The sequence below is a fragment of the Mycobacterium gordonae genome, from assembly GCF_001417955.2.
Classification (GTDB): Bacteria; Actinomycetota; Actinomycetes; order Mycobacteriales; family Mycobacteriaceae; genus Mycobacterium; species Mycobacterium gordonae_B.
Window position 1 is genome coordinate 1 of sequence record NZ_LKTM01000322.1, and the last position, 47,415, is coordinate 47,415.

Here is a 47,415-nt window from a genome sequence, read left to right on the forward strand (position 1 = left end):
CGAGCAGCCCGTTGGCCCCTCCGGCACCGCCGCTTCCGCCGGAGCCGCCGAACAGCAGGAGGCCCTTTCCGCCGGCCCCGCCGTCACCGCCGTGGCCCCACAAGCCCGCCGATCCGCCGGCGCCACCCGCCTGCCCGGTTCCGCCGGAGCCCCCGTTGCCGCCGTTGCCGATCAGCCACCCGCCGTCGCCGCCCCGCTGCCCGGTCAGCGCCGCCCCATCGGCTCCGTTGCCGAACAGCGGGCGGCCCGTCAACATCTTGACCGGGTCGTAGTTGAACAACCCCGTGGCTTGGACCTGACCGACCAGGGTCGTCAACGGGTCCGCGACGGCTGCCGCATTGGCCGCCTCCGCGGTCGCGTATGTCCCAGCCCCCGACGTCAAGGCCCGGACGAATTGCTCGTGAAACAGCGCCGCCTGCGCGCTGAGCGCCTGGTACTGCTGGCCGTAGGCGCCGAACAACTGAGATATCGCAGCCGAAACCTCGTCCGCACCCGCTGCCAACACCGCCGTCGTCGAGCCCGACGCCGCCGCCCTGGCGGCCTGAAGCGTCGTCCCGACGCTGGCCAAATATCCTGCAGCCGAATCGATTAGCTCCGGTGCACGCTCACAAACGACATGATGTCCAACCTCCCCTAGGACGAGGTGCCCTGCTGGAAGATGCCGGCGAGGTTGTGGCCGATGTTCTCTACGCCCGACACAAAGTTGTACGCAAGCCCGGCGCCCAGTTCGCCGACGTTGCCCATGCCTGATACGGCGTTGCCGAAGTTCATGAATCCTGAGGAAATCTGGCCCGTGACGTTGACGCCCGAGGTGCCAAAGTTCAAGAACGGGAACGGATTTGTGTTCTGGTAGCCCGAGACGAAATCGCCGCTGTTGGCAAAGCCGGAGCTGCCGCCGAGGCCCGTGTTGAAGAAGCCCGACGAGGGGGCGGCGGTGGTGTTGAAGAACCCGGGCGCTGCCGGAATGTTGATTTGCGCGATCGTGACGGGGTCCGTGGTGACGCTCGGCACGTCGATGGCCGGCGCGTCGAAGGGGAAGATGTTGACGCTCTGAATAACCACCGTCGGGGTGAGGGGGCCCGGGGGGATAGTGATTGTCGGCGTGTCGAAGCCGCCCAGGTTGATGGGCGGGACGGTGAAACTATTCGTCGAAATCACCGGTGTGTTGTAGCCCCCGGGCGCCCCAATGGTGATGATCGGGGCGTTGAACGACGTCAAACCGATCGTTGGCAGGTTGAAGGCGGAGATGAAACCATTGGAACCGAATTGGGTTATCTCGTTACCGCTGCTATTCATTGAAAAGTATTTTATTGGAACCCCCGGATCACCTATGAGGATCGGCGGGATAAAAACGTTAGTGAGATTAATGTAGGTGCCGAGCCCGTCCAATTTCCCGAATGTCTGGGCCGGGTCGCCACCGACTTGGAAGTTCGCCGCGAGCGGAAGATACATGGACGGTAGTTGTACGAAGGGGAGGTTGAACTTCCCGATAGATATCGTCGGTGCGGTGAAACCGCCCACTGCTATCGGCGGTGTCTGGAACTGCGGAATGTGCACGCTCGGAAGGTTTATTCCCGGAATCGTTATTGTCGGCGCCGAGAACCCACCTATATGAAATGAGGGAATGGAGAACTGTGAGTTGTTGATGATCGACGGTATGACCATCTTCGGCGCAAAGAATCCGCCGAGATGGGCGGACGGGATATGTATCGGGGGCAGGGTCAGGGCGGGTACGCCGATCTGAACGTGCAGACTGCCCTGGAAATTGCCGGTATAGAACATGCCGTTGTTGAAGTTGCCCATGTTGAACATGCCGTTGTTGAAACTGCCGGTGTTCAATGCGCCGGTGTTGACGTTGCCGGAGTTGTAGGAACCGGTGTTGAAGCTGCCGATGTTGAAGTCGCCGGTGTTCACCCAGCCCGGGTTGAAAGATCCGGTGTTGTAGCTACCCGCGTTGTAAGCACCCGTGTTGACGGCACCCGAGTTGAAGATGCCCGTGTTGAGGTTTCCGGCGTTGAAGAAGCCGGTGCTGGCCAACCCCGAATTCCCGATGCCGGTGCTGAAGTCTCCCGAGTTGAAGAAGCCGAAGCTGCCCTTGCCCGAATTGAAGAATCCCACACTTCCGTCACCGGAATTGAACAGGCCAAAACTGTTGACGCCCGTGTTCAGCTGGATGCCGACCTGATTGTTGCCGGTCAGGCCGATGCCGATGTTGTGGTCGCCTTTGTTGGCGATACCGATGTTGAAGTTGCCCAGGTTGGCGATGCCCTGGTTGTTGCTGCCCAGGTTTCCGAACAAGAAGTTGTGGCTGCCGACGTTCGCGGAGCCGACGTTTCCGTCGCCGATGTTTGCGGATCCGACGTTGGAATTACCGAAGTTCGCGTTGCCGATATTTCCAAAGCCGGAGTTTCCCATGCCCAGGTCGTTCATCCCGGCGTTCGCCAGGCCGAGGGCGAAGTCAAGTGACCTGGTGGACGCGGCGGGCAATGCGGCAGCTGATGCCGCCGCCGGCGATCCGGCGATCGGCAGCAACGCGGCAACAGCGCTCGAAGCGTCGGCGTAATAGCCCAGCATCGCGCCGACATCCTGGGCCCACATCTCCGCATAATCGGCCTCGACTGCTGCGATGGCCGGGAAGTTCAGACCGAACAGATTTGTCCGCGCGAGCGATGACACCACCACACGGTTCAGTGCGATCAGGTCAGGGTGAACCGTCGCCGCCTGCACCTTCTCGAACGCCGCCACCATAGTTCGCGCGGCCGCGGCCGTCTCATCGGCTTGCGCGGAAACCGTGGTGAGCCAGCCGACATAAGGCGCGGCGGCCTCCATCATCGCCTGCGATGCCGCGCCCTGATAGGACGCGCTGGTCAGCGTCGAGGTCACCCTGCCGAAAGACGTTGCGGCTGAACCTAATTCCGCGGCCAGATTGCCCCAAGCCTGCGCGGCGCCATACATCGGCTCGATCCCGGCACCGCCGAATATCTGGGCCGAGTTGATCTCCGGTGGCAACACTAGGAAGCTCATCGCCTCAAACCTTCCGTCTCCCAGCACTTTCGGCATTCAGGGTGGCGCGCGCACCGGCTGCGGTAAAGGGGTCGAAATACCCCATCGGCGGGACGGCCGGCCCGTGTGGGTATTTATTACGGCGGTCGGGAGTGGATCGCGCATAAGTGAGAGACTTCTGTCTACCGAATGGTTTTGGGAAGTGATGCCGTGGACGGTCTGGAGATGGCCACCGCCGAGCGCACGGACCTAGCTGATCTGCTGGAGACGTTGACGCCCGGGCAGTGGGAGGCACCGTCGCTGTGTCAGGGCTGGCGGGTACGGGACGTGGTCGCTCACGTCATGAAGCGGCCTATCGGGCCAGGCGCAGAGTTGTGGCCCCGGCACTTGGGTGTTCGTGCCCGATTTGCTCTTCCAGCAGCCCCAATTCCATTGCCAGAAGGGTTAATTGGGGGCGGCGTCGGCGCCCGGTCTTGTCGCGGATCCGATCCAGGTGCGATCGCACCGTGCGCAGCGATATGACCAAGGTCTGGGCGATCTGCTGATCTGTGTTGCCGTGGGCAAGCAACGCCAGCAGCTCCAACTCGCGCCGGCTGAGCTTGTGGGGCGCACGGGCTTCTTTCGACGATGCGGCCGCCGGCGTCAGCCTGGGGGCCTCGGCGAGCCGATTGCGGTAACCCGCGGCGATCGCGCGGTATCCCGCGGCCGAGGCGGCATCGGCGGCCTCCTGGTACAGCGCGACGGCATCCTCCAAGTCGCCGCGGTAGGCAGCGAGGTCGGCCGCCGCGCCTACGGCCAGCGGATGGCGGTCCGGACCAAGAGTGGCGTTGACACAGTGCTCGGCCTCGGCTGCGGACCCGGCTGCCAGCAAGACAGGCACCACGGTGCTCACGACGAAGGGATCTTTAGCCAGCACGGGCACCTGTGCCAGCAACCTTCTCGCCACATCGGCAGCCCCCTGTGGGTCCCCGCCCCGGGCGGTCGCCAGTTCCACCCGGGTAGGGCCGCACATACGGTGCCACCAGCCGTCCCGTGGCCCGAGATCGTCCAGCAGCGCTTCGGCCTCGGAGAGCCGGCCCTGCTGCAGCCGCACCCAGGCCAGGAGTTCGCGCCCGAGGAAGGACGACATCCCGGTGGGAACGGCTTCGGAGGCCTCGAGCACCGCCAGCGCGGCCGCCTCGGTTCGGTCGATGTCGCCCAGGAACCGTCCCGCCACCGCATCGACCAGCGAAGCCAACACCTCGGGGGCCGGGCCGACGTTGAGCGCGCGGGCGCCGCTGCGGATCAGGCCGACCACCGACGAAAGCTCGCCGGCCCGCATCGCCAAAGCCTTCTGCAGAACGCTGATGATGACGCCGGCGCCGAATTCCTCGGGCAGCCTCAGCCGCACAGCCTCCGCGATTCCACGGTCGATCACCGCAATACCCTCGTCGCGGCGGCCCAGCTCACACAGCGCTGCTCCGCGGTAGATCAACGCCGCGGCGCGGGCATGCTTGGCATCGGATTGCTCGGCCAGCGCCAGCGCGCGATCGGCGCAGGCCAGACCAGCCTCACCTTCGAGGTTCGAGTCGTGCCACATCGCCAGGCGCGCGTACAGCAAGGCCAGATCCGGCCCCGGCAAAGCGGTTTCGAGTATCAGACGCGCCCGCTCGAATGCATCGAGCGCGCCCTGCTGCTGGCCGAGGGCCAGCTGCACGGATCCGAGAACGATGAGAAGCTTTGCCGCCAAGCCGTTTCCGGCTCCTTCCAGCAGTTCCACGCCCTCTTCCAGTGGCGCGATCGCCGCCGCCGGATCCCCGCTGGCCAGCAGCATGCGACTCCGCTCGCACAGCAGATTGCCGCGCTCGACCGGATTGTCGACGTTGACCAACGCGTGGTCGTACAGTGCCGCCGCTTCGGCGAACGCCCCCGCCCGCGAGTTCATCTCAGCCGCCTGCGCGCACAGGGGCGCGGCGTCGGCCGCACGCCCGGCGGCCAGGAGATGACGGCTGCGCTCGATCACCGGCGCCGGCGGAACCGCCGCCGCGAGCGCGTCGGCGGCCCGGCTGTGCAGCGTTGTGGCTTCCCAGACCGGAACCGCGTCACGCACGGCCTCATGGGTGAGGGCGTGCCGAAACCGCACCCGTCCACGGTGAGCCGGGTCGGACTCCACCAACCGTGCGCGGGTCGCGGCGGTCAGCGCTGCCCACACCACCGAGGCCCGCAGCCCGGTCAGCTCCGACAGCAACCCGGGATCGAAGGTGTTGCCCAGCACCGCCGCGGCCATCACGACGCGCTGGTGTTCGGGCTCGAGGCGACCGAGTCGCCGCAAGACGCCGAGCGCCAGCGTGTTGGGCAGATGAAACCCGGAAAGCTCCGAGCACTGCCACCCGCCGTCGCGCCTGATGACATGTCCTGATCTGATCGCCGCTTCCAGCAACTCCTCCACGGCGTACGGAACACCCTCACTGCGGTGCACCAGCATGTCGACCAACTCGCTGCTGACCCGCTCGGCATCGAGGCGGGCGCACACCAGACGCTGGACATCGCCCCTGGCCAGCGGCGACAAATCCACCACGCCGGCCAGGCCGGCGCGCCGCCACCCGTCCAGCATCACCCGCACCGGGTGGGTCGCACCGCCCTCGTCGGAGCGGTCCGTCACCACCAACAGCAGCGGAAGCTTGCGGGTGCGCCGGGCAACGAAGTCGATCAGCGCGCGGGTCGATGCATCCGCCCAGTGCACGTCCTCGACCACCAACAGCGCACCCGACGGGGCCGCCACGGTGCGCAGCACCGTCACCACACCCTCGAAGAGCCGCAGCCGGATCGGGGCACCGAAAAGATCGTCCACCGGGGGCGCCCCGTCGGACAGTTCCGGGACGATCGCGCCCACCGCACCGGCCGCCGGCCCGAGCTGTTCTCGAAACGCCGCCACATCGGCGGTGGCCAGGTAGCTGTCGATCGCTTCGGAGAAGGGCAGAAACGGCAGCGCGAGCTCCAGCTCCCGGCATCCACCCCACAGCGCGGCGCAGCCGCGCTCCTCGGCCCGGCGGCTGAGCTCGCGGGCCAGGCGCGTCTTGCCCATGCCGGCATCGCCGGCCAGCACCCGCACCCGGCCCGTTCCCCGTCGGGCATCGTCGAGTGTTTCCTCCAGCGCCGCAAGGTCTGCGTCCCTCGCGATAAGCGGGATCACCGGAGCCGACCAGACATGCCGCTGCGGCTCAGCATCGCGATGGTGTTGTGCATGCCAGGTCCCTTCGTCGCACTTCTGTCCCGAATGCGCAGTGCGGGTTGGCCAAGCTTTGACGACAGAGCGGGCTACCGATCCCAAGTCGCAGTTCAGGTAGCTCACATCATCGTGCGTCCGAATGTGGATATTCGGCACGAATTCAATAAGGGTGAAGGGGAGGACCGGGACAGAGGGTCAGCTAATTAATGCCGCCGTCCGGCGGGCGCTCCCGATGAGGTGACCGAGTTGACCACGCCCAGCACCATGTCCAGGGTGGCCTGCTCCGCCTGCGTCCGTTGCTCACGCGATTTGTATTGTGCTCGTTCGAGATCGGCGAGCAGGGCGAAGACGACGGTGATCAAGCCGCGGGTGTGTAGCGCCCGAAGGCCGTCTGGCCGCGACGGTGCCAGGGCTTCGAGGCGTCGCACGATGAGGGTGGTCGCGGCCCAGTCGCGCCGGCCCGTCAGGTCGACTCCGGGGTAGTCGCGGACCTTCTCCATGAACCGCGCATGAAAGCCGGGGGCGCACGCACGCTGGTGTGCGAAGACCGGTCCGAGCAATGCCTCCAGCAGTCCGCGGGCGGTGAAATCAGCTCCGGCCTCGAGTGCGGCGAGCCGCTCGAGGCGTTGCGGTTCGAACACGTTCTGTCGTGCCTCGACGACCGCGGTGATGAGTTGTTCCCGGCTGCCGAAGTGGTAGCGGATGGCGGCGCTGTTGCGCTGCCCCGCCGCCGCAACCACCTGGCGCAGCGACACCGCCGGACCTTGTTCGGCGATGAGGCGCTCGGCCGTGTCGATGAGCGTCACGCGGGCGGGTTCTCTACTGCCCTCTTCCACGCTGCAGACAATATCACGATCGTATTGCATAAGTAACCCATTTGTATTAGCGTGCCGAGGGCAAGGGCGGCGGAATGCCGCTGCGACTCCGGCGTGAGGTTCTTTGATGTCTGAACTGGGGCGAATCCCCACCGATGCGGCAGCGATCACACCCGAACTCATCGAGCGGTTGATCGGCACCCTGAATCCCGGCGTCGGGGTGCGCGACCTGCGCATCCGGAGGGTGTGGCAGTGGGGGGAGGGCGACGCGGTGTCGACGTCCGGACGCGTCGATCTGGAACTGACGTATGACGAGGCGGGCGCCGGGCTGCCGCGGCAGGTCGTGCTGAAGCTCGCACGTCCCGACCTGCCGGCGTATCCGCTGTACCGCAATGAGGTTCAGGTGTACAGCCGCCTGTGGCCGTGGACCATGGTTCGCACCCCGCAATGCCTGGGGGCGTGGTTCGACGTGGCCACCGGCAGTTTCGGCTTGGCTTTGGAGGATCTCACCGCCCGGGGTGCACGGTTTCCGTCCGTGGTCTCGTCGCCGTCGCTGGCGAGCCTGGAAGACGCAATCCGGCAGCTGGCCCGATTTCATGCGCGGCACTGGGGAGAGCGAGCCGACTGGTCGGCCCCCGAACTCGAGTGGGCGCAGACGCACGTCGCCGGAGAATTGCGCGAACTGTTCACCCACCCCGATCTCGTGCCGGCGATGATCGCCGACGAAGTCGCCAACAATCTGCACAAGCGGGAACTGGTGCAGTCGGTGGACGAGACCACCGACTCGCTGTATGAAAAGGTGCAGCTGGTCCAGCGCCATCAGTCACAGCTGCAGCAGACCCTGGTGCATGGTGACTGCCACGTGGGCAACACCTTCGTGCTCCCCGACGGCTCAATGGGATTCGTGGACTGGCAGCTCAGTGTCCGCGGTTACTACATGCACGACTTGTCCTACCTGATCGTCACGGCACTGGATGTCGCGCAACGGCGCGCCCACGAGCGACGGCTCGTCGAGATGCACCTGGACCTGCTGCGCGGTCTCGGGGTACAGAATCTCCCGACGCCGGCCGAGGCGTTCGAGGAGTACCGCCGTGCCCACGCCTGGAACACCTACATCGGCTGGCTTACCTGCCCGGTTCCGAACTACGGCTGGGAGATCAACGTGGGCAACCACATTCGGCTGTTGACCGCCTACCGTGACCTGGACACAGGTCGGGCGATCGAGGCGATCCGCTGATCAGGCCTGTGGTCATCGGCCACGGCGCGTTGCTTCGAACGCTGTGAGGGTGCGTCGTACCGACCCTTCGAGCAGGTCTTCGTCCAAGGGCCGATCCAGCAGGAGCAGCCGCACGTAAGTCGGGGCGACGAGGTACTCGATGAGCGTGTCGGGGTCGGTGTCGGGACCGAGTTCGCCCCGTTGCACAGCACGCTCGACGATGACGGCAGCCCCAGCGAAGCGCTTCTGCCAGAACGACTTTCGGGCTTCCACCGAGCTGGGGTTGGCAGTGTCCAAAGCTGCCGCGGCGCGCAGGATCCGCTCGACTTCCGGCCGGCGCAGCAACTCGGAGATCTGCGACAGCAGGGCGCGGAGATCGCCTTCGAGGGTGCCGGTGTCCGGGACCGGATTGTCGGCTTCGGCCAGATGGCCGACCGCGCCGGCCGCCAGGTCGGCAGGTGTCGGCCAGTGCCGGTAGACGGTGGTCTCCGCTACGCCCGCGGCGCGGGCAACGTTGGCGACGGTCAGGCCCTCGTACCCGTGGGTGACGAGTTGCTCGAGCGCGGCGTCGAGCACGGCAGTGCGCACTCGCGCGGACCGGCCGCCGGTCCGGCGTTTCATCGCAGCGTCACCGCTGGGCACGTGACACCTCCCGGGGCCGGCCTTGACGTACGGACGGAACGAGCCTAGCGTGTCCTTAACGACAGAAAACTAGCGTTAAGGACAAAAGGTGCCTGGTACCACTCCCTTGCCGATCATCAGCGAGATTCGCGGCCGTACCGTGACGCGCGACGCGGTTCTGCGCTACGAGGACCGCCGAATCACCGCCGCGGCAAAGAAACTGGGGGTCAGCGCGCCGATTGGTGGCGATGTGGCCGAGCGACGGGAGGCTTTCCTGCGGACCAAGCTGGAGCTCGGCAGCGACGAGATACACCGCCGGCTCCGCCGCGACGCGACGATTGCCGGCGCGATTGCCAAGGTGCAGTCACGGCTCAGTGGCCGGCGTCGATTCAGCGTCACGGACCTGTACGTGCCGGCCGGCTCGGCGACGCAATTCGTCGAGTTCTACTGGGACTGCGTACGGCGCAACGACGAAGCCGAATTGCTGCGCGCGTGTCCTGATCACTTCGTCCAGCGCATTGGGGCCGACGGGCGGCACGAGGTTCTCGAGACCAATGGGGGCAGTCCGCTCGCCGCGCTGTTTTTCATTGACTACGAGGATCTTTCGCACGTGGTGACACCGGTCGATCGGGCCTTTCCCGGGCAGCTCGCCGGCGTTGCCTACGCCGACGGCATCCCAATCGGGGCGGTGCGCCACCAGTTCCGTGACACCGCTGACGGCTTCCATGCCCGCCTCACCGTCGAGTTCCCGCTGCCGACCTTGGGTCGCATGGTTGCCGGGCACCGCTGGCATCTGGCGTGCGAGTTCTCCAACTGGATCGAATCGTCCATCGCCGCGGGCTGAAGCCCATCTGCAAATCTGAAGGGAAAACGATGTTTTCGACTTCGACGCCACCGATCACGATCTCCGCCGTCATCGGCGGCCGACGTCGCAGCCGTGCCGAGGTGCTGGCCTGGGAGGACAAACGCATCACCGTGGCCGCCAGGAAACTCGGCGTGACGCTGCCGGCCTCCGGTGATGTGACGACCCGCCGCGAGGCCCTGCTGGCCGCCAAGCTGGAGATGGGCAGCACGGCGATCGCCGCCAGATTTGCTCGTGATGTCGCGCTCACCGATTTCGCTGCCCGGGTCGGCGCGATGCTGAGCACCGGACGCAGTCTGGTGCCCTCCCAGCTCGAGGTGGCCGGCGGTTCGGCCAGAGATTTCGTGGACTGGTTTTTCGAGGGCGTCCGCACGTCCGACGACGCCGCGATGCTGAGAGCCTGTCCCGACCACTACGTTTTGCGCACGGACAGCGACGGGCGTCAGGAGGTCGTGCAGGCCACCGGCTCAAGTCCGCTGGCGACGCGATTCTTCCTCAGCTACGGCAAGTCCTCCACGCTGGTGACGCCACGCGATCCGGCCTATGAATACGAGATTTCGGCGATAGCGCAGATGGCCGACGGCACACTGGCCGGCGGCGCACGACTGCAGTTCGGGGACACCGAGCGCGGTTTCCGGGCGCGACTCGTCGAGGAACTGCCACGGCTGAGCCCGCCCCACATGGTCCGCCAACAGGGCTGGCACTGCGTATGCGAGTTCTCCAACTGGATCGAAGCGGCATTCAAGTGAAAGCGAGAATCGAAATGGAACAGCGCGTCGAATTCCCCAGCGACGGAGAGATTTTGGTCGGTCGGCTATTTCGGCCCGACGATGCGACCGGTCCTTTGCCGACCGTGGTGGCCGCGGGCGGATGGTGCTACACCAAAGAAATCGTCCTACCCCATGTGGCCCGCATTGTTAACGAATCCTCGGTGCAGGTATTGACATTCGACTACGCCGGTTTCGGTGAGAGCTCGGGAGGGCGGAGGCAACACCTGGACCCGTGGCAGCAGATCTCCGACTACCGTAACGCCCTGACGTATGTGGAGTCCCGCGAGGACGTCAACCCCGACAAGCTCGGTGCGTTCGGCATCTCCTACAGCGGCGGCCACGTACTGATCCTCGCGGCGATCGATCCCAGGGTGAAAGCCGTGGTCAGCGTTGTGCCCGTGGTCGACGGCCACGCGACGATGAAGCGGGTTCACGGTGAGGCTCGATTCGCCGATTTCGAGGCCAAGATCCTCCATGCTCGTCGGCAGGCTCCGCTGGGCACAGATGACCGCATCGCCTTCGCCACTTTGACTCCGGCTGAGGAACTCTCGGTGTGGCCGTTCCCTCGGATCTACGAGGTGTTCAACCAGATCAAGGCCGACGAGGCCCCGCTGCATGAGCATTGGAGCACCACCGAGTCAGCCGAATTGCTGCTCAACTACCGCGTTTTCAATTTCCTGCCGCGAGTGCTCGACAAGAAGGTGATGATGATCGTCGCGGAGGGCGACAACATCACGGCGTGGGATCTGGAGATCGCCGCCTTCAACCAGGTCGCCTCGCCGTTCAAGAAGCTCGCCGTGTTGCCGGCCGTCAGCCATATGAGCCTTTACGCCGAGCGCAGCGACACCAACATCGCCGCAGCGCATACCCGGGACTGGTTCGGGCAGCAGTTGTCCGAAGGCGGTCGTAACGGATGAAGTTCGCCGGTCACCGGGCCCGACCTCTCGAAGCAGGACGGCCTGCTCGCTCACTACGGTCAGCTGACCGGCACTGAGCTGGCCGGACCGGCAGGAGGATGAGGTTCCAGCCGATCGGCCAGCCACGGCAGCGTTTCCGCAAAAGCCCCAGCCGCCGACGGCCAGTCGTGCTTGCCCGGCAATCCCATCACGTCGCACGAAATGCGGCTGCCCTGAGCGGCCTCACACAGCGCCTCGGCGGCGTCCTGTCCGACGCCGTCGCGATCGCCATCAGTACCAGGGACCGCGAACAGGCCGGATAGGCCGGTGTATGGGCCATGGCGCCTGATCGCCGTCGTCGGGTCGAATCGCCAGTACGCCTCGGCGTCACCGCCGAACAACCGGTCGATCGTCTGTTGCCGCGTGCCCGAGTTAGGGCCGATGTCACCGCCGATGTCCACGAAGGCGCTGAACGTTTCGGGATGCATGACCGCCAAGTCGACGGCACAGGTGCCGCCCGCGGAGAATCCGACGACGCCCCACTTCGGTTGAGCGCCTAGGCCGAACAGCTCGCCGACCTCGGGAATCACCTCGGAGGTCAAATGCGTGGCGGCGTGTCCGCGCGGGCCGTCGACGCACTCGGTGTCGACGGCGAATCCGCCTGTGGAGTCTGCGAATACGGCGATCGGGGCGTTACCGTTGTGTGCCGCGGCGTAGGCATCGAGGGCTGTGGTGGCGTCACCGACGCGAATCCAATCGGCGGGGGTGCCGAACTCGCCGCCGAGCATCAGGATCGCCGGAAGCTGCTTTCCGCTGAACCACGCCGGAGGCAGGTAAACCCATTCGCGGCGATGTGAGAAGCCGGATATCCGACTGCTCGTGGTCACCGCCACAAGCTTTCCGCGTTGTAGTGCAGCATTTTTGCGCTGCATTTCGAAGGCTGTCCCGATGTGTACCTGACCCCGCAGTGGTCGGTTGGTGAGTTGGCTCCACGCGGCATCAACGGTGGGGAAGTAGCCCAGCCAGCCGTTGATCGTCAATCCCGCACTGAGCAAGCAGAACGACATCGCGAATACCGCCGCGTTGCGTCGCCAGCCGCTCGCACCCGACCAGCCCGCGATAACGGTGGCGGTACCCAGCCCGAAGAGATAGACCCAGAGCCAGAGTTGCCATGGCGCGGGCTCACTGGCGATGCCAAGTGTCTCGTACGTCCAGTGCGCCACCGCTACGGTTGCCGCTCCCGCGGTGACGCCCACGGCCACCACCCGCCCACGCCACCCGATGGCATAGAGAAGCGCCGCGGCGGTCACGAATTGCACCACGGCGGGAATCAATCCGTGCATAAGCGAGGTGTACAGACCGAGAGTTTTACCCGCAGCCGGGCGCCGAAAACGTGGCACGCAGCACGCCGAGTTCGGCGATGGTCTTTTCGGCCTCGGCGGCGCTGTTTATCATGATGCCGATCGCCGATATCAGGTTTTCGTCGGCACGACTTGGGAAGGTGATACCTGTAGCGGGCGTGGCTCCTGGAGGGGGACGTGACGTCGATGTTCGACACAAAGAAACGACCGGCATGACCGCGTTGAGAACGGGTGAGGGGTTCCCCGACGTCGTCGTCACCGGGGTGGCGTCCACGACGTCACTCGCGCCGGATGCCGAGGAGACCTGGCAGCAACTGCTGCAGGGCAGCAGCGGAATTCGTAAATTGGACAAAGATTTCGTCACCGAATTCGACTCACCGATACGGATCGGCGGTCCGTTGCGCGAAGACCTGGACGAGCAATTCGGCCGTGTCGAGCTGCGCCGGTTCGCATTCATGCAGAAACTGTCCGCGGTGGTCAGCCGGCGGCTGTGGGAGCAGGCCGGGTCGCCCGAAGTCGACACCAACCGGCTGATGGTCTCGGTCGGTCTGGGCCTGGGCAGCACCGAAGACATTCCGCTCTGGCACAACATCTGGAAGGTCAAAGGCCTCAAGGCGATCTCGCCGATCTCGGTGCAGAAGTACATGCCGAACGCGCCCGCCGCCGTGATCGGGCTCGACCGTGAGGCCAAGGCCGGCGTCGAGACGTCGGTGATGGCCGACGCGTCGGGTACCGCGGCCATCGCACAGGCCTGGCAGAACATCGTCCTCGGAGAGGCCGACATGGCGATCTGCGGCGGCGTGGAGACGGTCATCGAGGCCGTGCCCATGGCGACGTTCTGGCAACTGGGCATGCTGTCCACCAACAACGACGACCCGACCGGAGCCTGCCGGCCGTTCGACAGGCACCGCGACGGCATGGTGTTGGCGGAAGGCGGCGCGATGCTGCTGGTCGAAACCGAGGAGCATGCCAAGGCGCGGGGCGCGCCCGTCCTGGCCCGGCTGATGGGTGCCGCCGTCACGTCGGACGGATGCGACGCCGTGATGCCGGACCCGAGCGGCGAACGCGCCGGTGACGCGATTGCCCGCGCGATCTACCTGGCCGGACTGGCTCCGAGCGACATCGACCTCGTCAAGGCGCATGCCGCCGGCACCACGTTCGGGGATTCGGCCGAGGCGCGCGCCATCCATCGGGCACTGGGTGACCACTCACCGGCGGTGTACGCGCCCAAGTCGGCGCTGGGCAATTCACTTGGTGCGGCCGGCGCGGTCGAGGCTGTGCTCACGGTCCAGGCTTTGCGTGACCAAATCGTGCCGCCCACTTTGAATTTCACCGAATCCGATCCCGAGATCGACCTCGACGTGGTGGCCGGTGAGGCACGCCGCGGGAATTACCGCTATGCCGTGGCGGAGTCGTTCGGCTTGGGCGGGAACAACGTCGCAGTGGTCTTCGGCGCGGCCTGAGTCAGGAGCGCACTTCGACGTCGTCGACTCTGGTGACGTCCTTGTCTTTGGGGCCGTGCGCACGCCCGATGTGCGCTTCTTCACGCATGCGCTTGACCATGTGCGGGTAGTGCAACTCGAAAGCCGGTCGCTCCGAACGGATCCGGGGCAGCTCGGTGAAGTTGTGCCGCGGCGGCGGGCAGCTGGTCGCCCACTCCAGCGAGTTGCCGTAACCCCACGGGTCGTCGACGGTCACCACCTCGCCGTAGCGCCAGCTCTTGAAGACGTTCCACACGAACGGGAACATCGACAGGCCCAGGATGAAGGCCCCGACGGTGGAGACGATGTTCAGCCCCTGAAAATTGTCGGTCGCCAGATAATCGGCGTAGCGGCGCGGCATGCCCATATCGCCCAGCCAGTGCTGCACCAGGAACGTGGTGTTGAACCCAATGAAGGTCAACCAGAAGTGCAGTTTGCCCAGCCGCTCGTCAAGGAGTCGACCCGTCATCTTCGGGAACCAGAAATACGTCCCGGCGTAGGTGGCGAACACGATGGTGCCGAACAGGACGTAATGGAAGTGGGCGACCACGAAATAGCTGTCGGTCACGTGGAAGTCCAGCGGCGGGCTGGCCAGCATCACTCCGGTCAGCCCGCCCAGCAGGAAGGTGAGCAGAAAGCCGATGGAGAACAGCATCGGCGTCTCGAAGGTCAACTGGCCCTTCCACATCGTGCCGATCCAGTTGAAGAACTTGATCCCGGTCGGCACCGCGATCAGATAAGTCATGAAAGAGAAGAACGGCAGCAGCACGGCTCCGGTGGCGAACATGTGGTGCGCCCACACCGCTACTGACAGGGCCGCAATCGACAGCGTCGCGTAGACCAGCGTGGTGTAACCGAAGATCGGCTTGCGTGAAAAGACGGGGAAGATCTCGGTGACAATGCCGAAGAACGGCAAGGCCACGATGTAGACCTCTGGGTGGCCGAAGAACCAGAACACGTGCTGCCACAGCAGAACTCCGCCATTGGCGGGGTCGTAGATGTGGGCGCCGAGGTGCCGGTCGGCGGCCAGGCCGAACAGCGCCGCCGTCAACAGCGGGAACGCGATCAGCACCAGCACCGACGTCACCAGGATGTTCCAGGTGAAGATCGGCATCCGGAACATCGTCATGCCCGGTGCGCGCATGCAGACGACGGTGGTGATCATGTTGACCGCGCCCAGGATCGTGCCCAGACCGGCGATGATCAGCCCGGTGATCCACAGATCGCCACCGGCGCCGGGAGAGTGGACGGCGTCACTGAGCGGGGTGTAGGCGGTCCAGCCGAACTCCGCCGCGCCGCCGGGTGTGATGAAGCCCGCGAGCACGATCAGCCCGCCGAAGAGGAACAGCCAGAACGACAGGGCGTTCAGGCGCGGGAACGCTACGTCGGGCGCACCGATCTGGAGCGGCAGCACCAAGTTGGCGAAGCCGAACACGATCGGGGTGGCGTACAGCAGCAGCATGATCGTGCCATGCATGGTGAACAGCTGGTTGTATTGCTCGTTCGACAGGAACTGCAGGCCGGGCGCGGCCAGTTCGGCGCGCATCATCAGCGCCAGGAGTCCACCGATGAAGAACATGGTGAAGCAGGTGACGACGTACATGATGCCGATCAATTTGTGATCGGTGGTGGTGACGAGCTTGTAGATCAGGTTGCCCCTGGGGCCGAGCCGGGCCGGGAAGGGACGACATGCGGTGAGCTGGGCAGCCTGAGGCTCCGCGATCGACATAGCGCTGCGGATTTCCGGCTTTTGCCGCCTCAAACATCGCCGGCGTGTTTGACCGCGGACGTAACGGTTAGGTGGGCATCGGCCCGGTCTTGCCCTAGACCCCAACCTGACACTTATTATTCGTCGGGTGTTCACCGGCGACCTGCGAAGCGTGCAATGGCGCTCTCAGGCGACCCGCCTATGGGGGCCGACGGCCGTCGTGCTCATCGCCGCCGTGGTGATCGGCCTGCAGATCACGGCCACTGGAGCGGGGTTCGTGGGTCCGCTGCGCAGCCTGGCCGGCGACTATTTCGGCACGCCGACATCGGCCACCGTGCCGTGGGTGGGCCTAGGTGTGGCGATGGTCGGGCTATCCCGCCGGTACCGGGTCTGGTCGCTGTCGGTGGCGGTGGTGCTCGATGTCGTACTCGCGGTGCTGAGGGTGGCGCGCGGCGGTGCCTGGACGGTCGGCAACGGTCCGCTGATCGTCCTGACCGGCTTGGCGGTGATCGTCGGCTGGCGGCGCTGGGCCAGGGACGAACACTCCACGGCATTGCGGGGAGTCGCTTTCGGCCTGCTGCTCGTCATCGCCACCAAGGTCGGCGACAGCTGGTTGCGTATCACCGCGATCCTGCGGCCGGTGGTCCTGGACGAGTACGCACTACTGGCCGATCACGCACTCGCACAACCTTCGTGGCTGCTGGGCCGGCTCCTGCACGCGGGCGGCCCTGTTATCAATGCGGCGTTTCACTGGGTGTACATCGAATTGCCCGTCGCGGCAATGGTGGTCGCGATCTATCAACTGCGCAACGTCAGCATCGGCGGCTGGCCGCGGCACTTTCTGATCCCGACATTCCTGGTGCTCGGCCTGATCGGGCCGCTGATCTACGTGTTCTTCCCGTTGGTCGGCCCGGACTTCGCTTTTGGAAGCGAGGGCCGGGGATTCGAAATCGGCGACTTCTGGCCGCACGCCGTGCCGCGGATCAATCTGTCCCCCAAGGCAATTGCCTTCGACGGGTCGACTCCACGCAACTGCATGCCGTCGATGCACACGGCGTGGGCGCTGGCGGTGTTCCTGCACTCCCGCGGGGGACCACGCTGGCTGCGGATGGGCGGCGCACTGTGGCTGACGTGCACCGTAGCGGCGACCCTCGGCTTTGGGTACCACTACGGCGTCGATCTGCTGGCCGGCGGATTGCTCTGCCTGACGGTGGAATCGGCGCTGCGCGAGCCGGTGCGCGACCGGGTCGGGCGGCGAATAGGAATGACGGCTTTTGGAGCCGCATTTCTGGTTGCGCTGCTGGTGTGTTGCCGGTACTTCGCGGCGGAGATGGCGCGCTACGCGGTGCCGTTCGGCGTGCTCATCATCGGCACGCTGGTGGCATTCAGCGCGGCTTTCTACGTGACCTATTTCGCTCGGCCGGCCATGCCGGCCGAGGACAGAAGTCTGCCGGTACGGGGCGTCTTCGTACGTCAGGGTTCCTCGGCTGTGTCCTGATGAACACGCTACGGCTGTAGGGCGGCCATCACTTCGGCGGCGGCCCGCCGGCCGGCCTCGATCGCCCCATCCAGATAGCCGGGATGCCCACTGGCGGTTTCCGATCCACCCCAATGGATGTCGCCGACCGGCCCGCACGGCATCGGCACGAATCCCTCGGTGGTGCCGGGTTTCGGCAGCGCAACATAGCCGCCTTCGACGAATTCGTCGAGGTGCCAAGACTTCTCCTGCCAGTCGACCGGATCCAGCACCTCCGGGCCTATGTGCGGCACCAGCGGCCTCAGCACGGCCTCGCGGCGCGCCGCGCCGTCCAACGCGGACAGCTCTCGTGCGTCGGGACCGCCGACCAGCACACACAGATGGCCCGGCCCGCCTGGCGCGGTGGTGTCGAAAACCGCGCTGCCCGGTCTGTTCAGGACAATGAATTCCGCGCCGCCGCGTTCTCGCCAGAACGGCCGGTGATAGACCGCGACCGCCTTGTACACCGACCCCATATATGTATTGCGCTGCAAAGCAACCATATTCGAGGGCAGCGCGGGCTCGAACGTGATCCGGGAAGCCACCGGCGGCGGTGCCGTGACGATCACCTTGTCGGCCCGCACATCGCCCGACACCGTGCGCACCAGCACCCCATCGCCACACACGATCGAGGTCACCCGATGCGCGGTACACACCCTCGGGCCCAGCTCTGCCGCCACCCGTTCGACCAGCGCCCCGGCACTCTCAACCAGCAACGATTCCTGGGCGCCGCCTTTGGTGCCCAGAATCGTCAACAGGCCGCCCTGGTAGCGGATCATGTCCGTGGCGGCGCGCACCGACAGCCGGTCGAGGTCCCCGGTCCACGAGATCAGGGCCACCACCTCGAGCAGTCGCCGAGCGGTGCGACCCGGCACCCTGCCCAGCCACCGGTCGAGGGTCGACGCGTTGAGTCTGGCCGGTGCTCCGAGCCGCGCCAGCACGCCGATCCCGGCCAGGGCCAGAGCCGAGACAAGCATCGAGGGCCCCAGTCGCGAGACCCGCCGCTGCCCGTCGATCACCGTGGGCAGGGTCCCGGTGTGCATCGGGAACATCGTCACGCCGAGTTCGGCGGCCAGCTCCGCGACCCGGTGGTGGTCGTGGCCGATCCACTGCCCGCCCAGGTCGAAACGCGATCCCAGCGCACTGGTCCGGCCCAGCACGCGTCCGCCCACCCGATCGGCCGCTTCGAGGACGATCACGTCGACGCCCCGCCGATGCAGCTCACGTGCCGCGGTCAGTCCGGACAGTCCGGCGCCCACCACCACCACCACCGTCGAGTCCCGCATCGCCAACCTCCAACTTCCTACTAAGTCGGTCAACCGACCGAATCAGTAAGCCACAGTTAGGCCATGCGCTGCAACACCGGGTCACCGTGCCCCTTTGACCGGCTGCGGGTCGGCGAACATCACCAGCATGTCGACGGCGCGTTCGAGATCATGCCGGGCGCGGGCGGCGTCGGTGCTGGCCACGTACTGCACGATCAGGCCGTCCAGCACGGCCAGCGTCAACCGGCCGAGCGTCGGGAAATCCACGGCGCACCGCTCGCCGGCCGTCCGTGCAGCTTGCTCGAACAGCGTGCTGACCAGCTCGGTATACCGGTGGTACTGCAACTGGGCCAGACCGCCCGCGCCTTCGGTGCGCACCGAATACATGGCCAGCTCATACTGCATGACCTGCAGTCCGATCTCACGCTCGACCAGCTTGCTCCAGAACATGGTCATGCTCTCCCGCAGCGCGTGCGCGACCCCGCGGTCAGGCTGCAGGCCGGGCTGCACGGCCGACACCACGTCGTCGATGACCGCCGTGATGACCGCGCGCAACAGCAGGTCCTTCGTCGGAAACACATAGTGCAACGTGCCGAGCGGGATGCCGGCCTCGGCTGCCACCGCGCGCAGAGTCGTGCCCGGAACCCCGACTTCGCTCAATACCCGGACCGCGGCGGCCACGATCTCTTCCTGGCGCCGTTCCACCCGCACGTATGCCATGCACGGCTCCTTTCGTGATCGGGGTTGATAGTCGGACAACCGTCCGAAGTGTACGGCCGGGATCGGGGTCTGGCATCCAACTCCGTGACGGGGTGGAATAGGCGTGTGAAGCGACTCACTGGTGTGGACGCCCTGATGCTGTACACCGAGACACCCGAGATTCACATGCACACGCTGAAGATCGGCATCCTCGACGTGTCAAACATGGAGCGGGACTACGACTTTGAGATCTTCCGCGAGGTGGGTTACCAACGGCTGATGGCGCTCGAGCCGCTGCGTTACCAGTTGCTGGACATCCCGCTGAAGTTGCACCATCCCATGTGGCTGGTCAACGAGGACATCGACCTCGACTATCACGTACGCCGCGCGCGGGTGCCGGCGCCGGGCGGGCGACGAGAGCTCGACGAGTTGATCGGCCACATCGCGAGCACGCCGTTGCGCCGCGATCACCCGTTGTGGGAGATGTATGTCGCCGAGGGGCTGGCCGACAACCGGATTGCCATCATTCACAAGGTCCACCACGTACTGGCCGACGGCAAGGCTTCGGCGAACCAGATGGCTCAGGCGCTGTCGCCGCACCAGCCCGAACCCCGGCGGTTGCCGCGCGAACTGCCGACCCGCTCGCACCTGCTCAAGGAGGCCGCCAAAGATCACGCGGGCCTGATCCGCAAGCTGCCGCGCCTGCTCGGCGAGACGGCCTCGGGCGTCTCCCGGGTGCGCCGCCGATCGAAGGAGCGGGGTCCCACCCCCGACCTCGCCCGCAACTTCGCCCCGCCGCCGTGCTTCATCAACCACCGGGTCAGCCCCGGGCGCCGGTTCGCCACTGCGCCATTGGCGTTGGCCGACGTCAAGGAGACCAGCAAGCATCTCGACGTCACGCTCAACGACGTCGTGCTGGCCACCGTGGCCGGGGCACTGCGCCGACTGCTGTTGCGCTACGACGGCCAGGCCGATGTCCCGCTGATCGCCGGGGTGCCGGTGAGCTACAACCCGGCACCAGATCGCCTGGCGGGCAACGAATTCACCTACATGACGCCGTCACTACCGGTGCATGTCGAAGACCCGATGCAACGAGTTCGGCTGACGGCCATGGCAACCAGGATCGCGAAGGAGAATCACCAGCTGCTCGGCCCCACCGTGCTGCCCGCCTGGATGTCCTATCTCCCGACAGGGTTGGCGCCGCGCATGTTTCGGGCCCAGGCCCGACGCATGGAGTCGGCCAGCGTGATGAACCTGGTGGTGTCGAACGTGCCCGGGCCGCGCGAACGCGGCTGCATCGAGGGAGCGACGCTCACCGAGATCTATTCGGTGGGGCCGATCGTGGCGGGCAGCGGCATGAACATCACCGTGTGGAGCTACGTCGACCAATTCGCCATCTCGGTGCTGACCGACGATCGCACCCTGGACGATCCGCACGAGGCTACCGATGCTCTGATCGACGCGTTCCGTGAATTGCGCAGCGCTGCCGGGCTTTCCGGGGATCTCACGCCGCTCGAGGCCAGCCTGCCGCTAGCCGCGGCGCTGGGTTGACGGCGATGGGCGGTGAGGGCTGGCGCAGGCATGTCGTCATCCGGCTGATCGTCGCGGGACTCGTCGGCGCCGCGGCGGTGTTGCTGTTCGTGACCACGTCGGGATGGGCGTACGCGCCGAGCGTGGGATGGATCGCCGCGGCATTGGTGTATCTGGTGTGGACGTGGGTCGTCGTGCTGCCCATGGACGCCGAGAGCACGCGCGAACACGTGGTGCCCGAGGATCCGCCGACCGGCTGGGTGATCGACGTGGTGATCCTCTCGGCGAGCGTGGCGAGTCTGGCCGGGGTGGGGCATCTGCTCACCGCAGGCTCCAGGGCGGGAGTGGAGAAGAATATCGCCGCGGGAACCGGGGTCGTGTGCATCGCCGTCGCGTGGTGCGTCGTCCACACCGTGTTCAGCATCCGCTACGCCGACGTCTACTACTCGAACTCGGCCGGCGGCATCGACTTCGGTGGCACCGAGAACCCCCGATTTCTGGATTTCTTCTACCTCGGATTCACCATCGGGATGACCTATCAGGTTTCCGACACCACACTGCAGACCGGCCAGCTGCGCCGCATCGCGCTCGGCCAGGCGCTGCTGTCCTACCTGTTCGGTGCGGTTATTCTGGCTGTCACTATCAATCTGGTTGTCGGACTGAGTAATTCATGAAAGGAGGGCTCATGGCCGATGCCGGCCGGAGCGCACATCAGGAAGCCCGCAAGGCTCGCGTCATCGAGCACATGCAGAGCGAGAACGTGCAAGAGTGGGATCGCACGATGGCGACCTTCAGCCACCCCCGCTACGAGTTGCCGGACGGCACGGTGTTCGACGGCGCCGACGAGGTCATGCGGTACTGGATCGACGGGCGCGCGCTGGTACCCGACCAGACCAACGAACTGATCGAGCTCACCCACCTCGATGACGGGCAGGTCCAGATCGAGTTCTGGCTGCGCGGCACTCCGACCACGGCAACCGAGCCGTTCGAGGTCCGGCTGTGGGCCGTCTTCGGCTTCGATGAGTCCGACCTGATCACCGGGGAACGCGTATTCGTCGCTCCGCCGACCGCCGAGCAGCTCGCGGGATGAATGTTTCCCGCCGCTCCCTGAAGGGAACGAGGACGTGTGCCGAATAGTGAGGAGCAGTCGGGTCCGATCCGCAGCCTGATTCCCGCCCGTATCGACCGATTGCCCTGGTCGCCGTTCCACACCCGCATGGTGGTGGCGCTCGGCGTGGCGTGGATCCTGGACGGCCTCGAGATCACGGTGGCCAGTGCGGTGGCCGAGACGCTGACCGAACCGCAGACACTGCATCTGTCTTCGGCCGCCGTCGGGTTCGTCGCCACCGTCTACCTGGCCGGCGAGGTCGCCGGGGCGCTGTTCTTCGGCCGCCTGTCCGACAAGCTCGGGCGGCGCAACCTGTTCATGATCACCCTGGGCGTGTACCTGCTCGGCAGTGCACTCACCGCGGCGACGCTGGGCAACAGCGCGGCCTGGATCGCCTTCCTCTACCTGACGCGATTCATTGCCGGGATGGGCATCGGCGGGGAGTACGCGGCCATCAACTCGGCGATCGACGAACTGATCCCGGCCCGCTTCCGGGGCCGCGTCGACATCGCGGTCAACGGGACCTACTGGGCCGGGGCGGTGTTGGGCACGCTGGGCACGTTCGTGTTCCTGCGGGCCATCGAGCTGAGCCTGGGCTGGCGGTTGGCCTTCCTGATCGGGCCGGTCCTGGCGCTGGTGATTCTGCTGGTTCGGCGCAACCTGCCGGAGAGCCCGCGCTGGCAGGTGATGAACGGCCGCACCGAGGACGCCGAGCGCACCATCTCCCACATCGAGGAGGAGGTGCGGGCCACCGGTGCCTCCCTGCCGCCGGTCGACGAATCCACCGCGATCGAGTTGCGGCCCGCGCAGGAGATCGGTTACCTCGCGTTGACGCGTGTGCTGTTCCGCGACTACCCGAGTCGGGCCGTACTGGGTGCCGTGCTGATGATCAGCCAGTCGTTCCTGTACAACGCGATCTTCTTCACCTACACCCTGGTGCTGGGCAAGTTCTACGGCGTGCCCTCGGCCTCGACACCGCTCTACCTCATCGCATTCGCGGTGGGTAATCTGCTCGGACCGCTGACCATCGGGCACTTCTTCGACACGATCGGCCGGCGCAAGATGATCGCCGGGACCTATCTGGCGTCGGGGCTGCTGCTGGCGCTCAGCGCGGCCCTGTTCCAGGCCGGTGTGCTGAACGCCATCACTCAGACCATCGCCTGGTGCGTCATCTTCTACATCGCCTCGGCCGGGGCGAGCGCGGCCTACCTCACCGTCAGCGAGATCTTCCCGCTCGAGGTGCGCGCCAAGGCCATCGCGGTGTTCTTCGCCATCGCGCAGTGTTTCGGTGCGCTCGGGCCGGTCATCTACGGCGCACTCATCGGCGACGGCTCCAGGCCGCTGCTGCTGTTCCTGGGTTACCTGCTGGGCGCGGCGGTGATGATCGCCGGCGGCCTCGTGGCCTGGTTCTTCGCAGTCGACGCCGAAGGCAAATCCCTGGAGGACATCGCCACACCGCTGGCAGCCAGGTGAGGTCATACTGAGTGTCCGGTTCCGATGAAAGGAGAGGCGGGGCAGTGGTCTTTCGCGCAGACCAGGAGATAGGCCGCGATCTGGCTGCCGTGGACTGGGCGTCCACTCCGCTTGGGCCAGTTGAGGACTGGCCGCAGAGCCTGCGCACCGCCGTCGACATCCTGCTGTCGTCCCAGTTCTCCATGTGGATGGGCTGGGGGCCGGAACTCACCTTCTTCTGCAACGCGGCCTACCGCCGGGACACCCTGGGCCGCAAATACCCCTGGGCACTGGGCCGGCCCGCGAGCGAGGTCTGGGCCGAAATCTGGCCGGATATCACCCCGCGGGTGGAGCGCGTCCTTCGCGAGGGCGAGGCGACCTGGGACGAGGCGCTGATGCTCATCCTGGGCCGGTCCGGCTATCCGGAGGAGTCCTACCACACGTTCTCCTACAGCCCGCTGCGCGATGACGACGCGAGCGTCGTCGGTCTGCTCTGTGTGGTCAGCGAGGACACCGAAAGGGTCATCACAGAGCGGCGCATGGCGACCCTGCGCGATCTGGGTTCGGACCCCAGTGTCATCCGCACCGAGCGGCAGATGCTCGATTTCGCCGCCGACCAGCTCAACAAGAACCCCTACGATCTCCCGTTCACCCTCACCTACCTGTTCGACGAACAGGGGGAGGCACAGCTGGCCGGAGTCAGTGGCATCGCCCTTGGGCATCCCGCGGCCCCGGAAACACTGCCGGCCGGCGGTGACTCGCTGTGGCCGACCGACAAGGCGGCGCAGGGCGACTGCGAGGTGATCGAACTCGACGGCCTCGCAATGGATCTGCCCACCGGCGCATGGCCCGAGCCACCGAAACAGGCGTTGACGGTACCGCTGCAGCAGCAGGGTGGGCCGCCGGTCGGATTCCTGGTGGCGGGCCTCAACCGGTACCGCGAACTCGACGACGGCTATCGCGGATTCGTCGAACTGGTGGCCGGTTACCTGGCGACCGGGGTGAGCAGCGCGCGCAGCTACCAGGCTCAGCAGCAGCGCGCCGAGGAACTCGCCGAACTGGACCGCGCGAAGACCACCTTCTTCTCCAACATCAGCCACGAGTTCCGCACCCCGCTGACCCTGATCCAGGGACCCGTCGACGAATTGCGGGCCCGGGCCGACGGTCTGGACGAGACCGCCCGGCAGGAACTGGAGTTGGTGCACCGCAACGGATTACGGCTCGCCAAGTTGGTCAACACGTTGCTCGACTTCTCGCGCATCGAGGCAGGGCGGATGCAGGCCCGGTTCGAGCCGGTGGACCTGGCGACGGTGACGGCCGAACTGGCCAGCGTGTTCCGCTCGGCGGTGGACCAGGTCGGCCTGACGCTCACGGTGGACTGCCCGCCGCTGGACGAACCGGTGTACGTGGACCGCGGGATGTGGGAGAAGGTGGTACTCAACCTGCTCTCCAACGCGCTGAAGTTCACCTTCGACGGCGAGATCACCGTGCGGGTCGCCCGCGACGACCGGCAGGTGCTGGTCACCTTCGCCGACACCGGGGTTGGTGTGTCGGCGGCCGAAATGCCGCGGCTGTTCGAGCGTTTTCACCGCATCGAGACCACTCGCGCGCGATCCACCGAGGGCAGCGGCATCGGGTTGGCCCTGGTGCGGGAACTGGTCGGGTTGCATGGAGGCACCATCGCCGCCGACAGCCGGGAGGGCGAGGGGACCACCTTCACCATCCGGTTGCCGTTCGGCACCGCCCACCTGCCCCCCGACGAACTGGCCGAACCCCGCGACACCCGCATGGCTGCCAGTGCGGTCGCCGAGCCGTACGTCCAGGAGGCGCTGCGTTGGCTGCCGGACGAATCCGGCCCGGCGGCAACAATTCTGGGGGCCCAGCCGGCCACGGTCGGGGGCGGCGGCCCGCGGGTACTGGTGGCCGACGACAACGTCGACATGCGCGCTTATCTGACGAATCTGCTGGGTGCGTCCGGTTATCAGGTGAGTGGCGTGGGTGACGGCGAGCAGGCGCTGGAGGCCATCCGCGCCCAGCTGCCCGATCTGGTGATCAGCGACGTGATGATGCCGAAGCTGGATGGTCTGCAATTGCTGGCCGCGCTGCGGGCCGATCAGCGCACGGCGGCACTGCCCGTGCTGCTGCTGTCGGCGCGGGCCGGCCAGGAAGCGTCCATCGAAGGCTTGTTGGCCGGCGCCGACGACTATCTGGTCAAGCCGTTCGCCGCCGCGGAACTGCTGGCGCGGGTGCGCGCCAACGTGGAGTTGGCGCGGATACGCAACTATCACGTCCGGTGGCGCACGGCGCTGGTGGACTCGCTGCAGGAAGCCTTTTTCGTCATCGACGAACAGGGCGCCGTCATCGAGGTCAACGCGGCTTTCGCCGATATCCTCGGCTACGGCCCCGAAGGACTGCCGTACGAAGCGCCCCACGCCTGGTGGCCGGACCCCGAAGTCGACATCGTGGCCCGTCAGCTGGTCGAGGACGAGTTCGCCAAGTCGCTCGGCGAATCTGAGGGCAGTTTGAGCATTCCGGTCACCCACCGCGACGGCCACCGGTTGTGGATCGCGGTCAACTTCAACCACGCCCACGACCCCGATTCCGGGCGCCGGGTCATGGTCGGGACCTTCCGCGACATCACGGCCGAGCACTATGCCGTGCAGAGCCAGAGCGCGCTGGCCGAGCTCAATCAGCAACTCGTGCAAGCCGATACCCTCACCGACGCGCTGCAGGGCGCCGCCGAGGTGCTGCGCCGGGTGTGGCAGGCCCGGCGCGTTTTGGCGGTCACGTTCGCCGGCGCCACCGAAAGCGCGCCGCACGTGGTCTGCGCCGGAGAGCCCGCGCAGTGGGCCGACCTCTCGCCGCAACTGCGGCAGCAGATCGCGTCGCTGCGCGAGACGGATCTGCTGAGCACCGTCACCGTCGACGCCGGCGCGGCCGGTATCGCGTCGCAGCATCCCCGCGGCCTGCTGGTCATCTGGGTTGAATTGTCCGAGCACCGCCGGTTCACCCGGGAAGACCAGACGCTGCTCGCGGTGCTGGCCGGCCGACTCGGTCAGGGGCTGCAGCGCGTCTACCAGCTGGACGAGCAACGGGAAACCGCGGTGGCGCTGCAGCACGCGATGTTGGGGCCGGCGTCGCTGCCCGAGGGTTTCGCGGTGCGGTATCTGCCCGCCAGCCATCCACTGCAGGTGGGCGGGGACTGGTACGACGTGGTCGATCTCGACGACGACCGCGTGGCGTTGATCGTCGGCGACTGTGTCGGTCACGGTCTGGCGGCGGCCACCGTCATGGGTCAGTTGCGCAGCGCCTGCCGCGCGCTGCTGCTCGAGCACCCCAGCCCCGGAGCGGTGCTCACGGCCCTGGACCGCTTCGCCGCGCGACTGCCCGGCGCCCGCTGCACGACGGCATTCTGTGCGGTGCTGACTCAGCAGACGGGCGAACTGGTGTACTCCAGCGCCGGACACCCGCCGCCGATCATGGTCTACGCGGACGGCAGCACGGCGCTGCTGGGCGAGGAACACGGGCTTCCCCTGGCGCTGCGTCCGAGCTGGCAGCGACTCGAAAGCCGCATCACGATGCCGCCGCGTGCCACACTGTTGCTCTACACCGACGGCCTGGTGGAGCGGCGCGGGCACTCTCTCGACGACGGCATGACGCGGGCGGCCGACCTGGTGCAAAGTGGGCGATCGCAAGCGCTCGAAGAAGTGGCCGATCGGCTCATGTCCCAGTTGGAGCCCGGCGGCGGGTACCCCGACGACGTGGCGATGTTGCTCTACCGCCAGCCCGCGCCGTTCTCACTGGAATTCGTCGCCGATGCGAGCAACCTGGCCGATAGCCGAAATGCGTTGCGCGGCTGGCTGACCCGTGCGGGAGTCGAGCCGGGTCAGATTCAGGACGTGCTCATCGCGACGGGTGAAGCCGTCGCCAACGCGATTGAGCACGGTCACCGCGACCAGCGGGTCGGCACCGTCTCGCTGCGTGCGACCGCGATCGTCGACCGGTTGCAGGTGACCATCAGCGATACCGGAGCCTGGAAGACGCCGGCCCATACTGCCGAATTCAGCCGCGGGCGTGGCATTTCCCTGATGCGAGTCCTGATGGAGGACTGCAGCATCGAATCCAGCGAAGCCGGCACGACCGTTTCCATGCATGCAAGGATCACGTAATGGCAACACCGCTCACCTTGAACACCGACCGCGGCTCCGACGGGGCGCACCGCTTGACCGCGGTCGGCGAGATCGACCTGAGCAACATCGAGGTGTTCAAGCGGGCCCTTTCCGACGCCAACGCCGGCACCCGCGACCCGATCACGATCGATCTCAGTGCCGTCAAGTACGTGGACAGTGCGGGCATCAACGCGCTGTTCGATCAGGCCGACGCGGTCGATCAATTACATGTGATCGTCCATCCTCTTCTCGTCCGTGTGCTCACCGTCAGTGGGTTCAGCAAGATCGCCACCGTCGAGGCCGCAGCCTCCGACGGCGAGCGCAATTGAATTCTGCTGCTGGCCGGTGGCTTTCGCGCGGATTATTTTCAGCGTGACTTTTACCGGCGCAAACATGAAGCCGAAGAATGCATTTGGCTTTCGTGTGTGAAGGATGTGATTCTGCGGCGCCATCGTGACGCAGCAGATCGCGTCGACCAGTGTTTTTACCGGCAAGGTGGTTCACCGCCTGCCAGGACTGGGAACCCCCCGCTGCGACCGGGCCGGGGCACCGCGTGTTCACCGCCCCGCGGCATCTCGGTAACTTCGAGATGCCCGGGCCGGCAACGCTCTGTTAGGTTTCGCCCCATGCAACCGACGACCTGCGTTTCGCAGCGTTGCGCCGTCGCGTGCTGTTGTCGCTGACCCCCCGAACCCGGGTGCGGGGTGGCGATGCGTCGGTGAGACCTATTCCCGTTACGAACGCCTTTCCGCAGCATCGGGACCCACATGTCGATTTCTATTTCCTTGTCCCGCACTGGAAGGCCACCCATGATTCGCAGCGCGACCCGCTGGCGTCAGGTCATCGGCCTGACGCTGACGGCTGTCGTGGTCGCGGCGTGCCACGGCGGAGCCAGCGACGCGGTGGACGGCGGGGGACTGCGAGATGTGGACACCAACATCACCCTGGTCGCCTACTCGGTGCCAGAACCGGGCTGGACCAAAGTGATCGCCGCGTTCAACGGCTCCGAGGAGGGGCGCGGCGTCCAGGTGGTCACCTCCTACGGAGCCTCCGGTGACCAGTCGCGCGGCGTCGTGGCGGGTAAGCCCGCCGACATCGTGAACTTCTCGGTGCAACCCGATATCACCCGACTGGTCAAGGCCGGCAAGGTCGCGGCGGACTGGGACACCGAGGCGTCCAAGGGCATCCCGTTCGGGTCGGTGGTGACGCTGGTCGTTCGCAAGGGCAATCCCAAACACATCCGGGATTGGGACGATCTGCTGCAGCCCGGTGTGGAGATCATCACGCCGAGCCCGCTCAGTTCCGGCTCGGCGAAGTGGAACCTGTTGGCCCCCTACGCCGTCAAGAGCGGTGGTGGCCGCAACCGACAGGCCGGCGTCGACTTCATCGCGAACCTGGTGCGCGACCACGTCAAGCTGCGCCCGGGGTCGGGCCGGATCGCTACCGACGTGTTCATCGAAGGCAGCGGCGATGTGTTGATCAGCTACGAGAACGAAGCCATTGCGGCTGAACGACAGGGGCATCCGGTGGAACACATCAACCCGCCGCAGACCTTCAAGATCGAGAATCCGGTTGCGGTGGTGTCGACCAGTCCGAACCTCGACGCCGCCGTCGCGTTCAAGAACTTCCAATACACCGCTGTGGCACAGCGTCTCTGGGCGCAGGCGGGGTTCCGTCCGGTGGATCCGGCCGTCGCTGCCGAATTCCGCGACCAGTTCCCGACGCCGGTGAAACTCTGGACCGTCACCGACCTCGGTGGCTGGGGCAGCGTCGACCCGCAGTTGTTCGACCGCAAGACCGGCGCCATCACCAAGGTGTACCTGGAGGCGACCGGATGACGGCCGCGGTAGTCACCCCGGAACAGGAATCGCAGCCGGCACCCAAGGTCGGTGTCCCCGAACCGCCGGGCGGCACGGCGCTGCGGGTCGGAGTGGTCACGCTGTGGCTGTCGGTCATCGTGCTGCTGCCGCTCGCCGCGATCGCATGGCAGGCGGTCGGCGGCGGCGGGCAGCACTTCTGGCTGGCCGTCACCTCGCATGCCGCGCTGGAGTCGTTCAAGGTGACGCTGATCATCTCCGTGGTGGTCACCGTCCTGGACGTGATCTTCGGTGTGCTGGTGGCCTGGATGCTGGTGCGTGACGACTTCGCGTGGAAGGGCTTGCTGGACGCCGTCATCGACCTGCCGTTCGCCCTGCCGACGATCGTCACCAGCCTGGTGATGCTGGCACTGTACGGCCCGAGCAGCCCGATCGGCCTGCATCTGCAGCACACTCCGCCGGGAGTGGCGATGGCGCTGGCGTTCGTGACCCTGCCGTTCGTGGTGCGCGCCGTCCAGCCGGTGTTGCGGGAGATCGACCGGGAAGTCGAAGAGGCCGCCGCGTCGCTGGGTGCCGGCGGCCGCAAGGTCTTCACGTCCATCGTGCTGCCGTCGCTGCTGCCGGCTGTGCTTTCCGGTGCGGGACTTGCGTTTTCACGATGCATCGGAGAGTTCGGTTCGGTGGTGACGATCGGTGGCGCGGTGCCGGGCAGCACCGAAGTGTCATCGCAGTGGATCCGCTCACTGATCGAGAACGACGACCGTCCGGCCGCTGCCGCGATATCGATTGTGCTGCTCTCGGTTTCGTTCAGTGTGCTGTTCATTCTGCGGATTATCGGGGGGCGGAAGCGGTGACGTCCTCCAGCTGGGCGCGCTACCTGATCCGCTACGTCGCGTCCGGCTACATCGTCGTGATGCTGATCGTGCCCGTGTCACTGATCCTGTGGCGGACGTTCCGGCCGGGCTTCCACCAGTTCTACATCTGGATCACCACGCCGGCCGCGATCTCCGCGCTGCACCTCTCGCTGCTGGTGTTGGCGATCGTGGTGCCGCTGAACGTGTTGTTCGGAGTCCCCACGGCACTGCTGTTGGCCCGCAACCGATTCCGCGGCAAGGGTGTGCTGCAGTCCATCATCGACCTGCCGTTCGCGGTGTCGCCGATCATTGTCGGCGTGGCGCTGATCTCGGCGTGGGGGTCGGCCGGCGCGCTGGGGTTCATCGAGCGGGACACCGGCGTGAAGATCATCTTCGGAGTTCCGGGCATCGTGCTGGCCAGCATCTTCGTCACCCTGCCGTTCGTGGTGCGCGAGGTGCAACTGGTGCTCAGCGAGGTGGGCACCGAGCAGGAGCAGGCGGCGGCGACGCTGGGATCGAGTTGGTGGCAGACCTTCTGGCGGATCACCTTGCCCTCGATCCGCTGGGGTCTGACCTACGGTGTGGTGCTGACCGTGGCGCGCACGCTCGGTGAGTTCGGCGGCGTCATCATGGTGTCGTCCAATCTCCCGGGCAGCACTCAGACCCTTACGCTGCTCGTCAACGATCGGTACAACCGCGGACACGTCTACGGCGCGTATGCGTTGTCTTCCCTGATGATGGCGGTGGCCATTGCTTTCCTGATCGTCAAAGTGATCCTGCACCTGCGCCGGGCGCGGAAGGCCGACGGCTGAACTGCATGTCGAGGCTGCGCAGGTAGGTCTGCAGACCCGCGTCCTGCACGGGAATCAGATGCGCCGGCGCGCCGGACTCGTTGTAGTGCGCGTGCCACATGCCGGGCGGCGTGGTGAACGCGCCGCCGGCCTGCCAGTCCACCCGGATCGGATCGGCGATCCGGCCACGGTCGTCGAGTTCGGTGCCCAGCAGCGTGTAGCACCCGGGCTGGGCATCCAGGATCAGGTCCAGGGCGACCGACTGGTGGCGGTGCGGGCGCTGCTCCCGACCGGGCGGCAGCACGCCGAACATCGCCCACAACACGTGCGTCAGCGTGAGCGTCTGCTCCTGCTCGGCGTTGGCCAGCAGCACGCTGACCCGGTTCTTCTCGTTGGCTCCCGGCTGCGAGGCGATGTGCTCGAGTTCGGCGATCACATCCGCCCCGCGGAACTTGGTCAGGCGGAAGCGGGGTTCGGACGCCCGGACGCCGAGGTGACGAAGCAGCGGCTCGTCGTGTACCCAGTACATCGCCGCGTCGCCGTCGGCGTGGAACGTCGCCTGGGCGCCGGCCGGCAAGGTCAGGAAATCGCCCTGCTCCCAACGCACCTGGCGGCCGTCAACCACGATGGCGCCGCGGCCGGACAGCACGTAGTACATCTGGGAAGTGGCGTTGGGGCAGGTGCCGATCCGCTCGCCCGCGCGGATCCGCACGAAGTTCGCCAGCAGTGCCGGACTGGTCGCCGCGCCCGTGCTGATACCGAGGTCGGCGGACAGGTCCAAGGGCACGACACCGGTCGGCCGGTCCAGGTAGATCTCCGGGCCGAACTGCGCGATCGGCACCCGGGGTGTGTGGCCGGACCCGATCGGGTCGGCGGCCTGGGTGTATTCGAAATAGCGGGCGTCGCGGGCCCACGTCGTTTCCAGGGTGGGAGTTCCGAGGGTGGAAGTCATGTCTATATCGTATCTATCTTGTATCTATGCTGCAAGCCGTTAAAGTTTCCGGTACCACGCAGGCGCAGAGGAGGGCCATGACGTTGGAAGTCACCAGCGGTCCGGGTGCGGCCAAGGATCGTGCGCTCGACTACGTCAAGGCCAAGGTGCTGACCGGGGAGTTTCCCGGCGGGGAACTGATCAGCGAGGGGGAGGTGGCTTCCGCCCTGGGGATGTCGCGAACCCCGGTCCGCGAGGCGTTCCTGCAACTGGAGGCCGCCGGCCTGCTGCGGCTCTATCCGAAACGCGGAGCGCTGGTGGTGCCGGTCTCGCCGGGTGAGGTCCGCGCGGTCCTGCAGGCCCGGCTGGTGCTGGAAGAGTTCGCGGTTCGGGCGGTGATCGAGCGCGGTCCCGAGGCGTGTGCGGCTGTCTACGAACGGCTTTCGGCCCAGGTGCAGCGCCAGCGCGAGGCCGCGGCCGCCTCCGGACTGCACGAATTCCTGGAATCCGACCGTGCCTTTCACAACGCCACGCTGGAGGCCGCCGGCAACGACATCCTGGCCGGCTTCTACTCCACCCTGCGGGACCGGCAGATGCGGATGATCGGCGAATCGGCGCGCAATCCTCAGCGCCTGGCCACCATCATCGAGCAACACGAAGGCATCGCCCGGGCGCTTCGCGACGGGGACGGTGACGCCGCGCGAGCCGCGGTGCGGGCGCATCTGGCCGGCACCATGCGGGCGCTGGGCCTGGCCAGTGAGGGGGAACTGTGAAGCAGCGTGTGGTCGTGGTGGGCGGTGGGTTGGCGGGCCTGGCCGCCACGGTGTGGCTGGCCGAGCTCGGCTACGCCGTCACGCTGGTGGAAGGCAACGGCAAGCTGGGCGGACGCACCATCGGCCTGACGTCCGGGCACGGCGATGCGATCGAAAACGGGCAACACGTGCTCGCCGGCTCCTACGACTGCATCTTCCGCTACCTGGATTCGGTTGGCACGCGCCATCTTCTGAAGTTTCCCGACGAGTTCGGCGTGCGGTATCCCGGCGGGCACGCCGAGACGTTCGGTCTGCGGGCGCGTCATGCCCGCCGGATGCTCCTCGGTCAGGTACGGGGCCTGGGAATGGTGGATCTGCTGTGGGCCGCGCCGGCGTGGGCCCGGTTGATGCGTGACGTGGTGCGCTTCGACGATGCGCTGGACGACATCACCGTGGACGAGTGGTTCGACCGCCTCGGGTTTCCCGCCGCGGTCCGCCGAATCATGCTCAATTCCATGGTGATCGGCCTGCTGAACGAGCTACCCGAGTACGCGTCGGCGCATGCTTTCGCCGCTCTGTTGCGGACCGGCGCCGACCGGGTGCGGCGCGGCGGCGGGACGGCCATGCGCATCGGCTATCCCACCGTCGACCTGGAAACCCTGTACCTCAACGGCGCTCGCCGCGTGATGGCCGAACGCGGGGTCCAGGTGCGGTTGCGGACCCGGGCGGTAGCGGTCGCGGTGGACGACGGTCGCGCGTCAGGGGTGCGGCTGGCCGACGGTTCGGTGATCGACGCCGACGCGGTGGTGCTGGCCGTGCCGTCCTGGAATCTGCGGTCGCTGCTGGACGAGGTGCCCGGGTCCGAGGATGTCCGGTTGGCGGCCAAGCAACTCGAGCCGATCCCGATCATGAACGCCTACGTGTTGCTGGATCGACCGCTGGGCACCGTGGCGCCGTGGGAATCGTTGCTGGACAGCGACATCGGCTGGGTCTTCGACCGCGACCGGATGCACGGGCCGCGCAGCGACGGCAACCATCTCTACGCGCTGACCACCTGCGCCGCCTACGACCTGATGACGTTGAAGAACCCGGAGGTGGCCGACCGCCTGGTCGGCGCACTGCGCGCCAGCTACCCGGCCGCGCGCGAGGCCCGGGTCCTCGATGTCACCGTGGTGCCCTGGCCGAAGGCCACGTTCTCGTCCCGGGTCGGCATGTCGACCATCCGCCCCGGCAACCGCACGTCGTTGCCCAACCTGGTGCTGGCCGGTGACTGGACGCACAACGACTGGCCCACCACGATGGAGGGCGCTGCCCAAAGCGCTTCGTACGCAGTCGATCTCGTCCACGAAGTGCTGCAGTCCGGGAGTTGAGCGCAACCAGGCGCCCGCGGTATGAGATTCTGGGCCGCATGGCGAAGCTGCGGGGCCGACGGGTGGCCATCACCGGAGGGGCCCAGGGCATCGGCCGGGCGATCGGTGAGGCGCTGATCGCGGCGGGTGCCACGGTCGCCCTCGGCGACGTGCAGGAAGCCGCCGTCAGGCAGACCGCCACCGACATCGGGGCCGAGGGCTATCGCCTCGACGTGACCGACCCGGCGAGTTTCGAGGCCTTCCTGGACCAGTCCGCCGCGGATCTCGGCGGCCTCGACGTCCTGGTCAACAACGCGGGCATCATGCCGATCGGGCCGTTCCTGCAGGAGAACCCCAAAGTCACCCGGCGCACCATCGAGATCGACGTGCTGGGCGTGCTGACTGGCACCCGGCTGGCCGGTGCCCGCTTCGCCGAGCGCGGGTCGGGCCACATCGTCAACATCGCCTCGGTGATGGGCACCCTGGCCTCCCCGAACGCGGCCACCTACTGCGCGTCCAAGTACGCTGTCGTCGGGTTCAGCGAGGCGCTGCGCCAGGAGTGGCGGGGCAGCGGCGTCAAGGTGTCGGCCATCTGCCCGGGCTTCGTCCGGACCGAGTTGATCGCCGGGATGTCGGCGCCCGGACTGCTGGAGCGATTCCTGGTGGTCAACCCCGAGGATGTCGCCACCGCCGTGGTGGCCGAACTGGCCAAGGGGGCTTCCCGCACGGTGTTCGTGCCCAAGTTGGTGGGTCTGGTTTCCCGCGGAACGGTCACGCTGCCGGCGCCCCTGGTGGATGCGGCATTTCGGTTGTCGGGCGGTAACAAGGTCACCGCGGAGCTCGACCGCGAGCAGCGGGCCGCCTATCAGGCGCGCCTCGAGAATCAGGAGTAGGCATGGGGGACAACGACACTCGGATCGAGCTGACCGGACTGCGCGGCGTGCCGGAAAGCGCGCTCAGTCAGGCGCTGGTCGCGACGCTGCCGCGCAACCAAGCGCCCGCGCCGTGGGAGTGCCGCTGCTCGGCCCTGCTGTGGCTGGGCCGCGGCGGTCGCGCCGCCGCCTCGGTCCTGCCGCCGGCGCTGGCGGGCAGTCCGGCGCTGGTCACCCTCGGTGCGTTCGTCCGCTACACCGACACCCCGGTCGGCGCCTACGACGAGGTGCTCGGCATCGTCGGCTCGCGGAGCGGCCTGCGCCCCTGGGGCAATGTGGCCTTCATGTCGGTCGACTCCGAGACCAGCCTGGTCGGCGGCCGCACCAACTGGGCGATGCCCAAGACCCTGGCCCGCTTCGACGGGGAGTTGGCCGACGGCAACCTCATCACCGGCAGCAGCACCGATGAGCCGTCCTGGACGGTCAGCGCGACGCCGCGGATCAAGGGTCCGGCGCTACCGCTGAAGGTCAGGGGCAGCGCGCGCCAGCAGTTCGCGGACGGTCGCATCGGTGACTCGCTGCTGACGTTCAACGGCCGGGTCCGGCCGGCCCTGGTGACCGTCGGCGTGTCGTCGTCGGGCCCGTTGCCGACGTGGTTGCGTCCCGGACTGCACCTGGGCGCCTTCGTCGAAGAGGCGACCTTCACCCTGGGCGAACCGCGGTTCTGACGGCGGCGACCCGCTGCGCCCGGCTGCGCCGCGCTTGCGATCGCCGCGGTTCTGACGGCTAGTCGAGCTCGCCGTACTCGTCGAACCAGTGCGCAAGCTTGCCGCGCCGGCTGACGGCGCGCAGTCTGGCCTCGGCCGCGGCGCGGGTCTTGCTGGTGGTGATGATCAGTAGCTCGTCGCCACTCTCGATGCGGGTATCGGGCTCCGGGACGAAGGTGTGGCCGTCGCGGATGATCAGGGTGATGACGGCCGGGTCGGGTAGCCGCAGTTCCAGGATGGTGACGTTGTGCAGCCGCGACGGCCGCTGCACCCGCATGGTCAGCAGTTCGGCGTCGAGCATGTCCAGCGGCGCGGCTTCCACCTGAATCTCGCGGGTCGCCTCGCGCGAAATCAGGCCCAGGACGCGGGCGATGGGCCGCAGGCTGGGGCCCTGGATCAGGGTGAACACCACGACCAGCACGAACACGATGTTGAGCAGCCGGGAGCTGCCCGGCACGCCTTCCACGATCGGGAAGGTCGCCAGCACGATCGGGACCGCGCCGCGCAGGCCTGCCCAGGACAGGAAAGCCTGATCGCGCCAGGGCGTTCGGAACCAGATCAGCGTTCCCACCACCGACAGCGGCCGCGCGACCAGCAGCAGCACCAGCCCGATCACGATCGCCGGGATCAGGTCAGCCGCCAGATCGCTCGGGTTGACCAGCAGCCCGAGCAGGACGAACAGGCCGATCTGGGCCAGCCACCCGACGCCTTCGGCGAAGGATCGGGTCGCCGAGCGGTGTGGCAGCCCCGAGTTCGCCAGGACCACCGCGGCCAGATAGGCGGCGATGAAGCCACTGGCGTGGGCGTCACCGGCGGCGGCGAATGCCACCAGGCCCAGGCCGAACGTGGCGATCGGGTACAGGCCGGAGGCCGGCAACGCGATGCGCCGCAGCCCGAACGAGCCGAGGTAGCCGACCAGCAGCCCGATCACGGACCCGCCGAGCAGCTCGTACAGCAGGTCGGTGACGGCGCCCTCCGGTTTGAGCACGAAGGGCACCACGCTGAACATCAGGACCAGGATCACCCCGGGTGCGTCGTTGAACCCGGACTCGGCCTCCAGCAGCCCGGCCAGCCGGCGCGGCAACGGCAGCACCCGCAGCACCGAGAACACCGCCGCGGCGTCGGTCGAGGACACGATGGCACCGAGCAGCAGAGCGAGTTGCCAGTCGAAGTGCAGCAGCAGGTGCGCGCCCACGGCGGTGACCACCGTGCTGATGACGACGCCTACCGTGCCCAGCGCGGCCGCCGGCGCCAGGACCTTGCGGATGTCGCTGAACCTGGTGGTCAGACCGCCTTCCACCAGAATGACGGCCAGTGCCGCGATGCCCACGTTGCGGGACAGGATCACGTCGTCGAACTGCAGGCCCAGCCCGTCCTCGCCGATGACGACGCCGACGAGCAGGAACAACAACAGACTCGGGAAGCCCACGACGGTAGCCACGCGGGTACCGACGATGCTGGCCAGCAGCACGAGGCCGCCGACCGACACGGTCAGGTACAGCTGTTCCAGGGTCATGTGGTTCCAGTCAGACGAGGCGATGTGGTGCGGACGAGGCCGCCGGCATCGGCGTGCTGCCAGTAAATCAGCCCGCAGCTGACGGCCGCGCGTTGCACAGCGGGAAGTGCCGGGTGTCATGGCATACGCAAAGATGGTCGTGTGACCAAGCGGAAGTTGCGTATCGGGATTGCCGGCGCCGGCAATGTCGGCCGCTCGGTCGCGCAGGAATTGCTTGACGCCGGGCACAAGGTCCTGCTGATCGAGCGGCAGCGGCGCAACTTCGAGCCGTACAAGGTGCCCGACGCGGATTGGCTGAACGCGGATGCCTGCGAGATGTCGGCGCTTCAGGAAGCCGGCGCGCAGACGTGCGACGTGGTGATCGCGGCGACCGGAGACGACAAGGCCAATTTGGTGGTCGGGCTGCTGGCCAAGTCCGAGTTCGGCGTGCCCCGCGTGGTGGCCCGGATCAACGACGTCCGCAACGAGTGGCTGTTCGGCCAGGCGTGGGGAATCGACGTGTCGGTCTCGACGCCGGGTGCGATGGTTGCGGGGATCGAGGGCGCCATCGACGTGGGGCACCTGGTCCGTCTGATGGGGCTGCAGGAAGGCCGCACCGCGCTGACGAAACTGACGCTGCCCGACGACAACCCGGTGGTGGGCAGGCAGGTGGGCGAGTTGGGCCTCCCCAAGAACACCGCACTGGTCACCGTGGTGCGCGGCGGGGACGTGATCGTTCCCCGCGACGACGAGGTGCTCGAGGGCGGCGACGAGATGCTGTTCGTCGCCGACAATGCCCGCGAGCGGGCACTGTGGGCCGCCATCAACCGGGTCAAGCCGAAACCCCGGATGCCGATGCGTCCCGACGCGTGGTGAGATGCCCGGATGTCGGTTGCCCTGCTGCGTGAGATGTTCGAGCGGATGGTGGTCGCCAAGAACGGCGACCTGATCGAGCACTACTACCACCCCGACTTCGTGATGTCCTCCGATGGACTGACGCAAGGCTTCGCCGATTTTCGCGACAGTCACCGCAAGCTCTATGCCACGCCTATCGCCTACGCCGTCGAATACGACGAGCAGGCCTGGGTGGAGGCGGGCGACCGGATCGCCGGACGGTGCTGGATCACCACGTCACGCCCCGGTGAGGAGCCGACTCGGATCGAGGTGATCCTGATCGCCACCTACCGCGACGGGCTGATTCACCGGATCTGGGAGACCACCTGGCCGAGTTGGCGGGGCGTAGAAGCGCTGGAAAACTATTGAGCCGCAGTTCTATTCACGGTTTCGGCAGGCGTTGCATCAGTTCCGCGGCGGCGTGTCGTCCGCTGAGCAGGGCGCCGTGGACCGTCGCGGGATTGTCGGCTCCCACTGCCTCACCGGCCAGGTAGAGGCGGTCGCCGATCGGTTCCTGCAGCCGGCGCCGGTCGTCGAGACCCGAACCTGGTGCGTGGAAGGAATACGATCCCAACGCCAAGGGGTCGGTGGTCCAGCTCGACGACCGTACCTCGACGACGTCGCTGCCGAACAGCTGCTGGGCTACGGGCTGGGCACTGGCCACCAAATCTGTTGGGGGAGTGGACTCTACGGTGCGACCGCGGGACCCGGGGTTGAACGCCAGGACGATCGGCCCGGCGGCGGCGGGCAGGGTGAACCACTGGGCCCACATCCCTTTCCCGGAGCCGTCGCCGGAACTCAGATATTCGTAGAAGGCGTTTTCGGTGTCCCAGGCTCTTTTCTGAAAACGGAAGTAGCTCTTGGCCAGCACGCCGAAGCCCAGCGCGTTCACCGCGTGCGTATGTCCTTCGGGCAGCGGCGGATCGAAGGTGATGCTCGCGGCCTTCAGCACGCCGAGCGGCACGGTGACGATGGCCGCGGGCCCCTCGAAGGTATGGTCGCCCGCCCGGACCTTTACTGAATTCTGTTGGTGTGAAATTGAATTGACGGTGGTGTTCAGTGTGATCGGAAGTCCGTCGGCCAACAGCCGCGGGATGGCGTCGTAGCCGCTGGTGATCACCGACTGCGGCCCGTCGGTGAACTTGCCCAAGTCGAAGGTGGTGGCCGACAGCTGGCCCGCATCGGCGGCGTACTCGTCCTCGATCTCGGTGGTGACGTAGAAGTCCAGTTCGGCGCGCTCGCGGTCGGTGAGATCGCCGGCCTGGGCGGCAACGGCCGCGCCCAGCGAACCGCCGGTCGCCTCGTCGCGGGCGTCGGACACCAACCGGCTCCAGGTCTTCGGGTTGAACGTCATCGGCTGCAGCCGCGGATCGATCACCAACTTGGTCGAGTCGTCGTAGTCCGTGGGTGCGACGTCGGCGTGCACCCGCTGCGCCAACTCCGTCAACGGGTTGTTGGTGGTCCCGTGGATCCAGGACGCGCCCATCTCGAGCGGCACCCCCCAATCGCGGGTGGTGTGCACCCGCCCGCCGATCCGGTCCCGGGCTTCGAGCACCCGCACCGGCCAGCCCGCGTCGGCGAGGCTGCGCGCGGCCCCCAGACCGGCCATTCCGGCGCCGATGACCAGGACAGATCTGGTGTCCGGGGGCGCGGTGGAGTTCGGCGCCGTCGACCGCTGGGCCGGCCGGGTGGGTGACGCGCACCCACCGGCCAGCAGGGTCGTGGCCGCTAAAAACCCTCGGCGGGATAACTCCGGCACGGTTTCGCCGTTATCTGATCGTGTTCTGGTTTGTGACGGACCGCACATTACGGTCAGGTAAAGTCGCGGGCAACTGGATGGCGGCAACGGAGCCGTGACCAAGGCGGGAGCGGTGATGAGTGCTCGGATGACTACCCGTGAAAGATCGGTCCGGCAGTTGCCGGCCGAGTTGCCCGAGAGCCGTACCGTCAAGGTTCGCGCAGCTGACGGCACCGTTTTGCACGCCGAGGTGTTCGGCCCGCCAGAGGGTTACCCCATCGTCCTGACGCACGGTTTCGTCTGCGCCATCCGGGCGTGGTCGCACCAGATCGCCGACCTGGCCGGCGACTACCGGGTGATCGCCTTCGACCACCGCGGCCACGGCCGCAGCGCCGTGCCCCGCCGCGGCGGATACAGCCTCAAGCACCTTGCCTCCGACCTGGACTGCGTGCTGGACGCGACGCTGGCCCCGCACGAGCGTGCGCTGATCGCCGGGCACTCGATGGGCGGCATGACGATCCAGGCGTGGTCGGAGCGCTATCGCCACAAGGTCCGGCGCCGCGCCGACGCCGTCGCGCTGATCAACACGGCCAGCGGCGACCTGCTGGACAAGATCAAGCTGTTGTCCGTGCCGCGCGGGTTCTCGCCGGCGCGGGTGGTGGCCGGGCGGACGCTGATCAGCGCGGTCGGCGGTCTGCCGCTGCCCGGAGCGGTCCGGATTCCCAGCCGGTACCTGGTGTCGATGATGGCGGTCGGCGCCGGCGCCGACCCGGCGGTCGTCGAGCTCGTCTACGAACTCTTCGCGCAGACCTCACCGATGGGCCGCGGCGGTTGCGCGCGCATGCTCATCGAAGAGATCGGCTCGCGACACCTCAACCTCGAAGGCCTGACCGTGCCGACGCTGGTCATCGGCAGCGAACACGACCGGTTGACGCCGATCGGCCAGGCTCGCAAGCTTGCGCGCACCGCCCCCAACGTCGTCGACCTGGTCGAGCTGCCCGGCGGGCACTGCTCCATGCTGGAACAGCCAGACGCGGTGAACCGGCAGTTGCGTGGGATGGCCGAAGCGGCCATCGAGCGCCAGGCCCGCGTCACGCTGATCAGCTCATAGCAGAGCGGCGACCTCGGCGGCGGCCCGCTGGCCGGACCTGACCGCACCGTCGAAATATCCGGTCCATTCGTCGGCGGTCTCGGTGCCCGCCCAGTGAATCGGGCCGACCGGCTGGCGAAGCAACCTGCCGTACTTGGTCCATGACCCCGGGGGCACTGCCGCGGTCGGTCCGCCCGGTGCGAATTCTTCTGTGCCCCAACGAAAATCGGTGTAGTCGAGCGGGTTGAGCGCTTCCTCGCCGTACAGCGAGGCGAAGCAGCGCAGCGCGTCCCGGCGTCGCTGGTCGGCCGGCAGCGAGTCGAAGGCGCGGGGGTCGACGAAGCCCAGCAGGACGCCGGGACCGTCCGCCTGTGGGCTGACGTCGAAGGTGATGAACACCGGTCCGTTGTCCAGCAGGGCCTGGCCGGAGAAGCCCTTGGCCCGCCAGAACGGTGTCTCGTAGGCCGCGTAGGCCTTGGTGAGCCTGCCCTGCGGCCAGTTCCGGGCGAGTTCGGTGTACTCGGGCGGCAGCGGGGGACTGAACTCGATGGCGGCGCGGTGGGCGGGCGGAATGGCGACGATGACGAACCCGGCCTCGGCCTGGCCCTGGTCACAGGTGACCGTCACGCCAGACCCGTGCCGGTCGATACGCCGGACGGGGGCGTCCAGCACGACGCGGTCGCCGAGTTCGGCCGCCGCCCGATCGGCGATCTGCTGAGTGCCCCCCGGTATCAGGTCCTGCTGGGCACCGTTCTCGGTGTCGAGCAGGCGGTTCAGTCCGCCGGCCGCACGCACGTACCGGGCGGCGTGCAGCATCGACACGTCGTCGGGTTCGCAACCCCAGGTCACCCGGGTCATGATCGCCATCAGATCCCGCGACGATGCGGTGGCGCGCACCATGCCCAGCCACTGTCCGAGCGAGACGCCGTCGAGCTGGCGGGCCCGCTTGGCATGCCAGGGCGCCGCAATCGGCACGGTGCGCGAGATGCGCTCGAACTGCCACTGCAACCGGCCGATGTCGAGCAGTCCGACCAGCGAGAGCCGGGGAATGGTGCCGCTGTAGGCGCGGGCGGCGCCGCGCCAGTGGATCACGTTCTTGCCGTCGTGGTAGGTCGGAACGGTGGGCAGCCCGAGCTCGCTGATCAGCTTGAGCACCGCGTCCTGGGTGGGGCCGACGAAGGAGCCGCCCCGGTCGATCGGCAGGCCGGCGACGCTGCCGCTGAACGAGCGGCCGCCGACCCGGTCGCGGCCTTCCAGCACCAGCACGTCATGGCCCTGTTGCGTCAGTTCCCGAGCTGCGGCGAGTCCGGCGAGGCCGGCGCCCACCACGACGATGTCGACATTCCAGGGTGGGTTCGGCACGTGCTCCAGTGAACAGCATCGGCCGCCGGTTCCGTAGGGTGACTTGCGTGCCGGATCTCCTGGTAGGCGTGCGATGAGGGTGTTCACCGCTTTATACGGGCTGGGCGACGCGGCCGAGCGGGCGCGGGAGCTGCGCGAGGCCGGGGCGAGCGGCGTGGCCACCTTCGAAGGCCCGCACGACGTGTTCGCGCCGTTGACGCTGGCCGCCACGGTGGGTGGGCTGGACCTGATGACCAATGTCGCGATTGCGTTTCCGCGCAACCCGATTCACCTGGCGCACCAGGCCAACGACCACCAGCTGCTCAGCGAGGGCCGCTTTCATCTGGGGCTGGGCACGCAGATCCGTCCGCAGATCGAGAAGCGGTTCGGCGCGCAGTTCGACCGCCCGGTGCAACGGATGACGGAGCTGATCGCGGCGCTGCGCGCGATCTTCGAGGCCTGGAATTCCGGCGGGCGCTTGGATTTTCGCGGTGATTTCTACCGGCACACGTTGATGACGCCGACGTTCAATCCCGGCCCGAACCCGTACGGCCCGCCGCCGATCTACGTGGGAGCGCTGGGGCCGCGGTTGACCCGGGCCACTGCCGAGCACGCCGACGGCCTGCTGGTGATGCCGTTCGGTTCGAAGCGTTTCCTGCACGGCAGCACCATGCCGGCGGTGCGCGAGGGTCTGGAGGCCAGTGGCCGGGGCGCGCAGGATTTCCGGATCATCCCCGAAGTCATCGTCTCTGGCGACTCGCCGGAGGCGGTGGCGGGCACCCGGCGGCTGCTCTCGTTCTATGGGTCGACCCCGGCGTATCGGCCGGTCCTGGCGGCGCACGGCTGGGAGGACCTGCAGCCCGAGCTCAACGCGATGTCCAAGCAGGGCCGTTGGCAAGAGATGGGCTCGCTGATCACCGACGAGATGATGCACACCATCGCCGCGTGCGGCACGCCGGCACAGATCGCCGCGCATATCCGCGACCGTCTCGACGGCGTCTCGGACACGGTGTTCCTGTATCAGGCTGCGCCCATCGGCCTGTCCACCCTGGCCGAGATCATCGACGAGTTAGGGCGCGACGGTTAGCCAGTCGGCGAACCCGGACGGGTCGTGCCGGCCCAGCGCGCCGTGTTCGTAGAGGCCCCAGCCCTCCGCCGGCTCGCCGTCTCCGTCCCGGCAGACCGCCCGTCCGACGTGGTCGATGACGCCGAAGCCCGAGCGGGCGATGATGCCGGGGTCGGTCATGTCGTAGGTCAGCCGCTCGGCGAACTTCTCGCCCTTCCACAGGCCGTGCGTCCAGTCCGAGTCGCCGCCGTAGCCGCCGCCGACATGGATCGGCACCGGCAGCTTGGATTCCACGTCGAGGTGGACCGGGGTGCCGTCGGGCGCGGTCGCGTCGATGGTGGCGCCGGTCGGGATCCGGGTGCCGGAGCGGTAGTGGATCTTGACCCGCGGCCAGCCCAGCTGCTCGACACGGCCGTCGCGCCACACCCGGGTGCAGTCGTTGAGCGAGCGGAACCCGTTGGGCTCCTCCTGGATGATCAGCACGATCGCGAAGTCCTCGAACGCAATCGGCACGTAGAGCCACCACATGCCCTCGAACGGCGGGTCAGCGGGCCGGCCGGCCGGCTCCGGCTCGCCGATCGGGCGGATGCCCCAGGACCGGTCACGGCTGCCGATCCAGACGGCGGGGTCGACGGTGATGTCTTCGCCGTCGATGCTCAGCTGTCCGCTCCAGCTGCCGAGCTGGGCGAACCGCTGGGCGTTGAGCGTGACCCGGTTGCCCGATCGCAGGATGTGCGGCTGCTCCTGGACCACGTCGAACAGCCCCTCCCAGGTGAGATCGGCTGCGATACCTTCGGTTTCGTCCAGCACGATGCGCAGTTTGCGCAGCGGCTCGACGACTTCGATGCGGTAGCCGTTGACATGCTGGTTCAGCCGGTCCTGGTCGATGGCATCCGAAAGGTGCACCGCCGTCTGGGTTTCCCCGCGCCGGACGAGCAGGAAGGCGTCCTTGACGCCCAGGTTGGGGTAGTAGCCGATACCCGTGATGACGAAGATGTCTCCGGTGCGGTCGTGGGCGTTGAAGTAGGAGCGGTCGTAGAAGTTGCGGTCGGACGAGCCGGGCCAGGCGATCGGCTGGGGAATCTGGTGTACGGGGTACTCGTCTAGTGGGCCGAGTGATTGCGGCATTATTGCTCCTCTCCGATAAGACGTCTCATCAATCCGGCGTGATAGAAGAGCGTCTCCACGTCTTCTGGTTTCTCCACTTCACCGAAGTGCACGCGCCGGGCGCCGGTGCGCATGAACACGCACGCCCACATGACACCGGAGTAAACGTAGAACCAGTTGAGGTCGCTGAGTTCGACGCCGGTGAGTTGCTGATAGGTGGCCCGCACGTCCTCCTCGCGCATCACGCCGGGTAGGCCCGGCAGTGTCGCCAGCCCGGCGAGTTCCTGAAAGACCTTGTGCGCGAATATCATCCACGCTACGTCGAGTTCCCGTGGGCCGAGTGTCACCATCTCCCAGTCCAGTACCGCCACCGGCTGGAAATCCTGGTACAGCACGTTTCCCACCCGGGCGTCGCCCCAGTTGAGCACGGGCTCGCGCGCATCGGCGTCGGCCGGCCAATTGTCTTGCAGCCATTGGAAGGTGCGCTCCACCAGGGGGGACCGGCCGATGTCGGGGACCGCGAAGTCATACCACGACCTGACCCAGCCGAAGTGTTTGCGCAGCGCGGTTTCGCCGGTGAGATCCGCGGTCAGGAAGCCGAACGTGTTCTCGGCGTTGGGAATCGAATGCAGGGCGGCCAGCACGTTGACCGAGGCGTCTTGGAGCTTACGCTGTTGTTCGGCGGGTGCGTCGGCGAACCAGTTGCCGCCGAAGGTATATGGCATGACGTCGGGAGGTACCACACCCTCGACGTAGTCCATCAGGAAGAACGGGGCTCCCAGCACGTCCCCGGTGTTCTCGATCCAGCGCACCCGCGGTACCGGTACGTCGGTCAGCTCACCGACCTGTCGGATCACCTCGAACTGGTGGTCCAGTCGGTACGTCGGGAAGACGGGGACATCTTGCGCGGTAGGTGCGACCCGGGCGACCAGCTTCTGTTCGTTGCCGTCCCAGCGTGCGGTCAGGATGAGGGTCTCGGACGACATGCCCGTCGAGTCCACGCCGCTTTCCACGGTCACCTCGGGCTTTACCGGCAGCTTCGTCGCCAACCATTCAGACATCAAGGCTGGGACGGTGGCGGTATCGCGGCTCGAGCGTTGCATGCGGCCCACATCTTCGAGAGCCGGTTCATTGGCCACGGGTACTTCCTTTGCGGGGTAATTACGATACGGTAGGTAGCGTTATGAAAGCAGACCCGTCCACCCTTGACAAGATCCCCGGCGCCGGGCGGCCGCGGGATCCACGTATTGACTCTGCCATCCTGGCGGCGACCGCGGAACTGCTTGTCAACATCGGCTATTCGAATCTGAGTCTGGCCGCGGTGGCCGAGCGGGCCGGAACGACGAAGTCGGCGCTGTACCGCAGGTGGTCGAGCAAGGCGGAATTGGTGCACGAGGCCGCCTTCCCGGTGGCGCCGACGGCGTTGGTCGCCCCGGCCGGCGATTTCGCCGCCGACATCCGGATGATGATCGAGGCCACCCGTGACGTGTTCACCACCCCGGTGGTGCGGGCCGCGCTGCCTGGTCTGGTGGCCGACATGACCGCCGATGCCGAGCTGAACGCGCGGGTGATGTCTCGCTTCGCCGGGCTGTTCGCCGCGGTGCGGATACGGCTGCGCGAGGCGATCGAGCGCGGCGAGGCGCATCCCGACGTCGACCCAGATCGCCTCATCGAATTGATCGGAGGAGCCACCATGCTGCGGATGATGCTGTACCCCGACCAGAAGCTGGACGACGCCTGGGTGGAGCAGACCGCGGCCATCATCGTGCACGGGGTGACCCGTTGACCGCCATCGTCACCGGCGCCAGTCGCGGTCTGGGGCGGGCGATCGCGCTCGCGCTGGCGGCCGACGGCGAGGCGGTGGCCGTCGTCGGGCGCACCGAGGCCGTCTGGGATGAGCGGTTGCCCGGGACCATCGGCGAGACCGTCGCCGACATCGAGGCGGCCGGCGGCCGGGCGGTGGCGATCCGGGCCGACCTGACCGAACATGACGACATCGTCCGGCTGGTCGACGAAGCGCGAGATGCTCTGGGCCCCATCAACATTCTGATCAACAATGCCGCGTTCACTGCGCCGGGACGGCCGGGTGGCACGCCGCGGGCCAAGAAAGCCGCAACGGACAAGGCCCGGTACCCGGGTTTCGTGAGCGTCCCATTGGCCGCCTACCGGCGGCATTTCGAGATCGCGGTGTTCGCCGCGTACGAATTGATGCAGCTGGTCAGCCCGGACATGATCAGTGCCGGGGGCGGTTCGATCATCAACATCACCTCTATCGCATCGCGGCTGGGCGGGGGTCTGCCCGGATACGGTGGTTCCAAGGCGGCGCTGGAACACCTCACCGGTTGTGCCGCACTGGATCTCGCTGACCACAACATCGCGGTCAACGCACTGGCGCCGTCCAAGCCGATCATGACTCCCGGCCTGTCCTACTACGCCCACGGTTTCGACGACGAGAGCACCGCCGCGGAATTCGCGCAAGCGGCATTGCAACTCGCGCGGGTGAGCCCCAGCGTCGTGACCGGCCGCACGATCGGGCATCTGGAAGTGCTCGACGGGAGCTTCGCGCCGTTCATGGTGTGAGCGTTCAGGCGGCATGGTGGTAGACGAGTCGGACGCCGATCGCGTCTTCGATCTCACTGATGTCGAAGCGCTGGTAGATCGGTGGCGCGACGGATCGGTAGCGGGCGTCGGTGGGGGTGATGTATTCGGTGGTGTGCACACCGTTTTCGTCGTGTGCGGTGACGCGCCAGCCGGGTGATTCTTTGACGTAGTTGCAGCGTTCGCACAGGCCTTGGCCGTTGGTGGCGGTGGTGGGTCCGCCGTGTTGGGCGGGGGTGATGTGGTCGCGGTGGCGGATGGGGGCGTCGCAGT

The 47,415-nt window shown here is 67.0% G+C and carries 41 protein-coding genes and 1 pseudogene; 26 read left to right on the forward strand and 16 right to left on the reverse strand.

Annotation, left to right across the window (positions count from 1 at the left end; all coding sequences use genetic code 11):
• Both AO501_RS22125 and AO501_RS22130 read right to left on the reverse strand, forming a co-directional pair.
• On the reverse strand, window positions 1–568 hold a 568-nt coding region (locus AO501_RS22125), incomplete at its 3' end, for a PE family protein (RefSeq protein ID WP_231752573.1).
• 65 nt (window positions 569–633) lie between these two features.
• Window positions 634–3,024, reverse strand: coding sequence for a PPE family protein (locus tag AO501_RS22130; RefSeq protein WP_063892908.1), 2,391 nt, complete (start codon window positions 3,022–3,024; stop codon window positions 634–636).
• Between the two features lie 189 nt (window positions 3,025–3,213).
• Here AO501_RS22130 and AO501_RS36180 point away from each other — a divergent pair.
• A pseudogene (locus tag AO501_RS36180) lies at window positions 3,214–3,348 on the forward strand (maleylpyruvate isomerase family mycothiol-dependent enzyme); the annotation flags it as partial.
• A gap of 7 nt (window positions 3,349–3,355) precedes the next feature.
• Here AO501_RS36180 and AO501_RS22135 read toward each other — a convergent pair.
• Both AO501_RS22135 and AO501_RS22140 read right to left on the reverse strand, forming a co-directional pair.
• Complete coding sequence (locus AO501_RS22135) at window positions 3,356–6,175, reverse strand: ATP-binding protein (RefSeq protein ID WP_156452734.1); 2,820 nt, start codon at window positions 6,173–6,175, stop codon at window positions 3,356–3,358.
• Between the two features lie 239 nt (window positions 6,176–6,414).
• Window positions 6,415–7,047: a TetR/AcrR family transcriptional regulator gene (locus tag AO501_RS22140; protein WP_197419921.1), complete on the reverse strand. Its 633-nt coding sequence runs from the start codon at window positions 7,045–7,047 to the stop codon at window positions 6,415–6,417.
• A 106-nt stretch (window positions 7,048–7,153) separates the two neighbouring features.
• Here AO501_RS22140 and AO501_RS22145 point away from each other — a divergent pair, with 106 nt between their 5' ends.
• Window positions 7,154–8,263, forward strand: coding sequence for a phosphotransferase (locus AO501_RS22145; protein ID WP_055579764.1), 1,110 nt, complete (start codon window positions 7,154–7,156; stop codon window positions 8,261–8,263).
• A 12-nt stretch (window positions 8,264–8,275) separates the two neighbouring features.
• On the opposite strand, the gene AO501_RS22150 is transcribed toward AO501_RS22145, so the two are convergent.
• The gene (locus AO501_RS22150; RefSeq protein ID WP_055579765.1) at window positions 8,276–8,863 is read right to left on the reverse strand and encodes a TetR/AcrR family transcriptional regulator; all 588 of its coding nucleotides are present in this window, start codon (window positions 8,861–8,863) and stop codon (window positions 8,276–8,278) included.
• A 127-nt stretch (window positions 8,864–8,990) separates the two neighbouring features.
• Here AO501_RS22150 and AO501_RS22155 point away from each other — a divergent pair, with 127 nt between their 5' ends.
• Genes AO501_RS22155 through AO501_RS22165 form a run of 3 tightly spaced genes read left to right on the forward strand, consistent with a single transcriptional unit; the run spans window position 8,991 to window position 11,412 of the window.
• Complete coding sequence (locus AO501_RS22155) at window positions 8,991–9,707, forward strand: hypothetical protein (RefSeq protein WP_055579766.1); 717 nt, start codon at window positions 8,991–8,993, stop codon at window positions 9,705–9,707.
• 29 nt (window positions 9,708–9,736) lie between these two features.
• Window positions 9,737–10,474 (forward strand): hypothetical protein, encoded by a 738-nt coding sequence (locus tag AO501_RS22160; protein ID WP_055579767.1) that lies wholly within the window; start codon window positions 9,737–9,739, stop codon window positions 10,472–10,474.
• Window positions 10,475–10,488: 14 nt separating this feature from the next.
• Window positions 10,489–11,412, forward strand: coding sequence for an alpha/beta hydrolase (locus AO501_RS22165; protein ID WP_055579768.1), 924 nt, complete (start codon window positions 10,489–10,491; stop codon window positions 11,410–11,412).
• 59 nt (window positions 11,413–11,471) lie between these two features.
• Here the strand turns inward: AO501_RS22165 and AO501_RS22170 are convergent, their stop codons facing one another.
• Complete coding sequence (locus tag AO501_RS22170; RefSeq protein ID WP_055579769.1) at window positions 11,472–12,734, reverse strand: alpha/beta hydrolase; 1,263 nt, start codon at window positions 12,732–12,734, stop codon at window positions 11,472–11,474.
• Window positions 12,735–12,964: 230 nt separating this feature from the next.
• Here AO501_RS22170 and AO501_RS22175 point away from each other — a divergent pair, with 230 nt between their 5' ends.
• Complete coding sequence (locus AO501_RS22175) at window positions 12,965–14,215, forward strand: KasA/KasB family beta-ketoacyl-ACP synthase (protein WP_055579770.1); 1,251 nt, start codon at window positions 12,965–12,967, stop codon at window positions 14,213–14,215.
• 1 nt (window position 14,216) lies between these two features.
• Here AO501_RS22175 and ctaD read toward each other — a convergent pair whose 3' ends face one another.
• On the reverse strand, window positions 14,217–15,962 hold the full coding sequence (ctaD, locus tag AO501_RS22180; RefSeq protein ID WP_055579771.1) for a cytochrome c oxidase subunit I: 1,746 nt from the start codon (window positions 15,960–15,962) through the stop codon (window positions 14,217–14,219).
• Between the two features lie 127 nt (window positions 15,963–16,089).
• Here ctaD and AO501_RS22185 point away from each other — a divergent pair, with 127 nt between their 5' ends.
• Entirely contained in the window at window positions 16,090–17,439 is a 1,350-nt protein-coding gene (locus tag AO501_RS22185; protein ID WP_082658778.1) for a DUF5933 domain-containing protein, read from the forward strand.
• Between the two features lie 8 nt (window positions 17,440–17,447).
• Here the strand turns inward: AO501_RS22185 and AO501_RS22190 are convergent, their stop codons facing one another.
• Window positions 17,448–18,743: a flavin monoamine oxidase family protein gene (locus AO501_RS22190; RefSeq protein ID WP_055579772.1), complete on the reverse strand. Its 1,296-nt coding sequence runs from the start codon at window positions 18,741–18,743 to the stop codon at window positions 17,448–17,450.
• A gap of 81 nt (window positions 18,744–18,824) precedes the next feature.
• On the reverse strand, window positions 18,825–19,442 hold the full coding sequence (locus tag AO501_RS22195; RefSeq protein ID WP_055579773.1) for a TetR/AcrR family transcriptional regulator: 618 nt from the start codon (window positions 19,440–19,442) through the stop codon (window positions 18,825–18,827).
• A gap of 105 nt (window positions 19,443–19,547) precedes the next feature.
• On the opposite strand from AO501_RS22195, the gene AO501_RS22200 reads away from it, so the two are divergent.
• The 9 genes from AO501_RS22200 to cysW all read left to right on the forward strand — a co-directional run bounded on the left by AO501_RS22200 (window position 19,548) and on the right by cysW (window position 31,163).
• Entirely contained in the window at window positions 19,548–20,972 is a 1,425-nt protein-coding gene (locus tag AO501_RS22200) for a WS/DGAT/MGAT family O-acyltransferase (RefSeq protein WP_082658779.1), read from the forward strand.
• A gap of 5 nt (window positions 20,973–20,977) precedes the next feature.
• Window positions 20,978–21,625 carry a DUF1345 domain-containing protein gene (locus AO501_RS22205; RefSeq protein ID WP_055579774.1) on the forward strand — a complete coding sequence of 216 codons (648 nt, stop codon included), beginning with the start codon at window positions 20,978–20,980 and terminating at the stop codon, window positions 21,623–21,625.
• 11 nt (window positions 21,626–21,636) lie between these two features.
• Window positions 21,637–22,041 carry a hypothetical protein gene (locus AO501_RS22210; protein WP_055579775.1) on the forward strand — a complete coding sequence of 135 codons (405 nt, stop codon included), beginning with the start codon at window positions 21,637–21,639 and terminating at the stop codon, window positions 22,039–22,041.
• A 36-nt stretch (window positions 22,042–22,077) separates the two neighbouring features.
• A complete protein-coding gene (locus AO501_RS22215) occupies window positions 22,078–23,532 on the forward strand; it encodes an MFS transporter (protein ID WP_055579776.1) in 1,455 nt (484 codons plus the stop codon).
• Between the two features lie 44 nt (window positions 23,533–23,576).
• Window positions 23,577–27,680: a SpoIIE family protein phosphatase gene (locus tag AO501_RS22220; protein ID WP_231752574.1), complete on the forward strand. Its 4,104-nt coding sequence runs from the start codon at window positions 23,577–23,579 to the stop codon at window positions 27,678–27,680.
• A complete protein-coding gene (locus tag AO501_RS22225) occupies window positions 27,680–28,009 on the forward strand; it encodes an STAS domain-containing protein (RefSeq protein WP_055579778.1) in 330 nt (109 codons plus the stop codon). The genes AO501_RS22220 and AO501_RS22225 overlap by 1 nt, the downstream gene beginning before the upstream one ends.
• Window positions 28,010–28,489: 480 nt before the next feature.
• Window positions 28,490–29,518: a sulfate ABC transporter substrate-binding protein gene (locus AO501_RS22230; RefSeq protein ID WP_055579779.1), complete on the forward strand. Its 1,029-nt coding sequence runs from the start codon at window positions 28,490–28,492 to the stop codon at window positions 29,516–29,518.
• Window positions 29,515–30,351 (forward strand): ABC transporter permease, encoded by an 837-nt coding sequence (locus AO501_RS22235; protein ID WP_055579780.1) that lies wholly within the window; start codon window positions 29,515–29,517, stop codon window positions 30,349–30,351. The genes AO501_RS22230 and AO501_RS22235 overlap by 4 nt, the downstream gene beginning before the upstream one ends.
• On the forward strand, window positions 30,348–31,163 hold the full coding sequence (gene cysW, locus AO501_RS22240) for a sulfate ABC transporter permease subunit CysW (RefSeq protein WP_055579781.1): 816 nt from the start codon (window positions 30,348–30,350) through the stop codon (window positions 31,161–31,163). The genes AO501_RS22235 and cysW overlap by 4 nt, the downstream gene beginning before the upstream one ends.
• Here cysW and AO501_RS22245 read toward each other — a convergent pair.
• Complete coding sequence (locus AO501_RS22245) at window positions 31,117–32,094, reverse strand: cupin domain-containing protein (protein WP_055579782.1); 978 nt, start codon at window positions 32,092–32,094, stop codon at window positions 31,117–31,119. The genes cysW and AO501_RS22245 overlap by 47 nt on opposite strands.
• Before the next feature lie 77 nt (window positions 32,095–32,171).
• Here AO501_RS22245 and AO501_RS22250 point away from each other — a divergent pair, with 77 nt between their 5' ends.
• The 4 genes from AO501_RS22250 to AO501_RS22265 are packed head-to-tail and all read left to right on the forward strand — an operon-like array spanning window position 32,172 to window position 35,774.
• Window positions 32,172–32,846, forward strand: coding sequence for a GntR family transcriptional regulator (locus AO501_RS22250; RefSeq protein WP_055579783.1), 675 nt, complete (start codon window positions 32,172–32,174; stop codon window positions 32,844–32,846).
• Window positions 32,843–34,195: a hydroxysqualene dehydroxylase HpnE gene (gene hpnE / locus AO501_RS22255; RefSeq protein WP_055579784.1), complete on the forward strand. Its 1,353-nt coding sequence runs from the start codon at window positions 32,843–32,845 to the stop codon at window positions 34,193–34,195. Before AO501_RS22250 ends, hpnE begins: the two co-directional genes overlap by 4 nt.
• 38 nt (window positions 34,196–34,233) lie before the next feature.
• The gene (locus AO501_RS22260; protein ID WP_055579785.1) at window positions 34,234–35,067 is read left to right on the forward strand and encodes an SDR family oxidoreductase; all 834 of its coding nucleotides are present in this window, start codon (window positions 34,234–34,236) and stop codon (window positions 35,065–35,067) included.
• 2 nt (window positions 35,068–35,069) lie between these two features.
• Entirely contained in the window at window positions 35,070–35,774 is a 705-nt protein-coding gene (locus AO501_RS22265) for an acetoacetate decarboxylase family protein (RefSeq protein ID WP_055579786.1), read from the forward strand.
• 58 nt (window positions 35,775–35,832) lie between these two features.
• Here AO501_RS22265 and AO501_RS22270 read toward each other — a convergent pair whose 3' ends face one another.
• Window positions 35,833–37,329 (reverse strand): potassium/proton antiporter, encoded by a 1,497-nt coding sequence (locus AO501_RS22270; protein WP_055579787.1) that lies wholly within the window; start codon window positions 37,327–37,329, stop codon window positions 35,833–35,835.
• Between the two features lie 156 nt (window positions 37,330–37,485).
• On the opposite strand from AO501_RS22270, the gene AO501_RS22275 reads away from it, so the two are divergent.
• Both AO501_RS22275 and AO501_RS22280 read left to right on the forward strand, forming a co-directional pair.
• Window positions 37,486–38,184 (forward strand): potassium channel family protein, encoded by a 699-nt coding sequence (locus AO501_RS22275; protein ID WP_055579797.1) that lies wholly within the window; start codon window positions 37,486–37,488, stop codon window positions 38,182–38,184.
• A gap of 9 nt (window positions 38,185–38,193) precedes the next feature.
• On the forward strand, window positions 38,194–38,571 hold the full coding sequence (locus AO501_RS22280) for a nuclear transport factor 2 family protein (RefSeq protein WP_055579788.1): 378 nt from the start codon (window positions 38,194–38,196) through the stop codon (window positions 38,569–38,571).
• A gap of 13 nt (window positions 38,572–38,584) precedes the next feature.
• Here AO501_RS22280 and AO501_RS22285 read toward each other — a convergent pair whose 3' ends face one another.
• Window positions 38,585–39,961, reverse strand: a complete 1,377-nt coding sequence (locus tag AO501_RS22285) for a flavin monoamine oxidase family protein (RefSeq protein ID WP_231752575.1) — start codon at window positions 39,959–39,961, stop codon at window positions 38,585–38,587.
• 115 nt (window positions 39,962–40,076) lie between these two features.
• On the opposite strand from AO501_RS22285, the gene AO501_RS22290 reads away from it, so the two are divergent.
• Complete coding sequence (locus AO501_RS22290; protein WP_055579799.1) at window positions 40,077–41,051, forward strand: alpha/beta fold hydrolase; 975 nt, start codon at window positions 40,077–40,079, stop codon at window positions 41,049–41,051.
• Here the strand turns inward: AO501_RS22290 and AO501_RS22295 are convergent.
• A complete protein-coding gene (locus AO501_RS22295) occupies window positions 41,046–42,392 on the reverse strand; it encodes a flavin monoamine oxidase family protein (RefSeq protein WP_055579789.1) in 1,347 nt (448 codons plus the stop codon). The two genes, AO501_RS22290 and AO501_RS22295, sit on opposite strands and share 6 nt — an antisense overlap.
• A gap of 73 nt (window positions 42,393–42,465) precedes the next feature.
• Here AO501_RS22295 and AO501_RS22300 point away from each other — a divergent pair, with 73 nt between their 5' ends.
• Entirely contained in the window at window positions 42,466–43,458 is a 993-nt protein-coding gene (locus AO501_RS22300; protein WP_055579790.1) for a TIGR03617 family F420-dependent LLM class oxidoreductase, read from the forward strand.
• On the opposite strand, the gene AO501_RS22305 is transcribed toward AO501_RS22300, so the two are convergent.
• Both AO501_RS22305 and AO501_RS22310 read right to left on the reverse strand, forming a co-directional pair.
• Window positions 43,441–44,565, reverse strand: coding sequence for a hypothetical protein (locus tag AO501_RS22305; protein WP_055579791.1), 1,125 nt, complete (start codon window positions 44,563–44,565; stop codon window positions 43,441–43,443). The two genes, AO501_RS22300 and AO501_RS22305, sit on opposite strands and share 18 nt — an antisense overlap.
• Entirely contained in the window at window positions 44,565–45,683 is a 1,119-nt protein-coding gene (locus tag AO501_RS22310; protein WP_055579792.1) for a phosphotransferase family protein, read from the reverse strand. Before AO501_RS22310 ends, AO501_RS22305 begins: the two co-directional genes overlap by 1 nt.
• 44 nt (window positions 45,684–45,727) lie before the next feature.
• Between AO501_RS22310 and AO501_RS22315 the strand changes: the two genes are divergently transcribed.
• Both AO501_RS22315 and AO501_RS22320 read left to right on the forward strand, forming a co-directional pair.
• Window positions 45,728–46,330, forward strand: a complete 603-nt coding sequence (locus AO501_RS22315; protein ID WP_055579793.1) for a TetR/AcrR family transcriptional regulator — start codon at window positions 45,728–45,730, stop codon at window positions 46,328–46,330.
• Complete coding sequence (locus tag AO501_RS22320; RefSeq protein WP_055579794.1) at window positions 46,327–47,124, forward strand: SDR family NAD(P)-dependent oxidoreductase; 798 nt, start codon at window positions 46,327–46,329, stop codon at window positions 47,122–47,124. Before AO501_RS22315 ends, AO501_RS22320 begins: the two co-directional genes overlap by 4 nt.
• A 4-nt stretch (window positions 47,125–47,128) precedes the next feature.
• On the opposite strand, the gene AO501_RS22325 is transcribed toward AO501_RS22320, so the two are convergent.
• Window positions 47,129–47,415: HNH endonuclease (locus AO501_RS22325; protein ID WP_197419923.1), on the reverse strand; the 287-nt coding region annotated here is incomplete at its 5' end.

Bases quoted from the DNA above. Each gene is read 5' to 3' on its own strand.
- AO501_RS22130 (WP_063892908.1), bottom strand. From the start codon at position 3,024: ATGAGCTTCCTAGTGTTGCCACCGGAGATCAACTCGGCCCAGATATTC.
- AO501_RS22145 (WP_055579764.1), top strand. From the start codon at position 7,154: ATGTCTGAACTGGGGCGAATCCCCACCGATGCGGCAGCGATCACACCC.
- AO501_RS22150 (WP_055579765.1), bottom strand. From the start codon at position 8,863: ATGAAACGCCGGACCGGCGGCCGGTCCGCGCGAGTGCGCACTGCCGTG.
- AO501_RS22160 (WP_055579767.1), top strand. From the start codon at position 9,737: ATGTTTTCGACTTCGACGCCACCGATCACGATCTCCGCCGTCATCGGC.
- AO501_RS22165 (WP_055579768.1), top strand. From the start codon at position 10,489: ATGGAACAGCGCGTCGAATTCCCCAGCGACGGAGAGATTTTGGTCGGT.
- AO501_RS22170 (WP_055579769.1), bottom strand. From the start codon at position 12,734: ATGCACGGATTGATTCCCGCCGTGGTGCAATTCGTGACCGCCGCGGCG.
- AO501_RS22175 (WP_055579770.1), top strand. From the start codon at position 12,965: ATGACCGCGTTGAGAACGGGTGAGGGGTTCCCCGACGTCGTCGTCACC.
- ctaD (WP_055579771.1), bottom strand. From the start codon at position 15,962: ATGTCGATCGCGGAGCCTCAGGCTGCCCAGCTCACCGCATGTCGTCCC.
- AO501_RS22190 (WP_055579772.1), bottom strand. From the start codon at position 18,743: ATGCGGGACTCGACGGTGGTGGTGGTGGTGGGCGCCGGACTGTCCGGA.
- AO501_RS22195 (WP_055579773.1), bottom strand. From the start codon at position 19,442: ATGGCATACGTGCGGGTGGAACGGCGCCAGGAAGAGATCGTGGCCGCC.
- AO501_RS22205 (WP_055579774.1), top strand. From the start codon at position 20,978: ATGGGCGGTGAGGGCTGGCGCAGGCATGTCGTCATCCGGCTGATCGTC.
- AO501_RS22210 (WP_055579775.1), top strand. From the start codon at position 21,637: ATGGCCGATGCCGGCCGGAGCGCACATCAGGAAGCCCGCAAGGCTCGC.
- AO501_RS22225 (WP_055579778.1), top strand. From the start codon at position 27,680: ATGGCAACACCGCTCACCTTGAACACCGACCGCGGCTCCGACGGGGCG.
- AO501_RS22230 (WP_055579779.1), top strand. From the start codon at position 28,490: ATGATTCGCAGCGCGACCCGCTGGCGTCAGGTCATCGGCCTGACGCTG.
- AO501_RS22235 (WP_055579780.1), top strand. From the start codon at position 29,515: ATGACGGCCGCGGTAGTCACCCCGGAACAGGAATCGCAGCCGGCACCC.
- AO501_RS22245 (WP_055579782.1), bottom strand. From the start codon at position 32,094: ATGACTTCCACCCTCGGAACTCCCACCCTGGAAACGACGTGGGCCCGC.
- AO501_RS22250 (WP_055579783.1), top strand. From the start codon at position 32,172: ATGACGTTGGAAGTCACCAGCGGTCCGGGTGCGGCCAAGGATCGTGCG.
- AO501_RS22260 (WP_055579785.1), top strand. From the start codon at position 34,234: ATGGCGAAGCTGCGGGGCCGACGGGTGGCCATCACCGGAGGGGCCCAG.
- AO501_RS22265 (WP_055579786.1), top strand. From the start codon at position 35,070: ATGGGGGACAACGACACTCGGATCGAGCTGACCGGACTGCGCGGCGTG.
- AO501_RS22270 (WP_055579787.1), bottom strand. From the start codon at position 37,329: ATGACCCTGGAACAGCTGTACCTGACCGTGTCGGTCGGCGGCCTCGTG.
- AO501_RS22280 (WP_055579788.1), top strand. From the start codon at position 38,194: ATGTCGGTTGCCCTGCTGCGTGAGATGTTCGAGCGGATGGTGGTCGCC.
- AO501_RS22290 (WP_055579799.1), top strand. From the start codon at position 40,077: ATGAGTGCTCGGATGACTACCCGTGAAAGATCGGTCCGGCAGTTGCCG.
- AO501_RS22300 (WP_055579790.1), top strand. From the start codon at position 42,466: ATGAGGGTGTTCACCGCTTTATACGGGCTGGGCGACGCGGCCGAGCGG.
- AO501_RS22305 (WP_055579791.1), bottom strand. From the start codon at position 44,565: ATGCCGCAATCACTCGGCCCACTAGACGAGTACCCCGTACACCAGATT.
- AO501_RS22315 (WP_055579793.1), top strand. From the start codon at position 45,728: ATGAAAGCAGACCCGTCCACCCTTGACAAGATCCCCGGCGCCGGGCGG.